Source organism: Streptomyces sp. M2CJ-2 (assembly GCF_016757295.1).
In the GTDB taxonomy this organism is placed as follows: Bacteria; Actinomycetota; Actinomycetes; order Streptomycetales; family Streptomycetaceae; genus Streptomyces.
In genome coordinates, this window is the sequence record NZ_JAESIF010000019.1 from 57,672 (window position 1) to 115,216 (window position 57,545).

Here is a 57,545-nt window from a genome sequence, read left to right on the forward strand (position 1 = left end):
GACCTGGACGAGGCGCCCGCGCACGCGGTGGCGGCCCGGGAGGTCGTGGAGGCGGCCGAGCTGGACTCGGTGGACGTCGGGCCGTTCGGGAACACCGCGGAGGGCGGCGCGGAAACGGTGCTCACCACCGTCGACGTCCTGCTGCGCCGGTCCCTGGAAGCGGGCGCCACCCGGATCTCGCTCCAGGTCAACGTGATCGCGGAGGGCGAGGGATGAGCGGCGCGGCGGACGAGCCGTTCATCGCGGCCGTCACACCACTCGTCGACGCCATGGGCGGGCAGCTGCTCCCGCCCGACGAGGCCGGTCCCGACGACGTCGTACTCGTCTGGGAAGGGGTCGACGCCGTCGCCGTGCGCCTGCCCCAGCTCGCCGACTCCCTCGATCACATGCTCGCCGCCCTCGAGCGCCGGCAGGGCGGACCCCTCGCCGACCTGGACCGCAGGGCCAAGCAGGAGATCGTACGGAGCCTGGAGGCGCGCGGCGCCTTCGCCGTACGGCACGGGGTGGAGACCGTGGCGAGCGCGCTCGGCGTCAGCCGGTTCACCGTCTACAACTACCTCAACCGCGAGAAGGGCTCCTGAGCCCTGACCAGGGCGTACGAACCGCTTCCGGTGCTGCGTGGCGTGGTGGCCGCCCGCCAGTTCTCAACAAACTGTTGACGTGACGGTCCGTGGCGGCGTTAGCTGTCGGCACGCCCGTTCAGCACCGAGGTCGCTCGCGGCCGGGGAGGCCACCGTGACGTCCACTGCCACGCCGCCGGGCCTGGCCCGCTTCAACGCGCTGGAGGAGCCGGCGGCCCTCGCCGCCCTCCACGAGGCGTGTGCCTCCACGGCGTGGGCCCGCCGGCTGCTCGCCGACCGGCCCTACGCCACCGCCGACGACCTGTACGCCGCCTCCGACGCCGCGGTGAGCGGGCTGAGCGCGGCGGACCTCCAGGAGGCGATGGCCGGGCACCCGCCGATCGGCAGGCCCCGGCCCGGCGACCCGGCCTCGCAGCGGGAGCAGAGCGGCATGACCGCCGCGACGGACCGGCTCAAGGCGGAGATGCTCGAACTGAACCTCGCCTACCAGGAGAGGTTCGGTCAGGTGTTCCTCATCTGCGCCACCGGCCGGACCGGCGAGCAGCTGCGCGACGCGCTGACCGAGCGCATGGGCAACACGCCGGAGCGGGAGCGCGAGATCGTCCGCACCGAACTGGGGAAGATCAACCGCATCCGTCTGGCCCGACTCGTCGACGAGGACTGACGCAGGGATGAGCACCGACACCACCGCCTCCGTGCCCGCCGCCTCCGTGTCCACGCACATCCTGGACACCAGCGCCGGCCGCCCCGCTCGGGGTGTCGCCGTCCACCTCTCCGCCCGCTCCGGCCGTCAGGCGCCCTGGCAGGCACTCGGCGGCTCCGCGACCGACGCGGACGGGCGGTGCAAGGACCTCCCGGCGCCGCCGGAGGGAACCACCCACGTACGGCTCGACTTCGCCGTGGAGCCGTACTTCACCGACCGGCGGGCCGAGGAGCGGCAGGAAGCCCCCGCGAACCGGGACGGCGGCGCCGGAGTGTTCTTCCCGGAGGTGGCGATCACGTTCGCCGTCGTACCGGGCGAGCACTACCACGTACCGCTGCTGCTCAACCCGTTCGGCTACTCCGTCTACCGAGGGAGCTAGCGAGTTGACCGACACCTCCCGCCCTGCGGTCCTGGGCCAGAACCAGTACGGCAAGGCCGAGAACCGGGTCGTCAGGATCACGCGGAACGGCGCCACCCACCACATCAAGGACCTGAACGTCTCCGTCGCCCTGTCCGGCGACATGGAGGAGGTCCACTACTCCGGCTCCAACGCCAACGTCCTGCCGACCGACACCACCAAGAACACCGTGTTCGCGTTCGCCAAGGAGCACGGCATCGAGTCCGCCGAGCAGTTCGGCATCCGTCTCGCCCGGCACTTCGTCACCTCTCAGGAGCCCATCCACCGGGCCCGCATCCGCGTCGAGGAGTACGCCTGGGAACGGATCGCCACCTCCGACGCCCACGAGGGCGAGCACTCCTTCGTCCGCAAGGGCCAGGAGACCCGGCTGACGCAGGTCACCTACGACGGCGAGCGGTGGGAGGTCGTCTCGGGTCTGAAGGACCTGACGGTGCTGAACTCCACCGACTCCGAGTTCTGGGGCTACGTCAAGGACGAGTACACGACGCTGAAGGAGACCCACGACCGTGTCCTCGCCACCTCGGTCGCCGCCCGCTGGCGGTTCAACTGGACCGACGACGAGCAGCCGATGCCCGACTGGGAGACGTCCTACGAGCGGACGAAGCAGCACATGCTCCAGGCCTTCGCCGAGACCTACTCCCTGTCCCTGCAGCAGACGATGTACCAGATGGGCGCGCGGATCATCGACCACCGCGACGAGATAGACGAGGTCCGCTTCTCCCTCCCCAACAGCCACCACTTCCAGGTGGACCTGGAGCCCTTCGGCCTCGAGAACGACAGTGAGGACGGCGCCGTCTACCTCGCCGCCGACCGCCCCTACGGTCTGATAGAGGCCACGATCCTGCGGAACGGCTGTGAGGCGCTGATCCCGGCGGACCTCACCAACCTCTGAGGGCAGAAGGGACGAACGGACGCATCATGACACCGGACCAGCACACCGTCACCGAACGCGCCGTCACCGAACGCGTCGTCATCGAGAACTGCGCGATCGCGACCGTCGACGCGCAGGACACCGAGTACGCCTCCGGGCACCTCGTCCTCGCCGGCCACCGCATCGAGTCCCTCGGCGCGGGCAGGGCGCCCGAGGGCCTGGAGAACGTCGTACGCCGTATCGACGCCACCGGGCACCTGGCGACCCCCGGCCTGGTCAACACCCACCACCACTTCTACCAGTGGCTCACCCGGGGCCTGGCCACCGACCACAACCTGTTCGACTGGCTCGTCGCCCTCTACCCGACCTGGGCGCGCATCGACGAGCCGATGGTGGACGCGGCGGCCCGGGGGTCCCTCGCGATGATGGTCCGCGGCGGCGTCACCACCGCCATGGACCACCACTACGTCTTCCCGCGGGGCACCGGGGACCTGTCCGGCACCGTCATCCGCGCCGCCCGTGACATGGGGGTGCGCTTCACCCTCGCCCGCGGCTCCATGGACCTCGGCGAGAAGGACGGCGGACTGCCCCCGGACTTCGCCGTGGAGACCCTGGAGGACGCCCTCGCCGCGACCGAGGACACCGTCCGCCGGCACCACGACACCTCCTTCGGCGCCATGACCCAGGTCGCCGTCGCGCCCTGCTCACCGTTCTCCGTCTCCACCGAACTGATGCGGCGGTCAGCGGAGTCGGCCCGCGAGCTCGGCGTACGTCTGCACACCCACGGCTCGGAGACCGTGGAGGAGGAGAAGTTCTGCCACGAACGGTTCGGCATGGGCCCGACCGACTACTTCGAGTCCACCGGCTGGCTCGGCGAGGACGTGTGGATGGCTCACTGCGTCCACATGAACGACTCCGACATCGCCGCCTTCGCCCGTACGGGCACGGGCGTCGCCCACTGCCCCTCCTCCAACGCCCGCCTCGCCGCGGGCATCGCTCGCGTCCCCGACCTGCTGGCGGCCGGTGTCCCGGTCGGCCTCGGTGTGGACGGCACGGCGTCCAACGAGTCCGGCGAACTGCACACCGAACTGCGCAACGCCCTGCTCGTGGGCCGCCTGGGCCCGCACCGCGAAGCGGCCCTGACGGCTCGTCAGGCACTGCGTCTGGGCACCCACGGAGGCGCCCGGGTGCTGGGCCGTGCCGCCGAGATCGGCTCGCTGGAGCCGGGCAAGCTCGCCGACCTGGTGCTGTGGCGGATGGACACCCTCGCCCACTCCTCCATCGCCGACCCGGTGGCCGCGCTGGTCCTCGGCGCGGCGGCCCCGGTCACCGCGTCGTTCGTCAACGGCCGTCAGATCGTGGAGGACGACCGGCTCCGCACGGCCGACGAGGACGAGATCGCCCGCTCCACTCGAGCGCAGGCCCGGCGACTGGCCCGGATCGCCGCTCAAGCCTGAGCACGGGCCGGGCGGCTACGCCAGAGCCGCCCCGACCTCGTCGCGCAGCCGGGGCAGCATGTCGTGGAACACCCCGGGGCAGAGGGTGTCGCCGTAGTCCTTGTGACCGTAGAGCCGTGTGGCGGGGATGCCGTACCGGTCGCACACGTAGGCGCAGAGGGTTACCAGGACCTCCCACTGGGCCCGGGGCGGAACCGCGCCGTCGTGGTACGCGCCCTCGTTGGCGATGCCGACGGCGTAGTCGTTCTGCCCGGCGGTGTGGGTGCCGAGGGGGAAGGTGGTCTTGCCGGTGAGGCCCTTCAGACTGCCGTGCCGGCCCTCGGTGATCCAGCCGCCCCGGCTGACCAGGAAGTGGTAGCCGGTGTCGGCCCATCCGTTCTTGTCCATGTGCAGGTTCTGGACCCAGTGGGCGTGGGCGTGCGCCTGGGCACGGGAGAAGTCGGAGGTGTTGGCGCTCACCGTGTGATGGACGATGATCCTGCTCGGCCGGTACTGCAGGACGCGGATGTTCCCCTGGGGGGAACGGGCGCCCCAGGCTCCGGTGGAGTCGATGTCCGGCTCGACGGCTTCGGCGCTCTGCGCGTCGGCGGTGCCGGGCAGGGCGGTGGCGGCGACCAGGCCGGCGGCTCCGGCGAGCAGCAGGCGGCGCCGGAGGGCGTTCTCGGGGTTCACGATCACTCCTCGAAGGAGGGAGAGGGTGGGGGGAGCGGTGGAGCCGACGGCCGGAGGGCCGCCGGCTCCACCGCGTGATCGCGTGCCGGGGAAGTCCCGGGAGGCGCTCGCGCCTACACCGTCACGTGTTGTTGGCGAGGGCCAGGAGCCGGTCGCGCGAACCGTTGAACTGGTTGCGGTCCACGTTTCCGGCGACGCCGCTGACCGAGCCGGTGCTGGTGTACTGCCACACCGTCCAGGTCGGGAAACCGATCGGGATGGTCGGGGACGACGCCGAGGTCCAGTGCGCCACCCACAGCGGGCTCTTGCCGGACATGCCGGTCCAGTTGCCGGTGCAGGTGTTCCACCAGCCGGACGTCGTGTAGATCACCGCGTCACGGCCGGTGCGGGACTTGTAGGTGTTGTAGAAGTCGTTGATCCAGGTGCGCATCTGCGTGGTGGACAGGCCGTAGCACATGGCCCCGTAGGGGTTGTGCTCGATGTCCAGGACACCCGGCAGGGTCAGGTTGTCCCGCGACCAGCCGCCGCCGTTGGAGGCGAAGTAGTTCGCCTGGATCGCGCCGCTGGAGATGTCGGGGCGCGCGAAGTGGTACGCGCCGCGGATCACGCCGGCGCCGTGGGCGGCCGGGTAGTTGGTGTTGAACCGCGCGTCCTTGTAGCTGGTGCCCTCGGTCGCCTTGATCCAGGCGAACTGGATGCCGGAGTTGCGCACCGAGGTCCAGTTGATGGCGCCCTGCCAGTGCGAGACGTCGATGCCCTGGACGCCGTCGGTCGGGGCCATGATGCCCATCGACGGCGGTTCCGCCGGGGCGTCGCCGTGGACCTGGGCACCCACGCCCATGTACGCCTGGCCCGGCTTGACCTTGACGCGGTCCTTGTCGGGCTGGGGCGCGGCGGCGGCCGCGGTGGTCGCGGTGGTCGCCGTCAGCGCGAGAGCCGCGACGAGGACGCCGAGCGCCGTGGCCGCCCGTCTGCGGGTGCCGGTCGAACGGCTGGGGAACGAGAACATGACTGCCTCCGGTACGCATGTGGGGATGAGAGGAGGAGGTGACGTCGGCCGGTGCCACCTGGGCAGAGCCGTGCTGTTCCGTACTTTGACGTGCGCGCGTCATTAATTAGGCACGGGGGTTCTACGCGTGTAAAGCCCTCACGGCCGCCTCTGGAGGTCTGGTCCTCTGGAGGCTCGGGCGGCCTGGGGAATCGCCGTTCGACGGCGGAAACTTTCACGCCGTGAAAAACGCGGTGAGGGCGGAAGCGGCCCCGACGTGGCGGCCGGACGCACGGGGCGAGCGGGATGCCGCCCCGTGCGCCGACGCCGTCCTACAGCCCGAACAGGCCCGGATCCTCGGCCAGTTTCCGGAAGACGTCCTGCGGGCTCGGCACCAGCTTGCGTTCCTTGAGGTCCAGGACGCCGCCGACCGCCGTGATCTCGGCCGCGACCGTGCCGTCCGCCTTGGTGATGGTCTGCTCGATGCGGAACGTCTTGCCGGTGCCCCAGGTGAAGGCGCAGCTCACGTCGACCTCGTCACCGGCGAGCAGCTCCCGCTTGTAGCGGATGGTGGTCTCCAGGGCGACCGGTCCCACGCCCTGCCCGATGAGACCGGACTGCGTGATCCCGGCCTCCTGGAGCAGCGACCAGCGCGCGTGCTCCGCGTAGTTGAGGTACACGGCCTGGTTGAGGTGGCCCTGTACGTCGGTCTCGTACCCGCGCACGGTCACCCGGACGGAAAACGGCTCGCTCACTGAGTCCCCTTCAGGCCTGCTCGATTCGTGCCCTGACCACCGATCCTGGCACGCCCCTCACACCCGGCGCGGGGAGGCCAGCAGATACCGTGCCCGCGTCCTCGGCTCCGTGTACTCCCCGACCTGCCAGCCGGCCCGCTCGAGCGTTCTGGCGCAGGCCCGCAGCGCCGTGCCGTCCGGCTCGTACACGGCGACCGCCTCCGGCTGCGGGGTCTCCCGCACCCGGTAGCCGCCCTCGGTGTCCCCGACGGCCGGACCGTGTCCGGCGGCCTCCAGGGCGAGCGCGGCGGCCCGCACCAGATGTGTGCGCTCCCATCCGCACGGCCGGTCGGTGGCACCGTCGGGGTTGGTCATCCTGCGCAGCTCCAGCAGGCCCTGCCAGGCGCCGCGCACCTCCCGGAGCCGGGCCGGCCCGGTCCCGGAAGCCGTGTCCTCACCGCCGACCCGCGCCGCGAACACCCCGGTGGCGGCGGGCTCGGGTGCGGGCTCGGTCTCCGCCTCCGCCTCCACGTCCCGTGCCCGGTGCCCCGCGGGCGTCAGGAAGTGGTGGTGCGGCGCCCGCGGGTGCCGGAAGGCAAGCCCACGCCTCACCAGCGCGGCAAGCTGCGCCTCCGTCCCCTTCAGGCGCCCGGTCACGGGATCGGCACCCTCGACGACCCGCCGCAGCCCCGCACTCAACGCTCTCGTCACCACAGCCCCCCGACCCCCGACCGGCCGCCCATCTCTTTTCGATCCCTCGAAGACTACGACCGGGCACTGACACTCCCGGCGTCCGGAGCTTCGGCGCGATGCGTGCCGTTCCATGAGTCGGTCGTAGAATTCCGCTGTGAAGAACTCAGATCGTACGTCGCAGCCCGGAGCGGAACCGCGGAGCGCGGGCGGCAAGCCCGCGCAGGGCCTGGAATCCGTGGAGAACGCCCTCTCCCTGCTGCTCCTGCTCCGCAAGCAAGGGCGTGTGCGGCTGAGCGAGGCCGCCGACGAGCTGGGTGTGGCCCGGTCCACGGCCCATCGTCTGCTCTCCACCCTGCGCGGGCGCGGCTTCGCGGTGCAGGGCGCCGACAAGGTGTACCGGCCCGGCCCCACGCTCTACCGCCTGGGGGTGTCCCAGCGCTCCGAGTACGACCTCGTGGAAACCGCCCGGCCGCACATGCTGTGGCTCAACGGACAGCTCGGCGAGACGGTGCACCTGTCGGTCCGGGCCGGGGCCGAGGCGCGCATCCTGCACAGCATCGAGGGAACGCACGCACTGCGTGTCGGCAGCCGCGTCGGTGTGAATCTGCCCGCGCACCTCTCCGCCGGCGGCAAGGCGCTCCTCGCCGACCTGGGCGTCTCCGAGCTCGCCGACATCTACGGCACCCGGCGCACGGCGCAGGCGGACACCGACCCCGAGACACTGCACCACGCGCTCGCGACCGTCCGCAGGCGGGGCTACGCCGTCAACATCGGGGGAACCGAGCGCGGCATCTCCGCGGTGGGCGCCGCCGTGCGGGAGCCGGGCGGCCGCGCCGTGGCGGCGATGATCGTCTCGGCCCCTTCGCTGCGCTTCACCCGCGCCCGCCTCGGTGATGCGGCCGCTGTGCTCGGGGAGGCGGTGCGCCGCATGGAGGCGGCGCTCTGAGCCGGCGGCCGGTGTCCGGTGGCCGCACACGGCCGAAGCGGGGGCATGGTACGGCGGCAGGTCCGTGGTGCAAAGAAATGCTCCCCCTTGTACCGCAGAGCGGAACTGCTGGACATTTTTATTGCTCTCTGCGCAACAGAGCTGCTTCCATGCTGGTCACCGATGGGTCATTCGCTTGTCGCCGGAAGGACACCGGGGTCTGCGGAGCCGCCCACCGTGTCGGTGCTCCGCCTCGCGGTCCGCCCGGCTCCCTTTCCCCACCTCCCCGCGACAGGACGTGGCCGCATGACCACTGATGTTCAAGCCCCCGTTCCCGCCCGCGCTTCCGCTCGGCCCCCCGCTCCGGACCCGACGGACCGGCGCACCCGCGCCCTGACCCTTGCGGTCGTCGCCCTGTGTACGGCGGCGATCACGGTCGAGGGGTTCGACCTCATCGTCTACGGCGTGGCGATGCCCTCGATGCTCGCCGACTCGAATCTGGGCCTCGACAAGGCCCTCGCCGGAACTCTCGGCAGCCTCGTCTATCTGGGCATGCTCATCGGCGCCGTCGTCTGCGGGCCCCTCGCCGACCGTTTCGGCAGGCGTCGGCTCGTGCTGGTGTCGGGAGTGATCTTCACCCTGTTCACCGTCGGCTGTGCCGTCGCCGCCGCGCCCTGGCAGTTCGGTCTCTTCCGGCTGCTCGCCGGCATCGGCATGGGCGGTGTGATGCCGTCCTGTGTGGCCCTCGCGAAGGAGTACGCGCCGCGCGGCCGCTCCGCGCTGGTGGCGACCATCGTCCTCGCGGGCGTTCCGGTCGGCGGCGTGCTCGCCGCGCTCACCGCCGCCGCCTGGGGCGAGACCCTCGGCTGGCGCGGCCTGTTCGGTGTCGGCGCGGCGCTGTCGACGCTGGTGTTCGCCGGCGTGTACGCCCTGCTGCCGGACTCGCGGCCCGGAGCGGCCGACGCCCCCGGCCCCGGAGCCACCCCTTCGACGGCGTCCGTCGGCGGCCTCGAGTCCGGCGCTCCGACGGCCGAGGCGAAGACCCTCTCGCCGGCCCGCTCCGTGCTCTCGGACGGCCGCGCACGCACCACCGTGCTGTTCGTCGTCGCCAACTTCGCGGTGCTCCTGTCCTGGTACGGCCTGAACACCTGGCTGACCCAGCTGATGCGCGAGATGGACTACCCGCTCGGCTCGGCGCTGCAGTTCACGCTCGTGCTCAATCTGGGTGCCGTGATCGGTTCGTTCGGCATCGCCGCCGTCGCCGACCGGGTCGGCCCGCGCTTCGTCACCATCGGCAGTGCGGTGCTCTCCGCGGTCGCCGTCGTCGGCCTGACGTGGGGCGGCAACACCGTCGTCGTCCTCTGCCTGACCGCGCTCGCCGGTGTCGGCGCCCATTCGGCCCTGACCGTGCTCAACGACTGGGTCGCGTCCAGCTACCCGGCCTCGATCCGGGCCACGGCACTCGGCTACGTCTCGGGCTTCGGGCGCGGCGGCGCGATCGTGGCGCCGCTGCTCGGCGGCTGGATCCTGACGGCCTCTCTCGGCCCGACCACGGTCTTCTACGTCTTCGCCGCAGCCGCCGCCCTGAGCGCCGCGGCCCTCCTCGCCATCCCGAACCGCCGGGCCTGACGCCCCCGCCGCGAAGCGCGACGCCCCGTCTCCAGCAGGAGGCGGGGCGTTCTCGTCAGGCGGGAGGATCCTCACCGCCGGCAACCCGGCCGGACCGTACGGGGAGCCGCGCACGGCCTGAGCACGGCCGACCGTCGCGCTACTGCCGGTAGCCGCTCAGGAACCGGCCGATGCGGCCGATCGCCGCCTCCAGGTCCTCCGCGTGGGGGAGGGTGAGGATGCGGAAGTGGTCGGGGGAGGGCCAGCTGAAGCCCGTGCCCTGGACGACCTGGATCTTCTCCCGGAGCAGCAGGTCGAGGACGAACTTCTCGTCGTCGTGGATCTTGTGGATCTTGGGGTCCAGGCGGGGGAACGCGTACAGCGCGCCCTTCGGCTTCACGCAGCTCACGCCGGGGATCTCGTTCAGCTTCTCCCAGGCCACGTTCCGCTGTTCGTGCAGCCGCCCGCCGGGCGCGGTGAGCTCACGGATGGACTGCCGGCCGCCGAGCGCGGCCTGGATGGCGTACTGGGCGGGCGCGTTGGCGCACAGGCGCATGGAGGCCAGCATGGTCAGGCCCTCCAGGTAGTCCTTCGCGTGCTGCCTGGGTCCGGTGACCACCAGCCAGCCGGAGCGGAAGCCCGCCACGCGGTAGGTCTTCGACAGCCCGCAGAAGGTGAGGACCACCAGGTCGGGGGCGAGCGCGGCGGCCGAGTGGTGCACGGCGTCGTCGTAGAGGATCTGGTCGTAGATCTCGTCGGCGAGGACCATCAGACCGTGCCGGCGGGCCAGGTCGAGGATGCCCTCGACGACCTCCTTCGGATAGACCGCGCCGGTGGGGTTGTTGGGGTTGATGATGACCACGGCCTTCGTACGGTCCGTGATCTTCGACGCCATGTCGTCCAGGTCCGGGTACCAGTCGGCCCGCTCGTCGCACAGGTAGTGCACCGCCTTGCCGCCCGCGAGGGTGGTCACCGCCGTCCAGAGGGGGAAGTCCGGGGCGGGGACGAGGACCTCGTCGCCGTCCTCCAGGAGTGCCTGGACGGCCATCGAGATCAGCTCGGAGACGCCGTTGCCGAGGAAGACGTCGTCGACGTCGACCTCCAGGCCCAGGGTCTGGTAGCGCTGGGCCACCGCGCGGCGGGCGGAGAGGACGCCCCGCGAGTCGGTGTAGCCGTGCGCCTGCGGCAGCATCCTGATCATGTCCTGGACGATCTCCTCCGGCGCCTCGAAACCGAACAGGGCCGGGTTGCCGGTGTTCAGACGCAGCACACTGTGCCCCGCCTCCTCCAGCGCGTTCGCGTGCTCGATGACCGGGCCGCGGATCTCGTAACAGACCTCGCTGAGCTTGCTCGACTGCCGGAACTCCATGCGCCGCTTCCCCTCAAGTCTCCGGTGTTGATTGCTTGGTTTTACCAAGTGAGAGCTTGGAAAGTCCAACAACGTGTCTACACTGCGTCGCATGTCACCTCGCCGAAGCTACGACCAGTACTGTTCCGCCGCCCGGGCGCTCGACGCCGTCGGTGACCGCTGGACCCTGCTGATCGTCCGGGAACTGCTCGCCGGCCCGAGGCGCTACACCGACCTGCACGCGGACCTCCCCGGCGTCAGCACGGACGTACTGGCCTCGCGGTTGAAGGACATGGAGCGCGACGGGCTGACCAACCGCCGGCGGCTGCCTCCGCCCGGCGCGGCCTTCGTGTACGAACTCACCTCCCGGGGGCGTGAGTTGCTGCCGGTGCTCCAGGCTCTCGGCGCATGGGGGCAGGGCGCGCTGGGGGAGCGGCGGCCCACCGACGCGGTACGGGCGCACTGGTTCGCGCTGCCGCTGCTGCGGGTCCTGGAGGGCGGGGGGCCGGGCGGGGGAGTGGGCGAGGGGCTGGTCGAAGTCCGGCTGGAGGAGGGGCGGTTCCACCTGCACGTCGGAGCCGGGGGTGGGGCCGTCTACGGTGACGGGCCCGCTCCCGGTGAGCCCGACGCCACACTGGCTCTCGACGCCGACACCTGTACGGCGATCAGCCGCGGCGAGTCGGCCGTGGCCGACGCGGTGCGGGACGGGCGGATCGAGGTGGGCGGCGACGGCCCGCTCGCCAAGGCACTCCGCGAGGCGTGACGGAAAGGCGACGGCACCGGCAACGCCAGGAGGCCCGCACAAGGCGGGCCTCCTGGGCAGGCGTCACGCGCTGCCGATGGTCACCTGTCGACCGTCACGCACCCGGCGGCACCCGGGACGGCAGTCCCGACCCACGGGTCAACCGGTAGCCGGCGACACCCGCCAGCGAGGCCAGCGCACCGCCCACCGCGGTCCAGACCCAGCGGTCGGACCACCAGCCGGAGGTCCAGCCGTCCTCGGGCTCGAGAGCGGCGAGTACGGCCGTGGGTGACTTCTCCCCGCCGTCCTCGCCGTCCTCGTCGGCTTTCCCGTCCGCCTCCGTCCGCAGCGCGATGCCCGGCACCAGCGGCTCGGCGAGTGAGCCGTCCACCGCGGCGGCGCCGCCCATGTCCTTGGAGTCGGCCCGGACCTCGACGTCCACCGACTGGCCGAGGTCGGACGCCGAGAGGCTCACCGCGGTGAGCCGGACGTAATACGTGCCCGGCAGCGGGTCGTCGGCCCACGGCTCCGACCAGGCGCGGACCGTGCGCAGCACGCAGGCGAGCTCCACGGAGGCCGCGTCCGCCGGTGCCGTGCGGGTCTGGGCGCCGTACTGGCAGGCCTGGCGGCGGCGCAGACCGTCGTACACGTCGACCCGCCAGGTCTCGGCGGCGTGCTTCTCGGGCAGCTTCACCGTCGCCCGCACGGTGGGGCGTTGCCCCGCGTCCGCCGGGAACGACCAGTACAGGTAGTCGCCGACGGAGGCACGTGCCGTGGCGGTCTGCCCCTGCTCGAACTCCGTCGCGGTACGGAACGAGGTGCCCGCGCGGGTCGGCCCGGCGGCGTCCTCGGACGCGCCGGGGGAAGGGCTGGAGTCGGCCGCCGCGGGGGCCACCGCGGCCGCGGCCAGCCCGAGCGTGAGCAGGGCGGCGGCCGACAAGCGGGTGATACGCATCAGTGGGTCCTCCAGACCGCGAGCCGCCAGCGGGACAGCCAGCCCCAGACGAGACCGGCGAGGAAACCGGTGAGGACCAGCGCGCCGAGCAGCCACCAGCCCCGGCCCAGGCCGAAGGAGGCCACGTCACTCGACTCGCCCGGACCCTCGACGACGTCGATGGTCAGTTCCAGCGGCAGACCGGGCGTGGTCTTCACACCGGAGCCCGGCGAGAAGGAGTTGGTCACCGCCAGGCACACCGTCTCGACGGCCGGCTTGTCGCCGTCGTCGTTGTCGTCGTCGGCGTCCGATTCGGGCTTCGGGTAGCGCAGGCCGGTGGACAGGACGTCCGTACGGCCGTTGCCCGTGGCCTCGCCGCGGACGATCTCCCGGTCGTGCACCGTGACGGCCCGCAGCAGCACGCCGTAGTCCGGGTTCACCGCACGGTCGGCCGCCACGCTCACCGACGCGCGCAGTTCCTGACCGGCCTGCACGTCCACGCGGTACCAGCGCTGCTGCCCGAACTCCTCGCGGTCCGTGTAGAGACCGGACTTCAGCGTCGGCGCCTTGGCACAGGACGCGGCACCCTCGGTCGCGACCGGCGTCACCACCGGTTCGGCCGCGCGGTCCACCAGCTCGTTCACCCGGTCGGTGAGTTCGTCCTGGTGCTGGACCGAGGTGTAGGTGCCGCCGGTCGCCTCGGCGATGCAGCTGAGCTGCCGGCTCAGCTTGGCGTTCGGCACCAGGCCCAGGGTGTCGATGGTCAGGCCGATGCCCTTGGCCGCGATCTCCCGGGCCACCTCGCACGGGTCGAGCGGGGCACAGGTGTCCTCACCGTCGCTGATCAGCACGATGCGCTTGGAGCCGTTGCCGTCCTTGAAGTCGTCGGCCGCCTGCAACAGGGCGGGGCCGATGGGGGTCCAGCCGGTCGGGGTGAGCGTGGCCACCGCCGTCTTGGCCTCCGTGCGGTCCAGCGGGCCGACCGGGTAGAGCTGCGCGGTGTCCTTGCAGCCCGCCTTGCGGTCGTCGCCGGGGTAGTCGGCGCCGAGGGTCCGGATCCCCAGCTCGACCTCCTCCGGCGTCGCGTCCAGCACCTCGTTGAACGCCTGCTTCGCCGCCGCCATCCGGGACTGTCCGTCGATGTCCTTGGTCCGCATCGAGCCGCTGACATCGAGGACGAGATCGACCTGGGGCGCGTCCTGGCCCGTGGGTTCGCCGGCGACCGCCGCGGTCGGGAAGGTGAGCCCGGCCGTCAGGGCGGCGAGCAGGACACCGACGCCCGCTGCCGGCCATTTTCTTCTGATCATCGAGGGATCCTATTGATCGGGGACGGCCCGCTCCGAAGTGGGGCCCTCAAGGCTCCTGGACCCGCAGGGGATTGGGCAGTTCCGCCCATTCGTCCCCGGTCGCGCGGGGGGACAGCCGCATCAGCGTCAGGGCCTTCGCGGGCAGTGGTCCGTCGAGCAGGGCGGCAAGGTCCGGGGTGCGCGGCAGATCCCGTACGGCCGCCTCCAGCGCGGCCCGGAGCGCCGGGCCCGAACCCGTCGTACCGGCCAGCGCACCCGCGACCAGCGACCCGAACAGCTTGCGCCGCAGGGCGCGTTCGTCGTCCGTGACCATACGGGCGGGCAGCTCGGGCACCGGGACGCCGTGTCGCGCCAGCCGCTCGGGGCTGACCCGCAGATCGGCCAGATCGCGGTAGACCAGCCGCACCGGCTCCCCGTCCGGCGACAGCACCACCAGGAGGTTCTGACCGTGCGCCTCCAGAGCCACGCCCAGATCGAGCAGTCGCAGCCCGACCGTGAGGGCGAGCCGCGCGAACCGGGCCGCCCGGGCGGGGGAGCGGGACACCTCGGTGGTCGCCAACGCCGCCACCGGGACCACCCGTTCCCCGGCCGACACGTACTCCTGCGGCGACTCGCGCACCACGGCCGCCAGATCGGGGGAGCCGGCCGCCGCGGCACCCAGGGTGCGGGTGATGTGCAGCAGCCCGCCGGTCCGCGCGGCCACCGACTCACCGAAGTCGGACAGCACCGCGGACGCGGCGACCGAACCGAGCGAGATGTCCCGCACCGAGGACGTCAGCCGCGCACTCAACGCCGTTTTGACATGCGCCCCTTCGAGCAGGGCGAGGGTGCGCAGCGCCATCAGCGGATGCGCGGCGATCCGCCGGGCGGGGTCTCCCCACCCCCCTTTCCCAGGTTCTCCCCGCTTGAGTACGTGCGCCGCCTGCCACGGGTGCACGGGGATCACCGTCCGCCCCCCGTCCCGCAGCCACTTCGGCCAGACCCCCGTCACCAGACAGTCGTCGGCCGGTACCGGCACCAGCCCCAACTCCACGACCGGCCGGTGCTCGGGCCCGTACGCCAACTGCTCGGCGACCGAGAAACCGGGCCGGGAACGGCAGTTGGGATGGAACGGATGCCCGTCGACCACCCGCTGCTCCCACTCCCAGTCCCACCGGGGCCACTCGCCCGGGCCACCCTCCGGCTGGTCCGCCCGGGACAGCGCCAACGAGGCCACACTGTGAGCGAGTTCGACGGCGAAGGCCGCCGAGCGCGGCACGGCGAGCCGCGTCATCAACCGTGCCGGGTCGTCGTACGCCACCTCGTCCAGGTGGACGACGGTGACGTACGCGGCAATCGCATACGGGTCCGGTCGCGGACCGTGCAGCCGCCGCCCGTCCGCCAGCCGCAGGGTGAGCCCGTCCCGGTGCGGCTCCCGGCCGGTGATCCACGGCAGCGGATCGTGCGCGAGGCCGCGCCACAGCCGGGTCAGCACGGCCGCGCGGGCCTCTGGCAGCGCTGTCGCGTACCGGGGCGCCAGAGCCGGCCGTACGACGGCCAGCTCGTCGGCGATCTCGGCCTCGGCGGTGGGGGGAGGGTGCACGGTCGGGCTCCTCGGGTACGACGCACAGCGTTGCGGGACGAACAGGCGGTCCGCGACGGACATACTGATCGTCCCCGTCCGGACAGACCGTTGGGAAACAGTGGAACGCGTGGACCTCATGCCCCCGCCCGCAGACGACGACGCGGCGACCCGCGCCCACCACGCCGCCGGGCTCGCCGCCCGCGCCGACGCGTACGCGGCCGCACCACTGCTGAACTGCCTGCTGCGCGAGGTGGCACAACCCGTGCCGGCCACGGACGTGAACGTCGACGGGGAGGAGGACGTCCGGACATACCGCCTGCCCGGCGTCGACCGCCTGCTGCGGGTCCGCGGCACCCGGCGCCCCGCCGCACCCGAGGTGCGCGTGGGCGGCGCCTGGCACCGCGTGGGCCACGCAGGACTGGTGAAACTCGTCGCGGAGGAGCTGCGCCGGCACACCGGTCTGCCGAACCACGAGCTGCCCGCCGAGATGATCGACAGCAGGGACGCGGTGGCCGCGCTGCTCGCGGCACGGGCCCGGACGGCCCCGCCCGTCGACCCCTACCTCCGCTCCGAACAGTCCCTGCTCACCGGCCACACCCACCACCCCGCCCCCAAGGCGCGCGGCGGCGGCCCCGTGACGAACTGGCTGCCGTACGCGCCGGAGGCGTACGCCCGCTTCCCGCTGACGCTGCTCGGACTGCGCGCGGACACGGTCGTCGAGGAGGGCGACACCTCGGCCCTCGACCGGCTCGGCACCGCCCCGCCCGGTTACCGCTTACTGCCCGCCCACCCCTGGCAGTTGGAGCTGACGGCCCGAGACCTCGCCCCCGCGTTCGCCGACGGCCGCCTGATCAGGCTGGGCGCGACCCCGTTCCCGGCCTGGCCCACGGCCGCGATCCGCACCGTGTACGCGCCCGCACGCGACCTGTTCCTGAAGTTCAGCCTCGACGTCCGCATCACCAACGACATCCGCCGCCTGTGGCGCCACGACCTGCTGAAGCTCCGCAGGACGGACACGGCGGTACGCGAGGCGTTCGCCGCCTTCGACGGCCCGGCGGCCTGGCTCGGCGACCGCGGACACCGCGCCGCGGACTTCGCCTTCGAGGAACTGGCCGTGGTCGTCCGCGACGGCCTGCGCGACCACCTCCTCCCCGGCGCGACCCCCCACCTCGCCGCCGCCCTGGTCGAGGAGTACGACGGCAACCCGCTCGCCGCCACCACGGCCCCCGCCGCCTGGTGGGAGGCCTACCTGGCCCAGGTCGTCCCCCCGGCCCTGACCGCCTTCGCCCGGCACGGAGTCGTCCTGGAGGCACACCTGCAGAACACCCTGGTCGCGGTCGGTCCCGACGGCATCCCCGTACAGGCGCTGTTCCGGGACGCCGAGGGCGTGAAACTCCTGCCGGAAGTGTCCAGGGAGGCGGGCTGGGAACGCCTGGTGTACTGCCTGATCGTCAACCACCTGACCGAGATCGCCGCCGCCCTCGCCGAACACCACCCCGGCCTCGACCCCTGGCCCGCCGTACGCCAAGAACTGGCCCGCCACCCCCTCCCCGAGACGCCCGCCCTCCTCACCGGCCCCAGCCTCCCCGCCAAAACCAACCTCCTCCTCCGCTGGACCAACGCCGACGGAGCCGCCGCCCGCTACCGCCCGGTCCCCAACCCGTTGGCGGACACGCGACCATGACCGCCCCAGCCGATGGTGTCCCCGCGGGTGGGGTGAGGGGTCCGAAGGCGGCGTCGCGGGTCGGGGACGGTGGTGCCGCCCGGCGGGCGTGAGATCGGATGACGGCGCATCGAGCCTTGTCGGGGGCGGCCGGCTGCTCGTGCGGGCGGTGTTCCGCGACCGCCCGGTGGGACGGCGGCCTCGACGTGGGCGACGCCGGGACACGCGCCCGTGCCCCGGGAGGACACACCGGCCCGAGGTCGTGAGCACTTCGGCCACCGCTGTCCTGACGCCGCTCGTTTGAGCGCTCACGTGACACATGCCCGCCGACTGCTCACGGTTTTCGGCACGGCATCCGTCTCCGGCCCCGCAGCGCCGGGACCGTGGAGATCCCCCCGCACCACCCACAGGGGCACCGTCCCGTGGTGCGAACACGTCACGGCCCGGTACCGGTCGGGTCCGGCAGAAGCGTTCGGAACGGGCGTCGACCGGCAGTTGAGCGCTTTCCCCGGGGTGAAGGCTGCTCCGTCCGTTGCATGCCACAGGCTGGAGGGCCGTGGGGCGAGGTGAGTGGTGGACCGGCGTGGACGGGCTGCTCGGGAAGGAGCGTGCTCCGCGAGTGGTCTGAGGGCGTCTGTCGAGCGAGCACGGTGAAGGCGTGGAGGAAGACTGCGGGTGTGGTTGCCGGTGCCATAGTGGCCGGTCGTGCGGGTGGTGCGGGCGAGCGCGATTCCACGCTCGGTTCCTGGTTGCGAGCCACACATTGACCGTGCGGTAGGTGTCGGAGACAGCCATATCGGTCGGCTCCTGTGCGTCCTTAGGGTCGTCACGTCGATGGATGCCGGGGCGCGCAGGCCACATCCTGTGCGCGCCCCGGCTGCTCGGGGCGGTACGCGCCCCTTGATGGAGAGGGGCCGTATGGGGCTGGACAAAACGGTCGGCAGCGTGGACGAGGCAGTGGCGGACATCCCCGAGGGGGCGTCGCTGGCCGTCGGCGGGTTCGGCCTGTGTGGCATACCGAGCGCCCTGATCGCCGCACTGCTGCAGCGGGAGGCGGGCGGGTTCAAGGTCGTCTCCAACAACTGCGGGGTGGACGACTGGGGGCTGGGGCTCCTGCTGCGGGCCGGCCGGATCGCGCGCATGACCAGTTCGTACGTGGGCGAGAACAAGGAGTTCGCCCGCCAGTACCTCAGTGGGGAACTGGAAGTGGAGCTGGTGCCGCAGGGCACGCTGGCGGAACGCCTGCGGGCCGGCGGGGCGGGCATCCCGGCGTTCTACACACCGGCCGGGGCCGGGACGCAGATCGGGCAGGGCGGGCTGCCTTGGCGGTACGGCGCGGACGGGCAGGTCGCGGTGGCGTCGCCGCCGAAGGAGACGCGGGTCTTCGACGGGCGCGAGTACCTGCTGGAGGAGGGCATCAGGACCGATTACGCCCTGGTGCGGGCGAGCGTCGGGGACCGGCACGGCAACCTGGTGTTCCGCTCCTCGGCCCGCAACTTCAACCCGCTGGCCGCGATGGCCGGGCGCGTGACCATCGCCGAGGTCGAGCACCTGGTGGAGCCGGGTGAACTGGACCCGGACGAGGTGCACCTGCCGGGGGTGTTCGTGCAGCGGGTGGTCCGGGTCCTCCCCGACGACCCGGCCGCCGCCCGGCGGATCGAACGACGGTGTGTGCGGACCGAACAGGAAGGCGGTGCCTGACATGGCGCTCACTCGCGAGCAGATGGCGGCCCGGGCCGCCCGCGAACTGGTGGACGGCACGTACGTCAACCTCGGTATCGGTCTGCCCACGCTGATCCCGAACCACCTCCCTCCGGGAGTCGAGGTGGTGCTGCAGTCCGAGAACGGCATTCTCGGCGTCGGCCCCTACCCGCTCGAGGAGGAACTCGACGCGGACCTGATCAACGCGGGCAAGGAGACGGTGACCACCCTGCCCGGGGCGTCGTTCTTCGACTCCGCGCTGTCCTTCGGCATGATCCGCGGCGAGCACATCGACGCCGCGGTGCTGGGAGCCATGCAGGTGTCGTCCTCCGGGGACCTGGCGAACTGGATGATCCCGGGGAAGATGGTCAAGGGCATGGGCGGTGCCATGGACCTGGTGCACGGGGCGCGCCGGGTCATCGTGCTGATGGAGCACACCGCCAAGGACGGCAGCCCCAAGCTCGTCGAGCGGTGCGATCTGCCGCTGACCGGCACCGGGGTCGTCCAGCGCGTCATCACCGATCTCGCCGTCATCGACATCACGCCGGAGGGTTTCTCGCTGGCCGAACTCGCTCCCGGCGTCGGCGTCGACGAGGTACGCGCCGCGACGGGGGCCGACCTGCGGGTTCCCGCGCAGCTGGAGACGGCGGCCGGTGTCTGACTAGCAGATGCCGCCCGGCGGCGCAACCGGTTCGGGTCCACATCGTGACAAGCAGGCTGTGGTGCTCCCTGCCATATTGTTGCGTGTTGAACGGACCTTACGGTGCCGGACACCGGGCCGCTCCGGCCGACCCACGCCCTTGGAGCGGCCCGGCGTCCCCCACAGCACCGAGGAGCCGCCATGCAACTGCCGCGTTTCCGGGGCGCCGTCGCCCCGCTGTCCCGTGCTTCGTCCGCACCGCCCACCGATCCGCCGCCGCGCCCGGTGGGGAGTGCGTGGCGCGGACTGCTGTCCCGCCTTGTGGCCGTCGTGGCCCTCGCCCTCGCGGCTGCCCTGGTCGGTCCGGCGCCGACCGCTCAGGCCGCGGTCGGCCTGACCAAGGTCACCGACTTCGGCGCCAACCCGGGCCAGTTGAACATGTACGTCTACCGGCCCGCGTCCCTGGCCGCCAAGCCGGCGGTGGTGTTCGCGCTGCACGGCTGCAGCCAGAACGCCCAAATGTACGCCGACAACTCCGGCCTGCCCGAACTCGCCGACCGGCACGGGTTCCTGGTGGTGTTCGCCGAGACCACCTTCTCGAACCACATGAACAAGTGCTTCAACTGGTACCAGACCACCGACATCCGCAGAGGCCAGGGCGAAGCCGCGTCGATCCGGCAGATGGCCGCGCACGCGGTCTCCGCCTACGGCGCGGACGCCGGGCGGACCTACGTCACCGGCCTGTCCGCCGGCGGCGCCATGACGTCGGTGATGCTCGCCATGTACCCGGACGTCTTCCAGGCCGGCGCGGTCGTCGCGGGTCTGCCCTACGGTTGCGCCGGCGACGTCATGGCCGCCTTGAAGTGCATGGACCCCGGAGTCGACCTGACTCCGGACCAATGGGCGAAGCGGGTCCGCGACGCCCATCCCTCGTGGTCCGGACCCTGGCCCCGCGTGGCCGTCTGGCACGGTGACAACGACCCCACGGTCGTCCCGCTCAACGCCGACGAACTGCGCGACCAGTGGACCGCGCTGCACGGCCTGTCCCAGAAGCCGACCCGCACGTCCGTGATCGGCCCGAACTCCACCCGGCACGAGGAGTACGCCGCCGCGGACGGCTCGGTGGCCGTCGAGGTGAACCGGGTCCCGAAGATCGGGCACGCCACGCCGGTCGATCCCGGCAGCGGGCCCCAGCAGTGCGGCAGCACCGGCACCGCCAACTTCCAGGCCTCCATCTGCTCCAGCCACTGGATCGCCCAGTTCTTCGGCCTGGACGACTCCGACCCCGAGGGTGAGGTGCTGCCCGCTCCGACCGGCCTGACCTCGACCGGCGTCACGGACACCACCGTCGACCTGAGCTGGGACGCCGTCGAGGGCGCCGAAGGCTACACCGTCTACCGCAACGGTGCCCCGATCGGCACGGCGGACTCCACGTCCTACACCGACACCGGTCTGGCCCCGGGCTCCTCCCACACCTACGCGGTCGCCGCCCGTGACGCGGACGGCAAGCGGGGGCGGCTCTCCAGCACGGTCACGGCGCAGACCACCGGCGCCACCGCCATCTGCTGGACCGCCACCAACTACGCCCACGTGCAGGCGGGACGCGCCACGGCCAGCGGCGGCTACACCTACGCCAAGGGCTCCCAGCAGAACATGGGCCTGTACAACATGTTCGTCAGCCACACCCTGAAGGAGTCACCCGCCGGACACTTCACCATCGCGGACGGAACCTGCAGCTGACGCAGGGTCGGTCATGACCGTGGACGCCTCCCCGCACCCTCCACGGTCCCGTGCCCGTCATGGTGGCGGCCCACCTGGGAGAAGGCCGCCGCCGTGGCGGGCACACATGTTCCCGTGCCGGGCCGGACTCAGGCCCGAGGGCCTCACCGTTCCCGACGGCGTGCCCGGTCTCCAGAGGGCAACACCGGTCTCGACCTCCACCGCCCTGGAGGAGTGGCTCACCACCGGGCACCGCCCGTACGCGAGCCACACCGTCGCCCGGCCCGCGGGCGCCGATCCGGCGGCCCTGCTCACCGACTGCGGCCTCGGCAAGTGACGTATCTGCGGCAGTCGTGGCGAAACGTCACGGCCACCGCGGGGCCCAACCCGCGGAGTGCGTCATGTCACCCCTTGCCTTCTGGATGTGGGAGCTATAGAAGTGGACCTTACTGTGTGGGTCACATACATAGGTGTGTCTGAGTGGCGTCCGTACTGTTTCCGGCCATGACAAGCGAATTCCCTCCTCCCACCGCCCACTCGGCGCCGCTCGGCGCCGGCGTGGACCTGACGTCCCGGGCCGCTCTGGTCACCGGTGGCGGCAGCGGCATCGGCAAGGCGTGCGCCACGGCGCTGGCCGCCGCGGGTGCCACCGTGCACGTGGTCGACCGGGACGCCGATTCGGCCAAGGAGGTCGCCGCCGAGATCGGGGGCGAGGCGCACGTCGTCGACCTGGCCGACCCGGCCGCGATCGAGACGCTGCCGACCGAGGTCGACATCCTGGTCAACAACGCCGGGCTGCAGCACGTGGCGCCCCTGACCGAGTTCCCGCCGGAGCGGTTCGCCCTCATCCAGCAGGTGATGGTCACCGCCCCGTTCCTGCTGATGCGCCGCAGCCTGCCGCACATGTACGCGCGGGGCTGGGGACGGCTGATCAACGTCTCCAGCGTCCACGGACTGCGGGCCAGCGCCTACAAGTCCGCCTACGTGGCCGCCAAGCACGCGCTGGAGGGCCTGAGCAAGGTGGCCGCGCTCGAGGGCGCCGCCCACGGCGTGACCAGCAACTGCATCAACCCCGGCTACGTCCGTACCCCCCTGGTCGAGAATCAGATCCGCGACCAGGCCGCCGCGCACGGGATCAGCCCCGACGACGTCCTGACCGATGTACTGCTGACCCGCTCACCCATCAAACGCCTGCTGGAGGCGGAGGAGGTCGCCGCGGCCGTGCTGTGGCTGTGCGCCGACCACAGCAGCTACATCACCGGCACCTCCCTGCCCCTCGACGGCGGCTGGGGAGCCAACTGACCCGCCGCCCCCGCGTTGTCCCGTCCCCATGACTGCCCCCCACGCCTGTCCCCGCACCTCACCCGAGAATCGGTGAACCCATGTCCGAGACCACAACCGCCAAGCCGGGCGAGCCCCGCTCCGGCGGCATCGCCCGCATCGTCGGGGCGAGCCTGATCGGTACCACCGTCGAGTGGTACGACTTCTTCCTCTACGGCTCCGCCGCCGCGCTGGTGTTCAACACCCTCTTCTTCCCCAGCAGCGACCCGCTGGTGGGCACGCTGCTCGCCTTCATGACCTACGCGATCGGGTTCCTGGCCCGGCCGATCGGCGGCATGGTCTTCGGGCACTACGGCGACAAGATCGGCCGTAAGAAGCTGCTCGTGCTCAGCCTGCTGATGATGGGCGGCGCCACCTTCGCCATGGGTCTGCTGCCCACCTACGGCAGCATCGGCGTCGGTGCCCCGATCCTGCTCACCGTCCTGCGCCTGATCCAGGGCTTCGCCCTGGGCGGCGAATGGGGCGGCGCCGTGCTGATCGTCTCCGAGCACGGGGGCGAAAAGCACCGCGGTTTCTGGGCCTCCTGGCCGCAGTGCGGCGTCCCCGCCGGCAACCTGCTGGCCACCGCCGTTCTCGCGGTGCTGGCCTCCGTCCAGTCCGAAGCGGCGTTCCAGTCCTGGGGCTGGCGCATCCCCTTCCTGCTCTCCGGCGTCCTGGTCCTGATCGGGCTGTGGATCCGCGTCTCGGTGTCCGAATCCCCGGTCTTCCTCGCCGCCCAGGCCAAGGCCGAAGCGGCCGCCGCCCAGGGGGCCAAGGAGCAGCCGCCCGTCGTCGAGGTCTTCCGCCGCAACTGGCGCGAGGTGCTCGGGGCCATCGGCCTCCGGTTCGGCGAGAACATCTCCTACTACATCGTGACCTCCTTCCTGCTGGTCTACGTCGTCACCCACCTGGAACTGCCGAAGAGCACCGCGCTGAACGCCGTCCTGATCGCCTCGGCGGTCCACTTCGTCACCATCCCGCTGTGGGGAGCACTCTCCGACCGCATCGGCCGCAGGCCCGTGACGCTGATCGGCGCGGTCGGCATGGCCGCCTGGGCGTTCGCCTTCTTCTCCCTGGTCGACACGGAGTCCTTCACCGTGATCACCCTCTCGGTCACCGTGGGCATGCTGCTCCACGGCGCCATGTACGGTCCCCAGGCCGCCTTCATCTCCGAGATGTTCGACACCAAGGTCCGCTACTCCGGGGCCTCCGTGGGCTCGCAGCTCGCCTCGATCCTCGCCGGCGCCCTCGCCCCGATCATCGCCGTCGAGCTCCTCAGGCGCTTCGGTTCTTCGACGCCCATCGCCCTCTACCTCGCGGCCGCCTCGGTGGTCACCGCCGTCACGGTCCTCGTCATCAAGGAGACCCGCGGCCGTGACCTGACCGTCTCGCTCGCGGACGAGCCGTCGAAGCGGCAGGAGGCCTCGCTCACCGGCACCGACCGGGCCTAGAGGCCCAAAGGCCCAGAAGTCCAAAGGCCCAGAGGCCCAAGGGTCCAGAGGCCACCGTGTCGCGGTCCGCCCCGTGAAGGAGAAAACGGGCGGACCGCGGCATGCCCGTCCGCAGACACCGCGCCTGCCGCGCAGGCCACCACAGCCCATCCACACACCAGCCGCGCCGCTGGAGGGAGGACCGCTCCATGCCCCCCGTGAGCCCCGTGACCGTCGGCAGCGACCCCTCCCACACGGCGACGGCGGTACTCCGGCAGTTGCTCGACCTGCTCGCCGCCGAGGCACCCGTCGAACGCCTGGCCCAGCCCGCGGCCCGGGCCCGCACGGCCGGAACCGATCCGAGCGAGCAGGCCGTCATCGACGAGGCCACCCGGACCGCACTGGACATCCACCGGACCCTGGCCCAGCGCCGACGCCGGGAGGCCGAGCTCGCCGCCCTCTTCGACACCGCGAGCGACCTGGCCGCACTGCGCGACCTGGACGCCGTACTGCGGGCCATCGTGCACCGGGCCAGAACCCTGCTGGGCACCGACACCGCGTACCTGACCCTGAACGACCCCACGGCCGGTGACACGTTCATGCGGGTGACCGCCGGCTCGGTCTCCGCCAAGTTCCAGCAACTGCGCCTCGCCATGGGGGAGGGACTCGGTGGTCTGGTCGCGCAGACCGCCCGCCCCTACGCGAGCACCGACTACCGCACCGACCGCCGTTTCAAGCACACCGGGACCATCGACGAGGGAGTCGACGAGGAGGGCCTGCGCGGCATCCTCGGCGTGCCCCTGCGCGTCGGCCGGCGCGTGATCGGCGTCCTGTTCGCCGGAGACCGCGCTCCGCGCGACTTCACCCCCGAGGCCATCGCCCTGCTCTCCTCCCTGGCCGACCACGCCGCCGTGGCCATCGACGGCGCGCGCCTGCTGGAGGAGACCCGTTCCGCGCTGGTCGAGCTGAACGCCGCCAACGAAACGGCCCGGGCCCACAGCGAGGACCTGCACCGCGCGGCCGACGCCCACGACCGGCTCACCGACCTGGTCCTCAGAGGCGGCGACGTCGATGACGTCACCCGCGAGATCGCCGCCCTCCTCGGCGGCGGCCTGGCCGTTCACGACGCGGACGGCACCGAACTCGCCCGCCTGGGAACCGGCCCGGTCCGCCCGCCCGAGCAGGGGATCGAAGCCTCCCGCCGAGGCGGACGGGCCGTCCCCGTCGGCGGCAACTGGGTGTGCGCCGTCCTGGCGGGCCCGGAACTCCTCGGCAGCCTGGTGCTCACCGACCGGGCCGATCTCACCGACGCCGACCGGCGTCTGTTCGAACGGGCCGGCATGGTCACCGCCCTCCTGCTGCTCCTGCGCCGGTCCGTGGCCGAGGCCGAGGACCGGGTGCGCGGCGAACTCCTCGACGACCTGCTCACCGCCCAGTCCCCCGGAAGCCACCGCAACGTCGGCAGTCTGACGCTGCGTGCCAGAAAGCTGGACATCAACCTCGCCCAGCCGCACGCGGTGCTCGTCCTCAACTGCGACCCGGACCTGCGCTCACGCCTGCTGATCGAGGCGGCACGCCGTGCCCGCACGCTCGGCGGTCTGGCCGGCACCCGCAACGGGCACACCGTCCTGCTGGCACCCACCTCGACTCCGGGCCCCCTCGCCCAGGAACTCGCCCAAAGCCTCTCCCGGGGCCTGGGCACCCCCATCACCGTCGGGGCGGCCGGCCCCGGCACGGGCCCCGAACACCTCCCCGACACCTATGACGAGGCACGCCGCTGCCTCGAAGCCCTCGAAGCACTCGGCCGTACCGGCACCGGCGCCGGCCTGGCCGACCTCGGCTTCCTCGGCGTACTCCTCGGCGACCGGGCGGACATCCACGGATACGTGGACCGTGTCCTGGGCCCCGTACTCGCCTACGACGCCCAGCGCGGCACCGAACTCGCCCGCACCCTCAGCGCCTACTACGACCACGGTGCCAGCCTCGCCAGAGCCAAGGACGCCCTGCACGTCCACGTCAACACGGTGGTCCAGCGCCTCGACCGGGTCGCCCAACTCCTCGGCCCCGACTGGAACACGCCCGGCAAGGCCCTGGAGATCCAAGTCGCCCTGAGCCTGCACCACCTCGCCCGGAACCCGCTGCCCGGCCACTGAGCCGACACCGGCGATCGGTGCCGCGGGCCCAACACCGAGCTTTGAAGCGGGAGTTGACAGATCCTTGGGCCGCCGTGTGCCATGCTTCGATCATGACTGACCGAGAAGTCCGGGGCAGCGGGCCGCAGACCCATCGACCCCACTCGGCGCGTGTGTGGGACTACCTGCTCGGCGGGAGGAACCACTACCCGGTGGACGGTCGGGCCGGCGAGCTGATCCTCCGGAACTTCCCCGAGTTCGCGGCCGTCGCCCGCGTACAACGGCGCTTCCTGGTGCGAGCGGTGCGGTTCCTGGCGCGCGACGCCGGGATCCGCCAGTTCCTCGACATCGGTACCGGGTTGCCCACCGCCGACAAAACCCACGAGGTCGCCCAGGGCGTCGCGCCGGAAAGCAAGATCGTCTATGTGGACGACGACCCCGTCGTCCTCGCCCACGCCGATGCCTTGCTGCGCAGCACACCGGAAGGAAAGTGCGCCTACCTCGACGCCGATGTGCGCGATCCGCGGAACATCCTCACCCAGGCGGCCCGCACACTGGACTTCGACCGGCCCGTCGGCCTGATGCTGCTCAACATCATGGGCCAGGTCTCGGACGAGGAGGAGCCCGAGCGGATCATGGCCGAACTGATCGACGCGTTGCCGCCGGGCAGCCATGTGGCCCTGAGCGACGGCACGGCCACCGACGAGCGACTCGAGGCGGCCGTGGAGGCGTACAACGCGCAGTCCGTCAACACGTACCACCTGCGCTCGCCCGAGCGCATCGGGAGCTTCCTGCAGGGGCTGCGTCTGGTCGAACCAGGCCGGTCAGGTCTGCCGACTGGCGCCCGGACCCCGACTCCGCGGCCGTCACCCCCGAGCAGGGCCACGCCGCCGGGGCGGTGGGTCTGAAGGAGTAGGCCGGGCAGGTGCCCGGAGTCCCGGAGCGACACCAACGGCGTACAACCCGTTCGACCAGCCAGGGCAAGGCCGCGGCCAAGGAGTCGGCGGGCCGGGCGGGGGCACGCTCGCCGGCGGTACTCGCGATGCGCCTGTCGCGTCACACGGCCCCGCGTGCCCTGCTGCGGATCCCGTTGCCCACCGGGCGGTGCCCCGCGTGAAGTGAGACAGGGCCGCTGACCGGACTCCTCCGTCCGGCGCGCCTCACCACCTGCCCGAAGCGTGCGTCGAGGCCCGCACGGCGGCCGCGACCTCACCGGCGGCCGGCGGGTACAGGATCGAGTAGTGGTTGGTGTCGCCGATACAGCGGGTGGGCATCCGGTCGGGGTCGAGGGCAGCCGCGGCGATACGGTCCGGATCGTAGAGGGCCTGCGGTTCGTCGAGCAGGCCGCGTTCGGCCCACAGCAGGGCGCCGTGCACCTGTGGCTGATGGATGGCGGCCAGGGTTTCGGGGTCACCGAGCACGTCGGCGCCGTCCGTGCGTACCGCGTCGAGTACGCAGCTGCTGCGCAGCTCGGGTGGGCGACCGGTGAGGTCGCGGTCGACGTAGGCGGCCAGCTCCGGGCTCCAGTGCGAGGCGAGCGCGGGGTGGGCCCGGAAGAACTCGAGGTAGGCCTCCCGGTCTTCGAAGGTCATCGACAGCCGGTCCATCGCCGGGCCGATGACGGCCTGCAGCAGCTCGTCGATGTCGGTGCCCGGGGGAGCGGGGAAGCCCAGGCCGCCGTCGACCAGGACCACGCGCGGGAAGCGCTCCGGGTGCCGGGCGGCGGCCAGGGCGGCGACGAAAGCGCCCATGGAGTGGCCGAGGAGCACCGCCTGCTGCCGGCCGAGGTGGTCGAGCAGCGCGAGGGCGTCGCGGACGTGGGCGGTCAGGCCGTACGGGCCGGGCAGAGCCGCGCTGGCGGCCCGGCCCCGCAGGTCGGGAGCGTAGAGATCGGCGTCGGGCAGCGCTTCGGCCACGGCGGTGAAGGCCAGGGAGTTGGCGGTGATGCCGTGCAGCGCGATGACCGGCGGGCCGTCGCCCGGCCACCGGGTGACGGCGAGTTCGCCGCCGTCCACCGGGACGGTGAGACTCTGCATGATGCCTCGGGTGGGCGCGGTCATGAACTCCTCCTCCGGCCCAGGGCGGTGATGCCGCCGGGGGCCGCGTAGACGGCGATGATGAAGAGCACACCCAGGATCAGCATGGGCTCCACACCGAGGTTCCAGCCACCGAGCCGCTGGTCGAGGTAGGTGAAGAGCACCCCGCCGACGATCGGCCCCCAGCGGGTGCCGCTACCGCCCAGCACCGCCATGACCAGCAGGGTGAGCGTGAACTCCGAGGTGGAGGTGTGCGGAGTGGCGCCCGCGGTGACCAAGAGGTGCAGTACGCCGCCGAGAAGGGCGAGCGCGGAAGCGAGGGTGAAGGCGCCGAGCTTGTAGGCGAACGGGCTGCGGCCGAGGACCGCGACGCGCTGTTCGTTGTCGCGGATCCCCTGCCAGACGCGCCCGACCGGACGGGCGGTGGCGATCCACACGACGGTGGCGACCAGGGCCAGGTAACCGAGGGCGAGCCAGTAGATGTTGGCGGTGTTCTGCACGCCGACCAGCGCTGCCGGCACTCCGTCGGTGTGCAGTGGCAGGCCCTCCTCGCCGCCGGTGAGACCGCCGGGGTTGCGCTCCACCCAGATCGAACCCGCCTGGGCGAAAGCCAGGGTGACCATGGCGAAGCCGACGCCGCCGAGGGCGAGCGTGCGCAACGAGATGGCGCCGAGGACGAGGGCGGCCACAGTGCCGAGAACCAGGGTGAGCAGGGCGGCGGGCAGCAGACCGAGGCCGAGTTCGGCCATGGCCAGCTGCGTGCCGTAGGCGCCTCCGGCGATGTACAGGGCGTGGCCGAAGGACAGCAGCCCGGTGCGGCCGAACATCAGGTCGTAGCCGAGCGCGAGCGCGCCGAAGACCAGGCAGAGCGCGAACAGCTGCAGTGATCCCGGGGAGTTGACCGGGCCGTCGAGGAGTACGGGGATGTCCACCGCCGAGTACGGCAGCAGCGCGAGCACCAACAGCACGGCGGCCGGGACGGTCACCGACCGGGCCCGCCGCAGCCGTCCGGCTCGCGGGGGTGCCGACTGCGTCACCGGTGCGGCGGGGGTCGCCTGCGGGGTACGGGTGGCGGTCATGCCGTGCCTCCTGCGGATTGTGCCCGGGGTGCGGTGAGCGCGCGCCGCAGCCGCTGCAGCGGCGAGTCGGTGCCGGCCTTCGGCCGGGCCAGCACCACGACGGCGAGCAGGATGATGACGGCGAGGTCGCCGTAGCCGCCCGCGTAGTAGTTGGCGTACTGCTGCACCAGGCCCACGCTGAGTGCGGACAGCGCGACGCCGGGGATCGAGCCGAGGCCACCGATGATCACGACGACGAAGGCGAAGATGAGCAGTGAGGTTCCCTGATGAGGGGAGAGCGAGCTGAAGTAGATTCCGCCCAGCACGCCGGCGAGCCCCGCCAGGGCACCGCCGAGTGCGAAGACGAGGGTGAAGGCCCGGGTGACGTCGATGCCCAGCGCCGTCACCATCGCCCGGTCCTCGACCCCGGCGCGGACGATGAGTCCGTAGCGGGTACGGGACAGGAACAGCTGGACGCCGAAGAGAACGAGCACCGCCACCGCGATCAGCAGGAAGCGGTTGACGGGCACCTGGGCGCCGAGCACCCCGACGGTGCCGCTCAGCGCGTCCGGCACCGGGAAGGTGCGGGCGTCGGCGCCCCAGACGGTCTGTACCGCCGCCGGAATGGCCAGCGAGAGCCCGACGGTGACCAGGATCTGCTCCTTGACCCGGCCGTACAGCCGCCGGATGAGAACCAGCTCCACCACCACCGCCAGGGCGAGGCCGGTGGCCGTTCCCACCACGGCTGCCAGCAGCAGCCCCGGAACCCCGCCGACCGCCTCGGCGGTGAGCCAGGCGGTGTAGCCGGCGACGGTGAGGAACGCGCCGTGCGCGAAGTTCAGCACGTCCATCAGCCCGAAGATCAGGGCGAGACCGGAAGCGATGAGGAAGTACAGGGCTCCCAGGCCGAGACCGGTCAGGGTGAGCAGGACGAGGGTGTCCATCAGGCGGCTCCGTTCTTCGAGTGACTGCCGACACCCAGCAGCGCGGTCGTCCGCTCCGTGTCCGCGAGCAGTTCGCGCGCGTCACCGGTGTGCACCACCTGTCCGGCGTCCAGCACGACGGCGCTGCGAGCCAGTCGGCGGACGACGGCGAGGTTCTGTTCGACCAGCAGGAGCGGCACCCGCTCCGCGGCGCGCTCCAGGACCTCGGCGGCCTCGGTGACCACGCGGGGAGCCAGGCCCTTGGTGGGTTCGTCCACGATGACCAGAGCGTTGTCGTTGAGCAGGGTCCGGGCGAGGGCGACCATCTGCTGCTGACCGCCGGACAGGGTGCCGGCGCGCTGGCCGCTGCGGGTGGCGAGTTCGGGGAACAGATCGTGCACGAGGTCGTAGTGGTGGACGCTGCCCGGGCGTTCGGCCAGGGCGAGGTTCTCGGCGACGGTCAGGCCGGCGAAGATCCCGCGGTCCTCGGGGGCGTAGCCGATGCCGCGGCGTATCGTGCGGTGGGTGGGCTCGGCGGTGATGTCGTGGCCGTCGAAAGTGACGCGGCCCGCGGTCACCTGTCCGCCGTCGGGCAGCAGTCCGAGGACCGCGCGGATCGTGGTGGTCTTGCCGACACCGTTGCGCCCCAGCAGGGCGGTCACCCCGGAGGCCGGGACCTCGAAACTGATGCCCTTGAGGATGTGCGACCCGGCGATGTCCACTTCGAGGCCGCTGACGGTGAGGATCGGTGGAGGTGACATCAGAGCTCGTCTCCCAGATATGCCTGCTGGACGGTCGCGTTCGCCATGACCTCGGCCGGTGCCGCGGCGGCGAGCAACTGCCCGTGGTGCATGACGGCGACCCGGTCGGCCAGGCCGAGCACCACTTCCATGTGATGCTCGACGAGCATCACGGTCCGGCCCTCGTCGCGGTGCAGCGAACGGATGAGGTCGGTGAGTTCGCCGGTCTCCTCCGAGGCCACACCCGCCATCGGCTCGTCGAGCAGCATCAGCCGCGCTCCGGCCGAGCTGTCGGCGAGGGTGGGGGCGAGAAGCATCGCCAACTCGAGTTTGCGCTTGTCGCCGTGGGACAGGCCGGCCGCGAGATCGGCGCCGCGGTCGGCCAGGCGGACCCGGGCCAGTACTCCCGTCACGTCGGCCGCGCTCACGCGGCGCACCCCGGCGGACCGGGCGGCCAGCTCAACGTGTTCGGCCACCGTCATGGTCGAGAAGACCGAGGACGACTGGAAGGTCCGCCCGATGCCCCGGCGAGAGCGCCGGTGCGGCGGCAGGGCGGTGATGTCGTGACCGTCGAGGCGGATGGTGCCGCCGGTCGGAGTGGTCAGGCCGGAGACGAGATTGAACAGGGAGGTCTTTCCGGCCCCGTTGGGGCCGATGACGGCCAGCAGTTCCCCCTCGCTCACGGCGAGGGACACCTCGTTGATGATGCTGGCGCCACCGACCGACCAGCTGAGCCGGTCCAGTTGCAGTACGGGCGTCATGCGTCAGCCGATCTTCTTCTCGGCGGGCGCGACCTGTTCGGCGGGGAAGGTCTTCGACACCTCCGGGTGGTCGGCCGAGGCGAACTTCGCCTGGAAGGTGGGCTGCAGCAGTGCGTGGTCGCCCGCCCGGACGGTGTTCTTCCCCTTGACACCGGAGAAGGTGAAGCCCTCCAGGGCCTTGATCATGGCGTCGGTGTCCCCGTCCGCTCCACCGGCCTTGATGGCCTCGACGACCATCTGGGCGGCGTTGAAGCCGTCCGGCGAGAACAGGTCCTCGTCCCACTTCTTCTTCGCGAAGTACTCTCGCATGGCCTCGGCCTCCGGCGTGGCGGTGGCCTCGGGCACGTAGTGGGCCAGCAGGGTGACCTTGTCGCGGGCCTTGCCGAAGACCGGGTAACTGGCCCGGATGTCCAGGCCGGTGACGACGGTGGCGGCGTCCAGCACGCCCTGCTGGTCCAGGGTGGACCACATCGACTGGGCGGTGTCTCCCGCCCAGGCGACGAAGACCATGTCCGGCTTGGCCGCCTTGACCTTGCTCGCCACGGGGGTCAGATCGGTGGCGCTGGGCGGCGCCAGCACCGAGGTCACCGTGGTGCCGTCGGTGCCCAGCACGGCCTTGACGGCCTCGGCGTTGGCCTGCCCGAAGGCGCTGTCCTGGGCCAGGACGACGACCTTCTTGCCCTGGGAGTCGCCCAGGATGTTCTTGGCGGTCACCACGTCCTGGTAGGTCTGGCGTCCGGAGCGGAAGGTGTAGCGGTTGACGCCGGTGACCGCGTCGGTGGCCGCGGGCCCGCTGATGTACAGCGTCTTGTTCTGCGCCGCCACCGGGGCGATCTGGGTGGCCACCCCGGAGGCCGCGGTGCCGGCGATGATCGGCACCCCCTGGCCGATGCGCTTCTTGGCCAGGGAGACGCCCTTGGCCGGATCACCGGCGTCGTCGTCCTTCAGCACGGTGACCTTGATGCCGTCGACCTTGCCAGTACCTTCGGTGGCGTGGTCGAGGCCGGCTTCGAAGCCCTGCAGGTACTGCTCGCCGTAGGAGGCCAGCGGCCCGCTGGTGGAGGTGACGAGGGCGACCTGCACCTCCTTCGACTCGGAGGCGGTGCTGCTGCCCGGGCTGGAGCAGGAAGCGGTGAACGCGGCGGCGATCGCGGTCACGGTGGCGGAAAGAAGAACGGATCTACGCATGGCCGTATGGCTCCTCAATGCGACGACGGATACGCCCCAGGGGTCCATCACGGATTCGGTTCCTGAGCGACGTCCGGGCAGTGTGTTTCACGCCACCTGGACGCCACAATGTGGCTCACCACCATGTGGCACTGTGCTGCTATGTCTGTAGCACCCATCAGTGGCGCCCGGCGGTGGCGGAGAGGTGCTCAGGGACGGCCGTCGCCGACGATGACGAACTGAACGCCACAATGTGGCTCACCCCCATGCGGCACTGTCCGGCTGTGTCGGTGGCACCCGTCGGTGGCGGTGAGGCGATCAGGAACGGCCCTCGTCGGCGACGACGAACGTACCGGGGGCGGCCCCTCCACCGTCTCGATCCCGACAACGGTCCCGCTCACAGGAGGGCCTTCTCTCGGACCGGCCGGGCAACCACTCGCCCCGTCGGATCTCCTGGCCGGCACGTGGTGGAAACGGGGGTACCGTCCAGCAGGACGATCACACCGGCACCACACAGGCCCGGTTCGCCCGGGCGAGGGGAGCTACGCATGAGCGAGGCCAGGCACCACTCACCCTCCGAGCCCGAGCCCGGCGACAGCGAGCGCACCGATCCGCTGGCCCGGCTGTCCCTGGAGCAGTTGCGGCAGCGCACCAGCATGAAGTGGCGCACGCACCCCGAGGACGTCCTCCCGCTCTGGGTGGCGGAGATGGACGTCCCCCTGGCACCCGCCGTCGCCGGCACGCTGCACCGGGCCGTCGACCTGGGAGACACCGGATACCCGTACGGCACCGCCTACGCCGAGGCCCTCGCCGCCTTCGCCGCCGCGCGCTGGAAGTGGGACGGCCTGCGGGTGGAGAACACCGCGATCGTGCCCGACGTCATGCTGGGCATCGTCGAGGTCCTCCGCCTCGTCACCGGCCCCGGCGACGCGGTCGTCGTCTGCTCACCCGTCTACCCGCCGTTCTACGCGTTCGTCGCGCACGACGGCCGGGACGTCGTCGAGGCCCGTCTGGGCCCCGACCGGCGGATCGACCTCGCCGGCCTCGAAGACGCCTTCATACGCGCACGACGCCACGGCCGCCGCGCCGCCTTCCTGATGAGCAACCCGCACAATCCGACCGGTGTCGTCCACACCCGCGCGGAGCTCGAGGCGGTCGCCGAGCTCGCCCGCCGGCACGGTGTCCGGGTGGTCTCCGACGAGATCCACGCCCCGCTGGTGCTGCCGGGAGCCGTCTTCACACCGTTCCTCGGCGTTCCCGGCTCCGAGAACGGGTTCGCCCTGACCTCCGCGTCCAAGGCGTGGAACCTGGCCGGTCTCAAGGCCGCCGTGGCCATCGCCGGCACCGAAGCCGCGGACGATCTCCGCCGTATGCCCGAAGAGGTCGGCCACGGCCCCAGCCACCTGGGCGTCCTCGCCCACACCGCGGCGTTCCGCGACGGCACCGACTGGCTCGACGAACTCCTGCTCGGACTCGACGCCAACCGGAGCCTGCTGGGCGAGCTGATCGACGAACACCTCCCCGGCGTGGGGTACGTCCCGCCCCAGGGCACCTACCTCGCCTGGCTGGACTGCACCGGGCTCGCACTGCACGACGACCGGCCGGCCGACGGACCGGGCGTCGTCAGCGACCTCGCCGGACCGGCGAGGATGTTCCTGGACGAGGCTCGCGTCGCCCTCAGCTCCGGGCACGTCTTCGGCACCGGCGGCGCCGGCTGCGTCCGCCTCAACTTCGCGACCTCACCGACGATCCTGCGCCAAGCGCTCGCCCGCATGGGACGCGCGCTCGCCGGCCATGGACGAGCGCCCCACGCCTGATACCGGCCACTGCCGGACGCCCGTGCCACCGGCTCGGGACACGACGGACGTCCGGTCGGCGCCCTCTTCCGGAGGGGGCCGACCGGACGTGCGTCAGGCGGTGCAGGAAGTGGTGCTGGTGGTGGCGCTGCAGGTCGAGGTGGAGCTGGTGCTGGTGCAGCCGGCCAGCATGACCTCACTGGCGTCCGAGTAGTCGGAGATCTCGAAGCTCTCGGCCTCGAGCTCGAGAATCGCGTCCGCGAGGGTGCTCAGGTTGCCGTCCACGACGTCTCCCGATGGGTCAGGGCGGAGGCCGCCGTGGCCGGCGGCCTCCGCCGGGTGGGTACGGGAGCATTCCAGCGGCCTCCGCTCACCGTTCGGCATGTCTCCCGCTGTCGTCCCGCCGGCATCCCGGCACCCCCGGAGCGGACGTCGGCAGCCCGCGACCCGGATTGTGGCGTCGCACGACTGCCGCCACGATGAAGTCATGGCTGTCCTTCGCCCCGCCGGCCGTTTCGACGCTTTCCGAGCTCTCTCAGAGCGGCGTGGAAGAGCCGGTGAGCGGCTGGTCGAGCGGCTGGCCCGCACCAGGGAAGGCTCGACGGACGGCCCCGAGAGCTGGGCCCCGGCGGTCGCCGCCGGCCTGGGCCTGCCTGCCGCCGCCGCACTCGGGCCGGCCGCCTACTACGCGGACCTGGTCGCACCGCGCGGCCGCCGTCACGTCCGGGTCTGCTCGGCGGCGGCGTGCTTCGCGGCGCAGTCGGGGCGGCATGTCACCCGGGTGGAGCAGGAACTGGGTGTCACCGCGGGCACCGTCTCACCGGACGGAGGGACATCGCTGCAGACCGTCCGCTGCCTGGGGTACTGCTACGCAGGCCCCGCCGCACTGGACGGGGCCACGCCCTGCACGGGTCCTGCGCTCGCCGGTCGGCTGGCGGGGCGCGAGCCACGGTCCGCTCCGCGGATCCCGGCGGCCGACGACACCGGCGACCCCGTGCTGCTGGCAGGGGTGGTCGCCGGTGCGCCGGCGTGGCAGGTGTGGCCGGGGATCGTGACGGCCGGCAGTCCCGGCCGGGTCCGCGGGGAGGTGGCCGCCTCCGGGCTGCGCGGACGCGGGGGAGCGGGTTTCCGGGTGGCGGCGAAATGGGAGGCGGCGGGCCGGGCGCCCGGCACCGTGGTGGTGGCCAACGGAGACGAGGGGGACCCGGGGTCGTACGCCGACCGGTTGCTGATGGAGGCCGACCCGCGACGGGTGCTGGAGGGCCTGGCGCTGGCCTGCTTCGCCTGCGGTGCCCGCCGGGGCCTGGTACTGGTCCGCTCGGAGTATCCGCGCGCGCTGGCACGGATGCGGGAAGCGGTCGGGGAGGCCTACGCCGACGGGCACTTCGGCCCTTCCGCGCACGGCACGGACACGGCCCTGGACGTCGAGGTGGTCGAGGGCGCCGGGTCGTACGTCGCCGGTGAGGAGACCGCGCTGATCGCGAGTCTGGAAGGGGACCGGGGCTGCGCCCGGCCGCGTCCGCCGTACCCGACCGCGCGCGGACTCTGGGACGCGCCGACCGTGGTGAACAACGTGGAGACCCTGGCGGCCGTCCCCTGGATCGTGGCCCGGGGCGGCGACGCGTACGCCCGGCGCGGGACGCCGGAGGAGACCGGCACGAAACTGGTCTGCCTCTCGGAGCGGTTCGCCCGGCCGGGGGCGTACGAGGTCGAGCTGGGCACCTCGCTGCTGCGGATCGTCACCGAACTGGGCGGTGGCCTGAAGGACGGCAGCGAGCCGGTCGCCCTCCAGGTCGGCGGACCACTGGGCGGATTTCTCGCCCCGGACGCGCTGGACGTGCCGCTCACCACGGCCGGCCTGGCCGCCCGCGGTGCCGCACTGGGCCATGCCGGACTGGTCGCCTTCGACCAGCACGTGGCGCCGCGGGACGTGTTGCGGCATGTGTGGGAGTTCGCGGCGGCGGAGAGCTGCGGCGCCTGCTCCCCCTGCCGGGTGGGCTCGCGTCGCGGTCTGGAGCTGGCCGGGGCCGGCGCTTCGCCCGGTGACGAGTGGGGACGGCTCGCGCATGTACTGGCCGAGGCGAGCCTGTGCGCGTTCGGACGGCGCATCCCGCCCGCCGTGCACAGCCTCGCCCGCGTCTACGGGGACCGACTGGCGGGATGGGAGCCATGACCGGAATCGAGATCCAGGTCGACGGCACGAGCGTCGCCGTGCCCGAGGGAGCGTCCCTGCTCGCGGCCGTGCGGGCGGCAGGGAGCGGGCTGCCCGCACTGTGCTCCGACGACCGGCTCAGCCCGGCCGGCTCCTGCCGCACCTGTCTCGTACGCGCCGCCGGGCAGACCGTGGCGGCCTGTGTGACCCCGGCCGCCCCCGGTGTCCACGTCGAGACCGCGACCGACGACCTCCGGCAGCTGCGCCGGGAGGCGGTGGAGGTCATCGCCTCCGCACTGCCGCCCCGCGCCCTCGCCGACGGCAACCCCGGTGAACTGGCCGAGGTCTGCCGGTCGATGGGCATCGGCCCCGACACCGCACAGGGTGCCGGAGGCCGGGGCGGGGACGACTCCCACCCCTACGTCCAGCTGGACCGGGACCTGTGCATCGCCTGCGGCCGGTGCGTCCGCATGTGCGCCGAGGTGCAGGGCACCTTCGCCCTGACCCTGGTCGGCCGGGGCGCCGACACCGTGGTCGCGCCCGGCACCGGCGGGCCTTGGGCGGAGTCGGACTGTGTGGCCTGCGGCGGCTGCGTCGACACCTGCCCCACCGGGGCGCTCACCGAACCCGGCCCGGCGCGTGGGCTCACCTCCGCCCGCCGGCCGCCGGCGACCCGCACCACGTGCGGATACTGCGGTGTCGGCTGTGCCCTGGACGTCGTCACCGCCGACGGCGAGGTCACGGCCGTACTGCCCGCCCGCGACGGCCCGGTCAACCAGGGCCACGCCTGCGTCAAGGGCCGCTTCGCCCACGGTTATCTCGCCTCCTCCGAACGGCTCACCCGGCCCCTGCTGCGACGAGACGGCCGCCTGGAGCCCGTCGGCTGGGACGAGGCGCTCGGTCATGTCGCCCGAGGGCTGCGCGCGGCCGTCGCGGCCGGTGGCCCGGACGCCGTGGCGGCGATCTCCTCGGCCCGCGCCACCAACGAGGAGAACTACCTCGTCCAGAAGTTCATGCGGGCCGTCATCGGCACGAACAACGTGGACAACTGCTCCCGCCTGTGCCACTCCCCGTCCGCCGCCGGCCTGACCGCCTCCTTCGGTCTGTCCGGCGGCACCGACAGCTTCGACGACGTCGAACGGTCCGACGGCCTGCTCGTGGTGGGGGCCAACCCCGTCGAGGCCCACCCGGTGGTCGGGGCGCGGCTGCTGCGGCGCGTGCTGCGCGGGGCCAAGCTGGTGGTCGCCGATCCGCGCGCCGTGGGCCTCGCCGCGCACGCCGATGTGCATCTGCGGCCCCGTCCGGGCACCAACGTGGCGCTCTTCCACGGGCTCGCCCACGTGCTGCTCGCCGAAGGACTGACCGACGAGGAGTTCCTGCGCGAGCGGGCCACCGGACTGCCGGAGCTCACCGAACTGCTGGCCGACTACCCGCCGGACCGGGTGGCGGACATCACCGGTGTGCCCGCCCCCGACCTGATCGCCGCCGCCCGGCTCTACGGCGAGGCCCGGCGTCCCGCGATCGTCTACGGCCTGGGGGTGACCGAGCACCTGCACGGCACGGACGGGGTGCGGTCGCTGGCCAACCTGGCGATCCTGCGCGGTGCCGTGGGCACCGACCGCGGGCACGGGGTCAATCCGTTGCGCGGCCAGAACAACGTCCAGGGCGCCTCCGACATGGGCGCGCTGCCCGACCTCCTGCCCGGATACGGGCAGGTGACCGACCCGGCGGTGCGGGCCCGGGCCGAGGCGGTGTGGGGCGTCCCGGTCCCCGAGCGGCCCGGCCTGCGCATCCCGGACATGTTCGCCGCCGCACGGGCGGGGGAGCTGCGGGCGCTGTGGGTCATCGGGGAGGACGTGTGCGCCACCGATCCCGACGCGAACAAGGTGGCCGAGGCCCTTCAGGCGTGCCCGCTCGTGGTGTGCAGCGAACTGTTCCCGTCCGAGACCGCCCGCCGTGCCGACGTGGTGCTGCCCGTCGCGTCCTGGCTGGAGAAGGACGGCACCTTCGTCAACTTCGACCGCCGGTTCCAGCGGGTCCGTCCCGCCGTGACCCCGCCGGGAGAAGCACGCAGCGACTTCGACGCCGTGCACGCCGTCGCGTCGGCGATGGGTGCCGACCTCGGCTGCCCGACACCGGCCGCCGCCCTGGCCGAATGCGGCCGCATCGCCCCCCTCTTCGCAGGTCTGTCCCACGAACGGCTGGACCGGGAGGGCGCCGTGCCGTGGCCCTGCCGGGACCCCGCCCGCCCCGGCGAGGCGAAGCTCTACCGGGACCGGTTCGCCACCGCCGACGGCCGTGCCCACCTGGCCGCGGCGCCCTGTCTTCCGCCGGGTGAACACCCCGACGACGACTACCCGCTCGTCCTCGTCACCGGACGGCGCTGGGCGCACTACAACTCCGGCAGCATGACCCGGCGCGGCGCGAACCTCGCCCTCGACCCGGTCGACCACCTCGACCTCCACCCCGGCGACGCCCACCGCTACGCCGTGCGCGACGGTGAGCCGGTCACGCTGGAGAGCCGACACGGCAGGGCCCGACTCATCGCCCGCGTCGGCGAGCAGACCGCGCCCGGCCAGGTCTTCTGTTCCTTCCACTTCCCGGCGAGCGGGGTCAACCGCCTCACCTCCCACCACGCCGACACCGTCACGTCCTGCCCCGAGTACAAGGTCACGGCGGTCCGTGTGGTCGCCTCCCCGACGGTTCACCCGAGAGCCTTTCCGCCATCCACCGCGCACGCCGCCCTGCCGCCGTCGTCCTCCGATGACTGAGCCCGATGCCCCGAGGGAGGCGACGACGGCCGCGCACCGCACCGACGCGTCCGTACTCCGTCCGGGCCCCGGCCCCGACGGTGCGACGTTCCCACGTGCGGAACTGCACGAGACGCACACCGCGATCGTGCTCCTCTTCGGTGATCACGCCTACAAGATCAAGAAACCGGTCGACCTGGAGTTCCTGGACTACACCACGGTGGCGGCCCGCCGGGCCGCCTGCGAACAGGAGGTCGTCCTCAACCGCCGCTTCGCCGCGGACGTCTACCTGGGCCTGGGCGAGATCCGGCTGCCGCATCCGGACGAGGCCGAACCGCTCGTCGTGATGCGCCGCATGCCGGCGGACCGTCGCCTGTCCCGGCTGGTACGAGAGGGGGCCGCCGTCGACGACGTCCTGCGGGCCGTGGCCCGGCAGCTTGCCGCACGCCACGCGGACGCGCGCCGCAGCCCGGAAGTGGACGTGCAGGGAACCCGCGACGCTCTGTCCTCGAGGTGGGAAGCGAGCTTCGCGCAGGTCCACGCCCTGGCCGAGGACGTCTCCCTGCCCGACGGCGTCGACGAGGTCGAGCGGCTGGTGCGCCGCTACCTCGCCGGCCGCGAGCACCTGTTCGCCACGCGTATCCGGCAAGGACGCATCGTCGACGGCCACGGCGACCTGCTGGCCGAGGACGTCTTCTGCCTCGACGACGGCCCCCGCATCCTGGACTGTCTGGAGTTCGACGACCACCTTCGCCACGTCGACGGCCTCGATGACGCCGCCTTCCTCGCCATGGACCTGGAACAGCTCGGCGCCCCGGAGTCCGCGGCCCACTTCCTCGCCCGGTACAGCGAGTACTCCGGGGACTTCGCGCCCCCGTCCCTGTGGCACCACTACGTGGCCTACCGAGCCTTCGTCCGTGCCAAGGTCTCCCTGATCCAGTCACGCCAGGGCGCGCCCGGTGCCGAGTCGGCGTCCCGGCGACTGGTCACGGCGACGCTGCGCCACCTGCGCACCTCCGCCGTCGGTCTGACGCTGGTGGGCGGGCTGCCGGGCAGCGGGAAATCCACGCTCGCCGGCGCCCTGGCCGACCGTCTGGGGGTGACCCTGCTCAGCAGCGACCGCCTCCGCAAGGAACTGGCCGGCATCCCGGCGGAGCAGCCCGCGGCGGCCGGCTACGGCGAAGGCCTGTACACGCCGGAGTGGACCGCCAGGACCTACGACGCCCTGCTCGACCGTGCGTCCACCCTGTTGTCCTCGGGAGAATCCGTCGTCCTGGACGCCACCTGGTCCGACGCGGGCCGACGCGCAGCGGCCCTGCGCACGGCCGAACGCACCAGCGCCGACCTGGTGGCCCTGCACTGCCGGGTCCCCGGCGACGTGTCGGCGGCCCGCCTCGGCTCCCGTCCTCCGGGAGCATCGGCATCCGATGCCGACGTCGCCGTCGCCACCGCCATGGCGGCCGAGGAGCCACCGTGGCCCGAGGCCGTCACGGTCGACACCAGCGGCCCCCCGGAGGCCGCGGTCGTCCAGGCGCTGGCAGCCCTGCGGCCGTGGGGCACCGGCCAGGCCCCCGTCTTCCGCCGCCCCCACCCGCGGCCGGACTGACGGACCCGGGCACGGCCCTCGGGCACGGGACCGTGGGCGAGGTGGTGGACGCCGGCACTGGGGTGCACACCCGGCGTCCCGGACAACAGGTGACCGTGTGTCCGTCGCGGCCTGCGCACACTGCCCGCCCTGCCGCGACACCCTGTACGGACAGCGCCGCAACGGCGGCGGATGGACCCCGGGCAATGTGATCCGCGGGACACAGGCCGAGTTCGTCCGCGTCCCCTCCGCCGACCACTCCACGCACCGGCGCCCTCGACGTCGTGCTGCACCGCGAGGCGCCGCGACCGCCCCGGTGGCGCGGGGTCGGCAGTCCCGCGCCGGGTCGACGAGAACACCTCTCACTTCACGTGGGCGACGAGGAAGTCGGCGCTGCTGGACAGCGTGGTGAGCTGTGGTGTGTCCTCGTCGTCGATACGCATGCCGGTCCGTTCGCCCAGGAACTCGATGTAGGTCAGGAAGTCCAGCGAATCCATCTCGAGCGCGTCCCGAAACGCCTCGTCGGGACCCAGCGTGGCCAGGTCGGCGTCGGGAACGGCCCGGGCGATCGACTCCTTGACCACGTTCAGCGCGTCGGTTCGGTTCACAGCTTCTCCGGGTTCTGCAGGAGACGGTCGAGCCTTCTCAGATAGCGGGCCCCGACGGCGCCGTCCGTCGCCCGGTGGTCCGCCGAGAGGGTGGCCGTGACGACGGGACGTACGCCCAGCAGGCCGTCGACGGCGCACGGCCGGTCGACCACCCGCCCGAAGCCGACCAGGGCCACCTGCGGCGGATGAATCACGCCGAACACGGTTTCCACGCCCTGGTCGCCGAGGTCGGTGACCGTGATCGTGGCGTCGGACACTTCGGAACCGCGCAGCCTGCCCGCGCGGGCGCGTGACACCAGGTCTTTCAAGGCGGTCATCAGCTCGGGCAGCCCGAGGGTGTCGGCCCGGTGCAGGGCGGGTGCGACGAGCCCCCCGCCACGAAGGGACACCGCCACGCCGAGATGGACGTCCTGAGCAGCGGTGAAGCGGTCGTCGGTCCAGAAGCCGTTGAGCTCGGGCACCTCGTGTGCCGCGAGGGCGGCCGCCTTGAGCAGCAGGGCCGCCGGAAGCAGCCGTTCGGACATCGGACTGCGCCGGTTGCGGTCGTGCAGCCAGTCCATCGCGGTGGCCATGTCGACGGTGGTGGACAGGTAGTAGTGCGGGATGTCCCGGTTGGCGCGGGTCATCAGGCGTGCGATCACCCGGCGCATGCCCGACGCCCGGTCCTCGGGAGGGTGGGAGGCACGCACGGCAGCGGCGGTCCGGCGCGGCGGTGGGGGCGCGGCAGCGTGACCGGAGGCCGCCCTGGCCACGTCTTCGGCGCGGATGGCGAAATCCTTGCCGGTGCCGGTCACCGCGGACAGGTCGACACCCAGCTCGGCGGCGCGTCGGCGGGCGAGGGGGGTGGCCCGTATGCGCGAGGGCCGGGCGGCGGTCGTGGCTGCCGCTGCCCGCTCGATGTCGGCCCGGGTGACACGCCCTGCCGGTCCGGAGCCGTCGAGGGCCGTGAGGTCGACGCCGCTCTGCTCCGCGAGGTGCCGGATCAACGGGCCCGCCTCGACGTGTCCGCGGTCCCGGCCCCCGGACGGCACCGGAGTGCGGGCAGGGGAGGGCTCGGAGGTTTTGGCGGGCCTCGCGTGCTCAGGGGCGGGCGGTGCCTGTGGTTTCCCCTGGGCCTTCCGGGCGCTCTCCGGTTCCCCGGGCACTCCTGCCGCCGGCTCGATCATCGCGAGCGGCGTGCCCACCGGTACCGTCGTGCCCGGCTCGACGAGCAGCCGCCCCATCGCTCCGCTCGCGAAGCACTCCACCTCGATCGTGGACTTCGCGGTTTCGACGACCGCGACCGGATCGCCTCTGCGGACGAGGTCGCCGGGTCCCACCAGCCATTCCACCAGCGTGCCCTCGTCCATGTCGGCGCCGAGTGACGGCATGGTGAACTCGCCCATGATCAGTCCACCGCCCGGTGTGCGGCCGCGACGATGTCGGCGGTCTGCGGCAGGGCGGCCTCTTCCAACTGCCGGGCGTACGGAATGGGCACCTCGGCGCTGCACACCCGCTCGACGGGGGCGTCCAGGTCGTAGAACGACTCCTCGGCGATGCGGGCGGACACCTCGGCGGCGAGACTCCCCGTGCGCCATGCCTCGTCGACGATCACCGCACGGTGGGTACGGGCCACGGACGCGGTGACGGTCGCACCGTCGAGGGGCCGCAGCGTGCGCAGGTCGATCACCTCGGCGTCGATGCCCTCGGAGGCCAGCCCGTCCGCCGCCGCGAGCACCTTGGGCAGCGAACCGCCGTACGTGATCAGGGAGATGTCGGTACCGGGCCTGCGGATCGCGGCATGGTCCAGGTCCACGGGGGCGGCCGGCGGAGTGAGTTCGCCGGAGGCGTTGTAGAGGCTGCCGTGCTCGAAGACCACCACCGGGTCGGGGTCGGCGAGCGCGGGGGCGAGCATGTGGCGTGCGTCCTCGAGCGTGGCCGGGGCGAGCACACGGATGCCGGGGATGTGCGCGTAGAAGCCTTCCAGGCTGTGCGAGTGCTGCGCCGCGAGCTGCCGCCCCGCACCCGTCGTCATGCGGATGACCAGCGGCACGGGCAGCTGGCCGCCCGACATGTGCAGCAGGGTGGCGGCGTTGTTGAGGATCTGGTCGAGGGCGAGCAGGCTGAAGTTGACGGTCATGATCTCGACGACGGGCCGCATCCCGGCCAGAGCGGCGCCGATGCCGGCACCCACGAACGCGGACTCCGAGAGCGGGGTGTCGCGGACGCGGTCCGGTCCGAACTCCTCCAGCAGCCCGAGGCTGACGCCGAAACAGCCGCCGTACCTGCCCACGTCCTCGCCCATGAGGAAGACCCGGTCGTCGGAGCGCAGGGCTTCCCGCAGGGCCTCGCGCAGAGCCTCCCGGTACGTCGTCTTCGCCCCCTCCGTCCCGTCGGCGCTCACGGTCGGTCCACCTCCTCGGCCGAGGTGCTCGTGACGTGGCGGAGCAGGTTCTCGACCGGCTCCTCCGGGGCCTGCTCGGCCGCTTCCACGGCGCGGTCGATCTCGTCGGTGATCCGCTGCTCGATCCGGGTGAGCGCTTCGCCGCCCGGCTCCCCGTGGTCGCGCATGCGGTCCGTCAGCCGGCCGATCGGATCCCGGGACTTCCACTCCTCGATCTCCGCCTTCTTGCGGTAGCGGTCCGGGTCGTACATGGAGTGGGCGCGGAACCGGTAGGTGCGCAGCTCCAGGAAGTGCGGTCCGGTGCCTGCCCTGATGCCCTCGACGGCCCGCCGGGCGGCCTGTTCGACGGCTTCGACGTCCATGCCGTCCACGGCCCAGGCGGGCATGCCGTAGGAGGCGGTGCGCATCGCCAGGTCGGTCTGCGCGTGCTCCCGGGCGAGCGCGGTGCCCATGGCGTACAGGTTGTTCTCGCAGACCAGCAGCAGGGGCAGGTCCCACAGGGCGGCGAGGTTCGCCGTCTCGTGGAACTCGCCCTCGGCGAAGGCCCCGTCGCCGAAGAAGCAGCAGGTGACGCGGGGCAGGCCGCGCATGCGGTCGGCGAGGGCGAGACCGGCGGCCAGCGGAAGTCCGCCGGCGACGATCGCGCTGCCGCCGTAGAAGCGGCGGCTCGCGTCGAACAGGTGCATGGATCCGCCCCGCCCGCCGCTGCAGCCGGTCACCTTGCCGTACATCTCGGCCATGACGGCCTCGGCCGTGAGACCGCGGGCCAGCGCGTGACCGTGTTCGCGATAGGTGGAGACGACCGCGTCCTCCGGTGTCAGCGCCTCGTTGACACCGACGGCGACGGCCTCCTCGCCGATGTAGAGGTGGACGAAGCCACGGATCTTCGCGGCGCTGTACAGCTCGACGCACCTCTCCTCGAAGCGCCGGATGCGCAGCATCGCCTCCAGCAGGTCCGTCCGGTGCCCGGCGTCCGTCCGGTCGGCCGGCGGCGGTCCGGCACCGGCCCTCTTCTCGGGTCCGGCCTTCCTGCCGGGCTTCGCGGGCGCCGCGTCCTTCCGGGGGCGGGCGGTGGACCGGGCCGCGCTCACGCTGATCCCTCCAAGGTCGACAAGTCGCCGGTGGGGAAGCCGAGTTCACGTGCACGCAGCAGTCGGCGCATGACCTTGCCGCTGCGGGTCCTGGGCAGGTTCTGGTCGAACGCGATCTCTCTGGGCGCGACGGCCGGACCCAGCCGCCGACGGGCGAAGCCCAGCAACTCGCGCTCCAGGTCCGGGGAGGATTCCACACCGGGGCGCAGCGACACGAAGGCCTTGACGACGTTCCCGGCCACGGGGTCCGGCCGGCCGATCACTCCGGCCTCCGCGACCGCCGGGTGTTCCATCAGCGCGCTCTCCACCTCGAACGGGCCGATCAGATGCCCCGCCGACTTGATCACGTCGTCGGCGCGTCCCACGAACCAGTACCAGCCGTCCGCGTCCCGTCGCACCAGGTCGCCGGTCAGATACCAGCCGTCGGTGAAGGCGGCGTCGTAGCGCTCCTTGTCGTGCAGGTAGCCGCGGAACATCGACGGCCAGCCGGGACGCAGCGCCAGCTCGCCCTCTTCGTCGGGGCTCCGCACTTCCGTGACCCGGCCGCCGCCGACCAGCGCCCGGCCGTCCTCGCCGGTCCTCAGCACGGTCGCCTCGACGCCGGGCAGCGGGCGGCCCATCGAGCCGGGCCGGATGTCGCAGGCCGCGTAGTTCGCGATCATGATGCAGCCGGTCTCCGTCTGCCACCAGTTGTCGTGCACCGGCAGGCCCAGCACGTCACGGCCCCATACGACGGCCTCGGGGTTGAGAGGTTCCCCGACGGAGGCGATGAAGCGCAGGGCCGACAGGTCGTGGGAGCGCGGCAGGTCGTACGGGCCCCGACGTGGTGTCGCACGCATGAGCATGCGCAGCGCGGTGGGCGCCGTGTACCAGACGCTGACCCGCTGCTCGCCGAGGATCCGGTACCAGCGGCGGGCGTCGTAGTCACCCTCGTCGACGACCACCGTCACACCGTGCGCCAGCGGGGCGATGATGCCGTACGACATGCCCGTGACCCAGCCGGGGTCGGCGGTGCACCAGTACACGTCCCCGGGGTGCAGATCGAGCGCGTACGCGGCCGTGGCGTGGTGGGCGACCACCGCCTCGTGGACGTGGACCGCGCCTTTGGGAGTGCCCGTGGTGCCACTGGTGAAGTGCAGCAGGGCCATGTCTCCGGGCGAGGTCGGCGGGATCGTGAAGGTGTCCGCGGCGGCGGACATCAGCGCGTCGAAGGAGAGGGTGCCGGGCAGATCCCCGGCGCCCGGCCCGACGATCAGGACGTGCTCCAGGTCGGGCAGCGGGTCCCGGCGGTCGGCCACCTTCTTCCGGTAGAGGGCCGCCGTGGTCACGAGCACCCGGGCGTCGCCGAGACGCAGCCGCTGCTCCACCGGGTCGGGGCCGAACGCGGAGAACAGCGGGCAGAGCACGCCGGTGTTCTTCAGCGTGCCCAGCACCGCGGTGTAGAGCTCGGGGCAGCGGCCGAGCAGCGTGAACACCCGGTCGCCGGGGCCGACGCCGAGTGTCCGCAGCACGTTCGCGAAACGGGCCGTGCGCCGGGCCAGCTCGGCGTACGTGACATCGGTGACGGAGTCGTCCCGGGCGATGCACCGCAGGGCGACCTTGTCCGCCCGGTCCGAGGCCGCATGCCGGTCCACCGCCTCGTGCGCGATGTTCAGCCCGCCGCCGGGCAACCCGGCCAGCGCGTGGCGGGCCTGAGCCCAGGTGAACGCCGAGCGGGTCCGTTCGTAGTCGGTGAGACGGGGCGGAACGACCGGTGCGGTGTCCTTGTGGATCGTTTCCCAGTCCATGGGTGCTCCTCGCGGCACTGCCCTTGATCTCCAGGGTCGCGGAGCACGGCGCGTGTCGCACGTCGGCCAGGTGAGCACGGCCCGATGCGGGCGGCAGCCGCGGTCGTCGATGGAACCGAGGGCCGCCCGCTTCTTGCGGGCCCTCATTGCACGGTGCGCGGTTTCGCTCCGCTTCTCCGTGTCTCCTGTGACCCTCGGCTCCTTTCCATCACACCGCCGACCACCCGCCGGCTGTAGGGCCGGACGGTCCCGACCGGGAGGGCCGTCCGGCCCCCGGTCGGACCCGCGCCACCGGTCCGCGCGGAGTTCCCCGGCTGTACCCGTCGTCCAGCCGTCGACCGTCCCCCCCCGTCACGGAAGCCGCCGAACCGTCCGCCCGTCAGGCGGAACACGCTGCGCGCCCTCCTCGCCCTGCGGCCCCCGTCGCGCCCCGGCGTCAGCCGTGCGGGACGACGGCGACCGGGAACTCGGCGCGATGGCCGGGGCACCCCTCTCCGGCTGTCACGCTCGGTTACTATGCTCACTTCATACCGGAGGCCGGAAGCGAGGGCCGTACCGCCGTCGATGGACTGCCGGGGAGACGGAGGGACGGGCATGCCGGTCGGAACTCCCCGGATTCTCCCCAGGACCGGTCGGGGAGGTTTCCCCGAATCACACCGCGTGGGAGCTGGTCGTGGAACGTAAGGTGAACGAGCTGTGGGGCCTCGGAGAATGCTGAGAGAGGTCGCCGCGGGCCGCTACATCGCGCCCCTGCGGTCCGGTGGCTCCGTGCCCGGGATCGTCGAGGCCGACGACCTCGGCACGTACGTCGTGAAGTTCACGGGGTCCGCGCAGGGGCGCAAGGCGTTGGTCGCCGAGGTGATCGTCGGCGAGCTGGCCCGTGCCCTGGGGCTGCGTTTTCCGGAGCTGGTCCTGGTCCACTTCGACCCGGCGATCGCCGCCGGCGAGCCCCACCAGGAGGTGCGGGAGCTGCACTCCGCCAGCGCCGGGATCAACCTCGGCATGGACTACCTGCCGGGCGCGCGGGACTTCACGCCCGAGGTCGCCGAGGTCTTCCCCGTCGATCCGGTGGAGGCCGGGCGGATCGTCTGGCTCGACGCGCTCACGGTGAACGTGGACCGGACCACGCACAGCTCCAATCTGATGGTCTGGCCGACGCTCGGCGTCGCCCCGCCGCGCCTGTGGCTCATCGATCACGGGGCCGCGCTCGTCTTCCACCACCGCTGGGCCGCCTCCGACCCGTCGAAGGCGTACGACTTCCGTCACCACGCCCTCGGCGGCTACGCACCCGACGTGCGCGCCGCCGACGCCGAACTGGCTCCCCGGGTGACCGAGGAACTGCTGCGGTCCATCACCGCCGAGGTGCCCGACGCCTGGCTGGCCGACGACCCGGACTTCGCGACGCCCGACGCGGCCCGCGAGGCGTACGTGGCGTACCTCCACGCGCGCGTGCGGTCCTCGCCGGCGTGGCTGCCGACCGACTTCCCCGCCGCGGAGGAGCTGGCCGAGGAGAACGCGCGCCGGGCGGCCCGGACCCGGCAGGGCCGCCCGGACTGGCTCAAGAGCGTCCCCGACCTGCACGGCAAGCCGGAGGCGGAACGGGACTGGTCGGTGCATCTGGGATGACCGGCGGGGTGGACCGGAGACCTTCCGGGCCACCCCGCCGTGGCGGGCCGCGCGGTGGGCGTCAGCCCTGGAGCCGCTCGTACGCCGGCAGGGTGAGGAAGTCGGCGTAGTCCTCGTCGAGGGAGACCTTCAGCAGCAGGTCGTGGGCCTGCTGCCAGTGGCCCGCCGCGAAGGCCTCGTCGCCGGTCTCGGCGCGGATGTTCGACAGTTCCTCGGCGGCGACCCTGCGGGCCAGTTCCGCGGTGACCCGCTCGCCGTTGTCGAGGACGACACCCGCGTTGACCCACTGCCAGATCTGGGAGCGGGAGATCTCGGCGGTGGCCGCGTCCTCCATCAGGTTGAAGATGGCGACCGCACCCGTGCCGCGCAGCCAGGCCTCGATGTAGCGGATGCCGACCTGGACGGCGTTGACCAGGCCCGCGTACGTCGGCTCGGCCTCCAGGGAGTCGATCGCGAGCAGGTCGGCGGCGCTGACGTCGACGTCCTCGCGCAGCCGGTCCTTCTGGTTCGGCTTGTCGCCCAGCACCCGGTCGAAGGACTCCATGGCGATCGGGACCAGGTCCGGGTGGGCGACCCAGGAGCCGTCGAAACCGTCGTTCGCCTCGCGGTCCTTGTCGGCGCGGACCTTCTCGAACGCGATCTTGTTGACCTCCGGGTCCCGGCGGGACGGGATGAAGGCCGCCATCCCGCCGATCGCGTGCGCGCCCCGCTTGTGGCAGGTGCGCACGAGGAGTTCGGTGTACGCCCGCATGAACGGGGCCGTCATCGTGACCGCGTTGCGGTCCGGGAGGACGAACCTGGCGCCGCCGTCACGGAAGTTCTTGATGATGGAGAACAGGTAGTCCCAGCGTCCCGCGTTCAACCCCGAGGCGTGGTCGCGCAGTTCGTAGAGGATCTCCTCCATCTCGTACGCGGCCGTGATCGTCTCGATGAGGACGGTGGCGCGGACGGTGCCCCGGGGGAGGCCCAGGTGGTCCTGCGCGAAGACGAACACGTCGTTCCACAGGCGGGCTTCCAGGTGGGACTCCGTCTTCGGGAGGTAGAAGTACGGGCCCTTGCCGAGGTCGAGGAGACGCCGGGCGTTGTGGAAGAAGTACAGCCCGAAGTCGACCAGGGCGCCGGGCACCCGGGTGCCGTCCGGGGCGGAGAGGTGCCGTTCGTCCAGGTGCCAGCCGCGCGGGCGCATGACGACCGTCGCCAGCTCCTCGGCCGGGCGCAGGGCGTAGGACTTGCCGGACACCGCGTCGATGAAGTCGATGGTCCGGGTGTAGGCGTTGATCAGGTTGAGCTGGCCGAGGACCACGTTCTCCCAGGTGGGCGCCGAGGCGTCCTCGAAGTCCGCGAGCCAGACCTTCGCGCCCGAGTTGAGGGCGTTGACGGTCATCTTGCGGTCGGTGGGGCCGGTGATCTCGACGCGCCGGTCGTTCAGGGCCTCGGGGGCCGGAGCCACCCTCCAGGAGTCGTCCGCGCGGACGGCGGCCGTCTCCGGGAGGAAGTCGAGCGTGGAGGTGCGGGCGATCTCGGCACGGCGCTCCGCGCGGCGGGCGAGGAGTTCGTCACGCCGGGGCGTGAACCGCCGGTGCAGCTCGGCCACGAAGGCGAGGGCCGCCTCGGTGAGGACCTCCTCCTGCCCGGGCAGGGGTTCGGCGTCGACGATGGCCAGCGGGGACGGCGCTGGTGCGGACATCAGCTGTCACTTCCTTCAGGCGGGCGCTCTGGGCAGTGGATAGTAGTTTCCTCATCGTGGAAGTTCAATGGTTTGTTGATGTCGAGGTACTCCGGGCCGGGCCGCGGCGGCGCCGGGTGTCACCCTTTCAGTCGAGGCGGGTCAGGTCCTCCTCCGTGTCGATGTCGTAGGGCTCGGCCACGTCCCCGCACTCGACAAGAGTGATCCGGTCCGCGTGCTCCTTCAGGTAGGCGCGCGCCCCCCGGTCCCCGGTCGCGGTCGCGGCGACACCGGCCCAGTGTGCGGACCCGAACAGGACCGGGTGACCGCGTGCGCCGGCGTAGGTGGCCGAGACGAGCAACTCCCGGGGCTCCCGAGCGGCGCGTGCGCCGAGTACCCGCGCGACCGCCTCCGGCCCGATCCCGGGCTGGTCGACCAGCAGGACCAGCGCGGCCCGTGCGTCCGTGCCGGTCAGCGAGGTGAGCCCGGCCCGCAGGGACGAGCCCATGCCCTGCTGCCACGCGGGGTTGTCGACGAGCACGCAGTCCGGCAGTGAGGCACGCGCGCGTACCTCGTCCGCCCCCGCGCCGAGCACCACGTGGACGCGCTCGCAGCCGCCCTCGCGCAGGGACCGTACGGCGTGCTCCACGAGCGGTCGTCCCCGGTGCGCCAGCAGCGCCTTGGGGCGTCCGCCCAGCCGCCGCCCGCCGCCCGCCGCGAGCAGCAGTCCCACGACCCGTTCCGGGACCGCCTGTTCGGCGTCCGGACTCCTCCGGTGTGTTCTCGGTGTCGTCACGGACTCTGCATACCGCACCTGCCGCCGGGTGTCCGTACGGCGCGATGTCACGCTGTGGAGCATGCCGATGACGCAGCGGACTGGCGCGGAGGGGGCGGGGTGGCGTTTACTGGCGCGCACCGGCGACGGGGGCGGCGAGGCCGGTGGGGAGAGGCGCACCGCGGTGCGTGAGGGGGAGGACTGTGTTGCGGAGCGTAGAGCAAAGGCGTGCGGGCGGCAGTCGTCAGGACGATCCACGGGTGACGGAACTGCGTTCCGCCGTGTCCCGGCTGCGGCGCCGACTCGCGGCCCATCCCGTGGAGTTCCCTGATCGGAGCATCGCTGAGGAGGAGCTGGCCGCACTGGACGCCCTGGTGGCGGACGGCGGTGCCGAGATCCCCCGGTTGCGCCGTTCCCTGCTGCTGATCGCCGGCGCGATCGGCTCGGTGAGCGCACTGGGGCCGGGGTTGCGGGAGGTGCGGGACGCGGTGGAACTGTTCGGGCCGTCACCCCGGGACTGACGAACGGACTTGCGGGACGTCCTCGGAAAGGGGGCGTGCGCGGGCGCTGAGATCGAGGGGCGGCGGATCTTCGGGGTGGCCGACCGGATCGGGCAACCGGATCGGGTGGCAGGGTCGGCCAGGTCAGGCTGGGTCGGTCAGGTCGGGTCGGTCAGGTTGTCGGGCCGCCGCCCGGAGTGGTGAGCACCTCGGAGAGTTCCCTGGCCGCCTGCTGGAGCACCGGCACGATCCGTTCCGTGGCCGACTCCGTGACCCGTCCCGCGGGGCCGGAGATCGAGATGGCCGCGGCGGTGGGGGAGTCGGGCACCGGGACGGCGAGGCAGCGCACGCCGATCTCCTGCTCGTTGTCGTCGATGGCGTAGCCCTGGCGGCGCACCTCGTCGAGCGCCGCCAGGAAGCCCTCCGGCGTGGTGATGGTTCTGTCCGTCGCGGCGGGCATCCCGGTGCGGGCGAGCAGGGCCCGTACGTCCTCCGGCGGGAAACCGGCCAGCAGGGCCTTGCCCACCCCGGTGGAGTGCGGCAGGACGCGCCGGCCGACCTCGGTGAACATCCGCATGGAGTGCTTGGACGGCACCTGCGCGACGTACACGACCTCGTCCCCGTCGAGCAGTGCCATGTTCGCCGTCTCGCCGGTCTCCTCCACCAGTTGGGCGAGGCAGGGGCGCGCCCAGGTGCCCAGCAGCCGCGAGGAGGACTCGCCGAGCCTGATCAGGCGCGGGCCGAGCGCGTAACGGCGGTTGGGCTGCTGGCGCACATAACCGCACGCGACGAGGGTGCGCATCAGGCGGTGGATGGTCGGCAGGGGCAGCCCGCTGCTCGCCGACAGCTCGCTGAGACCGACCTCGCCGCCCGCGTCCGCCATCCTTTCGAGCAGGTCGAAGGCGCGCTCGAGGGATTGGACCCCGCCGCCGGAGGCGGACCGGACGGAGCCGTTGGTGCTGGCGCTGGACGTCGGCACGGCGCGTTTCCTTTCAGGGCTGCGGGAAGGGAGAAGCCTACCCGGCGGCCGGTGGGCTGCCTGATGGCGTGTTACTGCGTTCTGCTTGCCGGAAGTCTAATTCCGCTTCCTGGAAACATCCAGGGAGTGGTGGTCGGCCGTCGTCCGGGCAGTGTGCCCCTTGACGGCGCGGGAGGGGGAGTGAAGACTCCTTCAACAGAAAGTTGAACTCTCGGGAAGCGCGCCGGTGGAGGGGGGAGGGCACGGGTGTCCCACACCGAACGGGTGCTGCGCTCGACGCGCGTCGTCACCCCCGGGGGAACACGGGCCGCTTCGGTCGCGGTCGCCGACGGCACCATCACGGCCGTCCTGCCGTACGAGGCACCCGTCCCCGAGGCGGCCCGCCTGACGGACCTCGGTGACGACGTTCTGCTGCCCGGCCTGGTCGACACTCATGTGCACGTCAACGACCCGGGCCGTACCGAGTGGGAGGGCTTCTGGACCGCCACCCGCGCGGCGGCGGCCGGCGGCATCACCACGCTCGTCGACATGCCGCTCAACTCCCTCCCGCCGACGACGACGGCCGGTCATCTGCGCACCAAGCAGCGGGCCGCCGCGAGCCGGGCCCATGTCGACGTCGGCTTCTGGGGCGGCGCCCTGCCCGGCAACGTCCCGGACCTGCGCCCGCTGCACGAGGCCGGGGTCTTCGGCTTCAAGGCGTTCCTGTCGCCGTCCGGCGTCGACGAGTTCCCGCACCTCGGTCCGGAGCAACTGGCCCGCACCCTGGCGGAGGTCGCCGCCTTCGACGGGCTGCTGATCGTGCACGCCGAGGACCCGGAGCACCTCGCCGCGGCCCCGCGGTGCGGCGGCCCGAAGTACGCCGACTTCCTCGCCTCCCGCCCGCGCGACGCCGAGGGCACCGCCGTCGCCCTGCTCCTCGCGCAGGCGAAGCGCCTCGACGCGCGCGTGCACATCCTGCATCTGTCCTCGAGCGACGCGCTGCCGCTGATCGCCGAGGCCAAGTCCGACGGGGTACGCGTCACCGTCGAGACCTGCCCCCACTACCTGACCCTCACCGCCGAGGAAGTGCCGGACGGCGCCAGCGAGTTCAAGTGCTGCCCGCCCATCCGCGAAGCCGCCAACCAGGACCCGCTCTGGCGGGCTCTGGCGGACGGCGTCATCGACTGCGTGGTCACCGACCACTCCCCGTCCACCGCGGACCTCAAGACCGCCGACTTCGCCACCGCCTGGGGCGGCATCTCCGGCCTCCAGCTCAGCCTGCCCGCCGTCTGGACCGAGGCCCGCGGACGGGGGCACGGCCTGGAGGACGTCGTGCGCTGGATGTCGACGCGCACGGCGGAACTGGTCGGCCTCGGCACCCGCAAGGGCGCCATCGCGCCCGGCCACGACGCCGACTTCGCCGTTTTCGCCCCCGACGAGACCTTCACCGTCGACCCGGAGGAGCTCCAGCACCGCAACCGGGTGACGGCGTACGCGGGCAAGACCCTGTACGGCGTCGTGAAGTCCACCTGGCTGCGCGGCCGGCGCGTCATGACCGACGGCGAGTTCACCGAACCGAAGGGCCACCTGCTCACCCGCGTCCCCTGACGCCGGCCACCACTCGGCGTCGCATTCCGGTCGACCTCGAATTCCGGCTTCCCACCCCCGAAAGGCAGGATCGGACCACCGTGACGGCGCAGCATCCCTCTCCGTTGCCCCGCTTCAGCGGCCATGCGGCCCCCTACGGCGGCGGTGACCCGTACGCGGACTACCGCACCGCCGACTTCCCCTTCGCCGACCTCACCGATCTCGCCGACCGCCGGCTCGGCGCCGGTGTCGTCGCCGCCAACGACGAGTTCTTCGCCCAGCGCGAGAACCTGCTGCTGCCCGAACGCCCCCTGTTCGATCCGGAGCACTTCGGGCACAAGGGCAAGATCATGGACGGCTGGGAGACCCGGCGCCGCCGCGGCCCCTCCGCCGAACAGCCCTGGCCGGCGGACGAGGACCACGACTGGGCGCTGATCCGCCTCGGCGCGCCCGGAGTCGTCCGCGGCATCGTCGTCGACACCGCCCACTTCCGCGGCAACCACCCTCAGGCCGTATCGGTCGAGGGCGCCTCGGTGTCCGGTTCCCCGGCACCGGAGGAACTGCTCTCGGCCGGGGTGAGGTGGACGACGCTGCTCCCGCGCACCCCGGTGGGCGGCCACGCCGCCAACGGCTTCGCCGTCTCGGTCGGGCGGCGCTTCACCCACCTGCGGCTGTCCCAGCACCCCGACGGCGGCATCGCGCGCCTGCGCGTGTACGGCGACGTCGTCCCGGACCCCGGGTGGCTGGACGCCCTGGGCACCTTCGACGTCGTCGCCCTGGAGAACGGCGGCCGGGTCGAGGACGCGTCCGACCGCTTCTACTCACCGGCCGCGAACACCATCCGGCCCGACCGCTCCCGCAAGATGGACGACGGCTGGGAGACCAGGCGCCGCCGGGACCGGGGCCATGACTGGATCCGCTACCGGCTCACCGGCCAGGCGCGGATCCGTGCCCTCGAGATCGACACGGCGTACCTGAAGGGCAACAGCGCCGGCTGGGCCTCGGTGTCGGTGCGGGACGCCGAGGGCGGCGCGGGCGGGGACGACGGCTGGCGGGAGATCCTGCCCCGTACCCGTCTCCAGCCCGACACCGGCCACCGCTTCGTCCTCCCCGTCCCGGCGATCGGCACGCACGCGCGCGTGGACGTCTTTCCCGACGGCGGCATCTCCCGGCTGCGCCTGTTCGGTTCGCTGACCGAACAGGGCTCGACCGCCCTGGCCGACCGCCACCGGGAACTGGACGGCTGAACCGCCGGGCCCCACCGCCCCCCGGCGGGTCGGCACATCACGGCTGTGGGGCGGTGGCCGGCCGTGTGCCGCGTGGGCCGACCGAGTGGTGACCCCGGGGCCCCGGGCGTACCGTCGTACGGTGGACTCCCGAAAGGGCGACCCGGTACGACCGGTAGCCGGTATGGCCGAAAGTCGGCATGACCAGTAGTCCGCGGCCGGGTTCCGTACCGCAGACCACCGGCCAGGACTCCCCCGGCAGGGGCAGCGCGATGGCCCTGCTGGTCATCGCCTCGTGCCAGTTGATGGTGGTGCTGGACATCACCATCGTGAACATCGCCCTGCCGCACATCCAGCGTTCCCTGGACTTCTCCACCACCAGCCTGTCGTGGGTGGTCAGCGCGTACACCCTCACCTTCGGCGGGCTGCTGCTGCTCGGCGGCCGGGCCGGCGACATCCTCGGCAGACGGCGCGTCTTCGTCTTCGGCGTCCTGCTCTTCGCGCTCGCCTCCCTGCTCGGCGGGCTGGCCCAGAACCCCGGCCAGCTCCTCGCCGCCCGCGCCCTGCAGGGCATGGGAGGCGCCATCGCGTCCCCGACCTCCCTCGCCCTGATCAGCACGACCTTCCGCGAGGGGCCGGACCGCAACCGTGCCTTCGGGGTCTTCGCCGCGGTCTCGGCGGGCGGCGGCGCGATCGGGCTGCTCGCCGGCGGAGTCCTCGTCGAATGGCTGAACTGGCGGTGGGTGCTGTTCGTCAACGTTCCGATCGGGCTCCTCATCGCTCTCGCCGCCCCGCGCTGGATCAAGGAGTCCGAGCGCCACCCGGGCCACTTCGACATCACCGGCGCGCTCACCTCGACCGTGGGCATGGTGCTGCTGGTCTACGGGTTCATCAGGGCCGCGCAGGACGGCTGGCGGGACGCCCTCACCCTGGCCTCGTTCGGCGCGGCCGTCCTCGTCCTCGGGACGTTCGTCCTGGTCGAGAGAAGGTCCCGGCAGCCGATCACCCCGCTGCACATGTTCGCCGACCGCAATCGCGCGGGCACGTACGGCATCATGCTGTGCCTGGCCGCGGCGATGTTCGGCATGTTCTTCTTCCTGACCCTCTTCGTGCAGGACGTGCTGGGCTTCAGCCCCCTCCGGGCCGGCCTGGCCTTCCTGCCGGTCAGCGCGGTCATCGCGATCGGTGCCGGGCTGGCCTCCCGGTTCCTGCCCGTGTACGGGCCCAAGCCCTTCATGGTGGGGGGCGGCGTCCTGGCGGCGGCGGGCCTGGCCTGGCTGACCCTGACCGACGTCCACTCCACCTACGTGGGCAGCATCCTCGGCCCGATGCTGGTGTTCAGCCTCGGCATGGGCATGGAATTCGTCTCGCTGACCCTGATGGCGCTCTCCGACGTCCGCACCGCGGAGAGCGGCGCGGCCTCCGGCCTCCTCAACGCCACCCAACAGGTCGGCGGCTCACTCGGCCTGTCCATCCTGGTCACGGTGTTCGGTACGGCGAGCACCAATGAAGCGGAGAAACAGATCCCGCGCTTCCTGGCGCAGGCGACCGTGGCCGAACGCCTGCGTTTCCAGCGCACCGGGGAACTCCCACCGCCCTGGGGCGACGAGATCCTCGCCCACGGGATCTCGGCCGCGTTCACCACCGCGGCGATCTTCGCCGTGCTCGCCGCGCTGATCGCCCTCGTGGCCATCCAGGTCCGCCCCTCCGACCTGCGACGCCTCCAGGGCGGCACGGGGCCCGGCCCGGTGTGAGGCGGCGTTCCCCCGACCCGCCCGGGACGCGCGGTCCCGATGTGCCGTGCCGTCACTCGCCGGGCAGCGCGAGCAGCCGTTCGATCGTGCGCAGGACGCCGTCCTCGTTGTTGGACGGGGCGACATGACGGGCGCGGTCCAGGACGTCGGGATGCGCGTTGGCCATGGCGAAGGACCATTCGGCGGCGTCGAGCATCTCCAGGTCGTTGAGGTAGTCGCCGAACACCAGTGTCTGGGCGGGGGTGATGCCCAGCTCCCGCTGGACGCGGCGCAGGGCGGTGCCCTTGTCGGCGGTCCGGTTCATCACGTCGACCCAGTGCTCGCTGGAGACGACGACCTGGTGGGTGGAGGTGAATTCGGTCAGGGCCGGTGCGATGGTGCGGGCCGCGGGGGCGAAACCGAATATCGCGATCTTGTTGATCTCGTCGTCGACGACGGTGGCGTCCGCGACGCTTCGGTGGGCGAC

The 57,545-nt window shown here is 72.3% G+C and carries 50 protein-coding genes and 2 pseudogenes (2 of these 52 cut by a window edge); 28 read left to right on the plus strand and 24 right to left on the minus strand.

Going from position 1 to position 57,545, the window contains the following annotated elements; translation table 11 throughout:
• From JL475_RS17095 to JL475_RS17120, 6 genes are all read left to right on the plus strand, one after another.
• Nucleotides 1-216, plus strand: the 3' portion of a protein-coding gene (locus JL475_RS17095; protein ID WP_202278572.1) for a hypothetical protein. It extends 36 nt beyond the left edge of the window; 216 of the gene's 252 nt are visible here — the last part of the coding sequence; the start codon falls outside the window, past its left edge; its stop codon occupies nt 214-216.
• Nucleotides 213-581, plus strand: coding sequence for a helix-turn-helix domain-containing protein (locus JL475_RS17100; RefSeq protein ID WP_202278573.1), 369 nt, complete (start codon nt 213-215; stop codon nt 579-581). Before JL475_RS17095 ends, JL475_RS17100 begins: the two co-directional genes overlap by 4 nt.
• A gap of 154 nt (nt 582-735) precedes the next feature.
• Entirely contained in the window at nt 736-1,245 is a 510-nt protein-coding gene (gene uraD / locus JL475_RS17105) for a 2-oxo-4-hydroxy-4-carboxy-5-ureidoimidazoline decarboxylase (protein WP_202278574.1), read from the plus strand.
• Between the two features lie 7 nt (nt 1,246-1,252).
• Complete coding sequence (gene uraH / locus JL475_RS17110) at nt 1,253-1,663, plus strand: hydroxyisourate hydrolase (protein WP_202278575.1); 411 nt, start codon at nt 1,253-1,255, stop codon at nt 1,661-1,663.
• Between the two features lie 4 nt (nt 1,664-1,667).
• Nucleotides 1,668-2,594 (plus strand): factor-independent urate hydroxylase, encoded by a 927-nt coding sequence (gene pucL, locus JL475_RS17115; RefSeq protein ID WP_202278576.1) that lies wholly within the window; start codon nt 1,668-1,670, stop codon nt 2,592-2,594.
• A gap of 26 nt (nt 2,595-2,620) precedes the next feature.
• The gene (locus tag JL475_RS17120) at nt 2,621-4,030 is read left to right on the plus strand and encodes an 8-oxoguanine deaminase (protein ID WP_202278577.1); all 1,410 of its coding nucleotides are present in this window, start codon (nt 2,621-2,623) and stop codon (nt 4,028-4,030) included.
• Between the two features lie 15 nt (nt 4,031-4,045).
• On the opposite strand, the gene JL475_RS17125 is transcribed toward JL475_RS17120, so the two are convergent.
• The 4 genes from JL475_RS17125 to JL475_RS17140 form a co-directional block, all read right to left on the minus strand.
• Complete coding sequence (locus tag JL475_RS17125; protein ID WP_202278578.1) at nt 4,046-4,702, minus strand: peptidoglycan recognition family protein; 657 nt, start codon at nt 4,700-4,702, stop codon at nt 4,046-4,048.
• Nucleotides 4,703-4,823: 121 nt separating this feature from the next.
• Nucleotides 4,824-5,711 (minus strand): lysozyme, encoded by an 888-nt coding sequence (locus JL475_RS17130; RefSeq protein WP_202278579.1) that lies wholly within the window; start codon nt 5,709-5,711, stop codon nt 4,824-4,826.
• Nucleotides 5,712-6,022: 311 nt separating this feature from the next.
• On the minus strand, nt 6,023-6,445 hold the full coding sequence (locus tag JL475_RS17135; RefSeq protein WP_109378903.1) for a thioesterase family protein: 423 nt from the start codon (nt 6,443-6,445) through the stop codon (nt 6,023-6,025).
• Nucleotides 6,446-6,502: 57 nt separating this feature from the next.
• Complete coding sequence (locus JL475_RS17140) at nt 6,503-7,135, minus strand: hypothetical protein (protein ID WP_202278580.1); 633 nt, start codon at nt 7,133-7,135, stop codon at nt 6,503-6,505.
• Nucleotides 7,136-7,271: 136 nt separating this feature from the next.
• Here JL475_RS17140 and JL475_RS17145 point away from each other — a divergent pair, with 136 nt between their 5' ends.
• Together JL475_RS17145 and JL475_RS17150 are read left to right on the plus strand one after the other, a co-directional pair.
• Nucleotides 7,272-8,063: an IclR family transcriptional regulator gene (locus JL475_RS17145; RefSeq protein WP_307825073.1), complete on the plus strand. Its 792-nt coding sequence runs from the start codon at nt 7,272-7,274 to the stop codon at nt 8,061-8,063.
• Between the two features lie 285 nt (nt 8,064-8,348).
• On the plus strand, nt 8,349-9,671 hold the full coding sequence (locus JL475_RS17150; protein WP_202278581.1) for an aromatic acid/H+ symport family MFS transporter: 1,323 nt from the start codon (nt 8,349-8,351) through the stop codon (nt 9,669-9,671).
• 139 nt (nt 9,672-9,810) lie between these two features.
• On the opposite strand, the gene JL475_RS17155 is transcribed toward JL475_RS17150, so the two are convergent.
• Nucleotides 9,811-11,019, minus strand: coding sequence for a pyridoxal phosphate-dependent aminotransferase (locus JL475_RS17155; protein ID WP_202278582.1), 1,209 nt, complete (start codon nt 11,017-11,019; stop codon nt 9,811-9,813).
• A gap of 91 nt (nt 11,020-11,110) precedes the next feature.
• On the opposite strand from JL475_RS17155, the gene JL475_RS17160 reads away from it, so the two are divergent.
• Entirely contained in the window at nt 11,111-11,761 is a 651-nt protein-coding gene (locus JL475_RS17160; protein ID WP_202278583.1) for a helix-turn-helix domain-containing protein, read from the plus strand.
• A gap of 94 nt (nt 11,762-11,855) precedes the next feature.
• Here JL475_RS17160 and JL475_RS17165 read toward each other — a convergent pair whose 3' ends face one another.
• The 3 genes from JL475_RS17165 to JL475_RS17175 are packed head-to-tail and all read right to left on the minus strand — an operon-like array spanning nt 11,856 to nt 15,563.
• A complete protein-coding gene (locus tag JL475_RS17165; protein WP_202278584.1) occupies nt 11,856-12,695 on the minus strand; it encodes a hypothetical protein in 840 nt (279 codons plus the stop codon).
• The gene (locus JL475_RS17170; protein WP_202278585.1) at nt 12,695-13,981 is read right to left on the minus strand and encodes a VWA domain-containing protein; all 1,287 of its coding nucleotides are present in this window, start codon (nt 13,979-13,981) and stop codon (nt 12,695-12,697) included. The genes JL475_RS17165 and JL475_RS17170 overlap by 1 nt, the downstream gene beginning before the upstream one ends.
• A gap of 46 nt (nt 13,982-14,027) precedes the next feature.
• Nucleotides 14,028-15,563, minus strand: coding sequence for an IucA/IucC family protein (locus JL475_RS17175; RefSeq protein WP_202278586.1), 1,536 nt, complete (start codon nt 15,561-15,563; stop codon nt 14,028-14,030).
• Between the two features lie 100 nt (nt 15,564-15,663).
• Here JL475_RS17175 and JL475_RS17180 point away from each other — a divergent pair, with 100 nt between their 5' ends.
• From JL475_RS17180 to JL475_RS40060, 10 genes and pseudogenes are all read left to right on the plus strand, one after another.
• Nucleotides 15,664-17,229: an IucA/IucC family protein gene (locus tag JL475_RS17180; RefSeq protein WP_307825074.1), complete on the plus strand. Its 1,566-nt coding sequence runs from the start codon at nt 15,664-15,666 to the stop codon at nt 17,227-17,229.
• A gap of 897 nt (nt 17,230-18,126) precedes the next feature.
• The gene (locus JL475_RS17185) at nt 18,127-18,909 is read left to right on the plus strand and encodes a CoA transferase subunit A (protein WP_202278587.1); all 783 of its coding nucleotides are present in this window, start codon (nt 18,127-18,129) and stop codon (nt 18,907-18,909) included.
• A 1-nt stretch (nt 18,910) separates the two neighbouring features.
• Nucleotides 18,911-19,570 (plus strand): CoA transferase subunit B, encoded by a 660-nt coding sequence (locus tag JL475_RS17190; protein WP_202278588.1) that lies wholly within the window; start codon nt 18,911-18,913, stop codon nt 19,568-19,570.
• A gap of 180 nt (nt 19,571-19,750) precedes the next feature.
• Nucleotides 19,751-21,289 carry a PHB depolymerase family esterase gene (locus JL475_RS17195; protein ID WP_202278589.1) on the plus strand — a complete coding sequence of 513 codons (1,539 nt, stop codon included), beginning with the start codon at nt 19,751-19,753 and terminating at the stop codon, nt 21,287-21,289.
• A gap of 160 nt (nt 21,290-21,449) precedes the next feature.
• A complete protein-coding gene (locus JL475_RS17200; protein WP_202278634.1) occupies nt 21,450-21,605 on the plus strand; it encodes a hypothetical protein in 156 nt (51 codons plus the stop codon).
• A gap of 167 nt (nt 21,606-21,772) precedes the next feature.
• Nucleotides 21,773-22,570 (plus strand): 3-hydroxybutyrate dehydrogenase, encoded by a 798-nt coding sequence (locus JL475_RS17205; protein ID WP_202278590.1) that lies wholly within the window; start codon nt 21,773-21,775, stop codon nt 22,568-22,570.
• Between the two features lie 80 nt (nt 22,571-22,650).
• Nucleotides 22,651-24,039, plus strand: a complete 1,389-nt coding sequence (locus JL475_RS17210) for an MFS transporter (RefSeq protein WP_202278591.1) — start codon at nt 22,651-22,653, stop codon at nt 24,037-24,039.
• Nucleotides 24,040-24,227: 188 nt separating this feature from the next.
• A complete protein-coding gene (locus JL475_RS17215; RefSeq protein WP_202278592.1) occupies nt 24,228-26,171 on the plus strand; it encodes a GAF domain-containing protein in 1,944 nt (647 codons plus the stop codon).
• 92 nt (nt 26,172-26,263) lie between these two features.
• Nucleotides 26,264-27,066, plus strand: a pseudogene (locus tag JL475_RS17220) (SAM-dependent methyltransferase).
• 6 nt (nt 27,067-27,072) lie between these two features.
• Nucleotides 27,073-27,261, plus strand: a pseudogene (locus JL475_RS40060) (ISL3 family transposase); the annotation flags it as partial.
• A 49-nt stretch (nt 27,262-27,310) separates the two neighbouring features.
• Here the strand turns inward: JL475_RS40060 and JL475_RS17225 are convergent.
• From JL475_RS17225 to JL475_RS17250, 6 genes are read right to left on the minus strand one after another with little or no spacing between them, the layout of a single operon-like run.
• Nucleotides 27,311-28,210, minus strand: coding sequence for an alpha/beta hydrolase (locus JL475_RS17225; protein ID WP_237407381.1), 900 nt, complete (start codon nt 28,208-28,210; stop codon nt 27,311-27,313).
• On the minus strand, nt 28,207-29,265 hold the full coding sequence (locus JL475_RS17230) for a branched-chain amino acid ABC transporter permease (protein ID WP_202278593.1): 1,059 nt from the start codon (nt 29,263-29,265) through the stop codon (nt 28,207-28,209). Before JL475_RS17230 ends, JL475_RS17225 begins: the two co-directional genes overlap by 4 nt.
• The gene (locus JL475_RS17235) at nt 29,262-30,188 is read right to left on the minus strand and encodes a branched-chain amino acid ABC transporter permease (RefSeq protein WP_202278594.1); all 927 of its coding nucleotides are present in this window, start codon (nt 30,186-30,188) and stop codon (nt 29,262-29,264) included. The genes JL475_RS17230 and JL475_RS17235 overlap by 4 nt, the downstream gene beginning before the upstream one ends.
• Nucleotides 30,188-30,928, minus strand: coding sequence for an ABC transporter ATP-binding protein (locus JL475_RS17240; RefSeq protein ID WP_202278595.1), 741 nt, complete (start codon nt 30,926-30,928; stop codon nt 30,188-30,190). Before JL475_RS17240 ends, JL475_RS17235 begins: the two co-directional genes overlap by 1 nt.
• Nucleotides 30,928-31,668: an ABC transporter ATP-binding protein gene (locus JL475_RS17245; RefSeq protein ID WP_202278596.1), complete on the minus strand. Its 741-nt coding sequence runs from the start codon at nt 31,666-31,668 to the stop codon at nt 30,928-30,930. Before JL475_RS17245 ends, JL475_RS17240 begins: the two co-directional genes overlap by 1 nt.
• 3 nt (nt 31,669-31,671) lie before the next feature.
• A complete protein-coding gene (locus JL475_RS17250; RefSeq protein WP_202278597.1) occupies nt 31,672-32,856 on the minus strand; it encodes a substrate-binding domain-containing protein in 1,185 nt (394 codons plus the stop codon).
• Nucleotides 32,857-33,383: 527 nt separating this feature from the next.
• Between JL475_RS17250 and JL475_RS17255 the strand changes: the two genes are divergently transcribed.
• Nucleotides 33,384-34,652 (plus strand): MalY/PatB family protein, encoded by a 1,269-nt coding sequence (locus tag JL475_RS17255; protein WP_202278598.1) that lies wholly within the window; start codon nt 33,384-33,386, stop codon nt 34,650-34,652.
• A gap of 93 nt (nt 34,653-34,745) precedes the next feature.
• Here JL475_RS17255 and JL475_RS40065 read toward each other — a convergent pair whose 3' ends face one another.
• Nucleotides 34,746-34,916, minus strand: a complete 171-nt coding sequence (locus JL475_RS40065; RefSeq protein ID WP_307825075.1) for a thiazolylpeptide-type bacteriocin — start codon at nt 34,914-34,916, stop codon at nt 34,746-34,748.
• Between the two features lie 202 nt (nt 34,917-35,118).
• On the opposite strand from JL475_RS40065, the gene JL475_RS17265 reads away from it, so the two are divergent.
• The 3 genes from JL475_RS17265 (at nt 35,119) to JL475_RS17275 (ending at nt 41,139) form a co-directional block, all read left to right on the plus strand.
• A complete protein-coding gene (locus JL475_RS17265) occupies nt 35,119-36,804 on the plus strand; it encodes an NAD(P)H-dependent oxidoreductase subunit E (protein WP_202278600.1) in 1,686 nt (561 codons plus the stop codon).
• Nucleotides 36,801-39,554 (plus strand): formate dehydrogenase subunit alpha, encoded by a 2,754-nt coding sequence (fdhF, locus tag JL475_RS17270; RefSeq protein ID WP_202278601.1) that lies wholly within the window; start codon nt 36,801-36,803, stop codon nt 39,552-39,554. The genes JL475_RS17265 and fdhF overlap by 4 nt, the downstream gene beginning before the upstream one ends.
• Before the next feature lie 103 nt (nt 39,555-39,657).
• Nucleotides 39,658-41,139, plus strand: a complete 1,482-nt coding sequence (locus tag JL475_RS17275; RefSeq protein WP_202278632.1) for a bifunctional aminoglycoside phosphotransferase/ATP-binding protein — start codon at nt 39,658-39,660, stop codon at nt 41,137-41,139.
• A gap of 341 nt (nt 41,140-41,480) precedes the next feature.
• Here JL475_RS17275 and JL475_RS17280 read toward each other — a convergent pair whose 3' ends face one another.
• The 5 genes from JL475_RS17280 to acsA are packed head-to-tail and all read right to left on the minus strand — an operon-like array spanning nt 41,481 to nt 46,987.
• Entirely contained in the window at nt 41,481-41,726 is a 246-nt protein-coding gene (locus tag JL475_RS17280; RefSeq protein WP_202278602.1) for an acyl carrier protein, read from the minus strand.
• Nucleotides 41,723-43,111: a 2-oxo acid dehydrogenase subunit E2 gene (locus tag JL475_RS17285; RefSeq protein ID WP_202278603.1), complete on the minus strand. Its 1,389-nt coding sequence runs from the start codon at nt 43,109-43,111 to the stop codon at nt 41,723-41,725. Before JL475_RS17285 ends, JL475_RS17280 begins: the two co-directional genes overlap by 4 nt.
• 2 nt (nt 43,112-43,113) lie before the next feature.
• Complete coding sequence (locus tag JL475_RS17290) at nt 43,114-44,109, minus strand: alpha-ketoacid dehydrogenase subunit beta (protein ID WP_202278604.1); 996 nt, start codon at nt 44,107-44,109, stop codon at nt 43,114-43,116.
• Nucleotides 44,106-45,200, minus strand: a complete 1,095-nt coding sequence (gene pdhA, locus JL475_RS17295) for a pyruvate dehydrogenase (acetyl-transferring) E1 component subunit alpha (RefSeq protein ID WP_202278605.1) — start codon at nt 45,198-45,200, stop codon at nt 44,106-44,108. The genes JL475_RS17290 and pdhA overlap by 4 nt, the downstream gene beginning before the upstream one ends.
• Complete coding sequence (gene acsA / locus JL475_RS17300) at nt 45,197-46,987, minus strand: acetate--CoA ligase (protein ID WP_202278606.1); 1,791 nt, start codon at nt 46,985-46,987, stop codon at nt 45,197-45,199. The genes pdhA and acsA overlap by 4 nt, the downstream gene beginning before the upstream one ends.
• A 711-nt stretch (nt 46,988-47,698) precedes the next feature.
• Here acsA and JL475_RS17305 point away from each other — a divergent pair.
• Nucleotides 47,699-48,613, plus strand: coding sequence for a HipA family kinase (locus JL475_RS17305; protein ID WP_202278607.1), 915 nt, complete (start codon nt 47,699-47,701; stop codon nt 48,611-48,613).
• Nucleotides 48,614-48,674: 61 nt separating this feature from the next.
• Here JL475_RS17305 and aceB read toward each other — a convergent pair whose 3' ends face one another.
• Together aceB and JL475_RS17315 are read right to left on the minus strand one after the other, a co-directional pair.
• Nucleotides 48,675-50,300: a malate synthase A gene (gene aceB, locus JL475_RS17310; RefSeq protein WP_202278608.1), complete on the minus strand. Its 1,626-nt coding sequence runs from the start codon at nt 50,298-50,300 to the stop codon at nt 48,675-48,677.
• A gap of 127 nt (nt 50,301-50,427) precedes the next feature.
• Complete coding sequence (locus JL475_RS17315) at nt 50,428-51,006, minus strand: NTP transferase domain-containing protein (RefSeq protein ID WP_237407413.1); 579 nt, start codon at nt 51,004-51,006, stop codon at nt 50,428-50,430.
• A gap of 308 nt (nt 51,007-51,314) precedes the next feature.
• On the opposite strand from JL475_RS17315, the gene JL475_RS17320 reads away from it, so the two are divergent.
• Nucleotides 51,315-51,575: a DUF5955 family protein gene (locus JL475_RS17320; RefSeq protein WP_307825076.1), complete on the plus strand. Its 261-nt coding sequence runs from the start codon at nt 51,315-51,317 to the stop codon at nt 51,573-51,575.
• A gap of 151 nt (nt 51,576-51,726) precedes the next feature.
• Here JL475_RS17320 and JL475_RS17325 read toward each other — a convergent pair whose 3' ends face one another.
• Nucleotides 51,727-52,533, minus strand: a complete 807-nt coding sequence (locus JL475_RS17325) for an IclR family transcriptional regulator (protein WP_202278611.1) — start codon at nt 52,531-52,533, stop codon at nt 51,727-51,729.
• A gap of 246 nt (nt 52,534-52,779) precedes the next feature.
• Between JL475_RS17325 and allB the strand changes: the two genes are divergently transcribed.
• From allB to JL475_RS17340, 3 genes are all read left to right on the plus strand, one after another.
• Nucleotides 52,780-54,120, plus strand: coding sequence for an allantoinase AllB (allB, locus tag JL475_RS17330; RefSeq protein ID WP_202278612.1), 1,341 nt, complete (start codon nt 52,780-52,782; stop codon nt 54,118-54,120).
• 80 nt (nt 54,121-54,200) lie between these two features.
• Nucleotides 54,201-55,346 (plus strand): allantoicase, encoded by a 1,146-nt coding sequence (alc, locus tag JL475_RS17335; RefSeq protein WP_202278613.1) that lies wholly within the window; start codon nt 54,201-54,203, stop codon nt 55,344-55,346.
• Nucleotides 55,347-55,525: 179 nt separating this feature from the next.
• Entirely contained in the window at nt 55,526-57,079 is a 1,554-nt protein-coding gene (locus tag JL475_RS17340) for an MFS transporter (RefSeq protein WP_202278614.1), read from the plus strand.
• 52 nt (nt 57,080-57,131) lie between these two features.
• Here the strand turns inward: JL475_RS17340 and JL475_RS17345 are convergent, their stop codons facing one another.
• A protein-coding gene (locus JL475_RS17345; protein WP_202278615.1) for a Cof-type HAD-IIB family hydrolase crosses the window boundary here: on the minus strand, nt 57,132-57,545 show its 3' end. It continues 447 nt past the right edge of the window; only the last 414 of its 861 coding nucleotides appear in the window; the start codon falls outside the window, past its right edge; it ends in the stop codon at nt 57,132-57,134.

What these genes read in the sequence shown, in the direction of transcription:
- JL475_RS17100 (WP_202278573.1), top strand. Translation starts at nt 213, where the DNA reads ATGAGCGGCGCGGCGGACGAGCCGTTCATCGCGGCCGTCACACCACTC.
- uraH (WP_202278575.1), top strand. Translation starts at nt 1,253, where the DNA reads ATGAGCACCGACACCACCGCCTCCGTGCCCGCCGCCTCCGTGTCCACG.
- JL475_RS17120 (WP_202278577.1), top strand. Translation starts at nt 2,621, where the DNA reads ATGACACCGGACCAGCACACCGTCACCGAACGCGCCGTCACCGAACGC.
- JL475_RS17130 (WP_202278579.1), bottom strand. Translation starts at nt 5,711, where the DNA reads ATGTTCTCGTTCCCCAGCCGTTCGACCGGCACCCGCAGACGGGCGGCC.
- JL475_RS17150 (WP_202278581.1), top strand. Translation starts at nt 8,349, where the DNA reads ATGACCACTGATGTTCAAGCCCCCGTTCCCGCCCGCGCTTCCGCTCGG.
- JL475_RS17155 (WP_202278582.1), bottom strand. Translation starts at nt 11,019, where the DNA reads ATGGAGTTCCGGCAGTCGAGCAAGCTCAGCGAGGTCTGTTACGAGATC.
- JL475_RS17160 (WP_202278583.1), top strand. Translation starts at nt 11,111, where the DNA reads ATGTCACCTCGCCGAAGCTACGACCAGTACTGTTCCGCCGCCCGGGCG.
- JL475_RS17165 (WP_202278584.1), bottom strand. Translation starts at nt 12,695, where the DNA reads ATGCGTATCACCCGCTTGTCGGCCGCCGCCCTGCTCACGCTCGGGCTG.
- JL475_RS17170 (WP_202278585.1), bottom strand. Translation starts at nt 13,981, where the DNA reads ATGATCAGAAGAAAATGGCCGGCAGCGGGCGTCGGTGTCCTGCTCGCC.
- JL475_RS17185 (WP_202278587.1), top strand. Translation starts at nt 18,127, where the DNA reads ATGGGGCTGGACAAAACGGTCGGCAGCGTGGACGAGGCAGTGGCGGAC.
- JL475_RS17190 (WP_202278588.1), top strand. Translation starts at nt 18,911, where the DNA reads ATGGCGCTCACTCGCGAGCAGATGGCGGCCCGGGCCGCCCGCGAACTG.
- JL475_RS17195 (WP_202278589.1), top strand. Translation starts at nt 19,751, where the DNA reads ATGCAACTGCCGCGTTTCCGGGGCGCCGTCGCCCCGCTGTCCCGTGCT.
- JL475_RS17205 (WP_202278590.1), top strand. Translation starts at nt 21,773, where the DNA reads ATGACAAGCGAATTCCCTCCTCCCACCGCCCACTCGGCGCCGCTCGGC.
- JL475_RS17210 (WP_202278591.1), top strand. Translation starts at nt 22,651, where the DNA reads ATGTCCGAGACCACAACCGCCAAGCCGGGCGAGCCCCGCTCCGGCGGC.
- JL475_RS17215 (WP_202278592.1), top strand. Translation starts at nt 24,228, where the DNA reads ATGCCCCCCGTGAGCCCCGTGACCGTCGGCAGCGACCCCTCCCACACG.
- JL475_RS17225 (WP_237407381.1), bottom strand. Translation starts at nt 28,210, where the DNA reads ATGACCGCGCCCACCCGAGGCATCATGCAGAGTCTCACCGTCCCGGTG.
- JL475_RS17230 (WP_202278593.1), bottom strand. Translation starts at nt 29,265, where the DNA reads ATGACCGCCACCCGTACCCCGCAGGCGACCCCCGCCGCACCGGTGACG.
- JL475_RS17235 (WP_202278594.1), bottom strand. Translation starts at nt 30,188, where the DNA reads ATGGACACCCTCGTCCTGCTCACCCTGACCGGTCTCGGCCTGGGAGCC.
- JL475_RS17240 (WP_202278595.1), bottom strand. Translation starts at nt 30,928, where the DNA reads ATGTCACCTCCACCGATCCTCACCGTCAGCGGCCTCGAAGTGGACATC.
- JL475_RS17245 (WP_202278596.1), bottom strand. Translation starts at nt 31,668, where the DNA reads ATGACGCCCGTACTGCAACTGGACCGGCTCAGCTGGTCGGTCGGTGGC.
- JL475_RS17250 (WP_202278597.1), bottom strand. Translation starts at nt 32,856, where the DNA reads ATGCGTAGATCCGTTCTTCTTTCCGCCACCGTGACCGCGATCGCCGCC.
- JL475_RS17255 (WP_202278598.1), top strand. Translation starts at nt 33,384, where the DNA reads ATGAGCGAGGCCAGGCACCACTCACCCTCCGAGCCCGAGCCCGGCGAC.
- JL475_RS17265 (WP_202278600.1), top strand. Translation starts at nt 35,119, where the DNA reads ATGGCTGTCCTTCGCCCCGCCGGCCGTTTCGACGCTTTCCGAGCTCTC.
- fdhF (WP_202278601.1), top strand. Translation starts at nt 36,801, where the DNA reads ATGACCGGAATCGAGATCCAGGTCGACGGCACGAGCGTCGCCGTGCCC.
- JL475_RS17285 (WP_202278603.1), bottom strand. Translation starts at nt 43,111, where the DNA reads ATGGGCGAGTTCACCATGCCGTCACTCGGCGCCGACATGGACGAGGGC.
- acsA (WP_202278606.1), bottom strand. Translation starts at nt 46,987, where the DNA reads ATGGACTGGGAAACGATCCACAAGGACACCGCACCGGTCGTTCCGCCC.
- JL475_RS17305 (WP_202278607.1), top strand. Translation starts at nt 47,699, where the DNA reads ATGCTGAGAGAGGTCGCCGCGGGCCGCTACATCGCGCCCCTGCGGTCC.
- aceB (WP_202278608.1), bottom strand. Translation starts at nt 50,300, where the DNA reads ATGTCCGCACCAGCGCCGTCCCCGCTGGCCATCGTCGACGCCGAACCC.
- JL475_RS17340 (WP_202278614.1), top strand. Translation starts at nt 55,526, where the DNA reads ATGACCAGTAGTCCGCGGCCGGGTTCCGTACCGCAGACCACCGGCCAG.